The following is a 57671-nucleotide window of genomic DNA, read 5'->3' on the forward strand; positions in this document are numbered from 1 at the left end:
GACTCCCGGTTTGGCCAGCGTGACATGACTCCCGTCTTGCCGCATCTTTACCCAACCGTCAGCCATCAGGCGTTTGATTAACTCTGCACTACTCATCAATCCTCCATTGTGTTAGTGTGTAGGTATAATACCCACAAAATCACATGCAGTCAATGAATTTATGGGTATTATACCTATAAATATTAATAGGCAGCGATCCCCTCTTTACCCTGTCATTTATTACCCACCCATAGAGCGCAACCAAACGCACACAGAGACATGCACAATCAGATTGACGCACGTTACGGTTAATTTGGATCACGTTCTTACACTGCATCTCATGCTGCACAATCCCCACGAAATAAACGTAAACCCCACGTAAAACGGACTACACCGCACCCGCCTGCACGTTTTGGATCAAAAAGTTTTTTCAGTTTGAAAATCCTACAAACGGTATCGCCAGACCGCGCCAGCACTGGCGGCGTGGGAAAAATCCCGAACTGAAAGGAGTGAAAAAATTTTCAGGTAATTTCAGTTTTTGGATCGTGGGATGGATCGCAGGTAAAAATCAATGTGATGATATTAAAGGAAAAATTCCATTTTACGTGAGATTAGTGGATCACCAAGCAAAGCCGCATCAGGTTACAGAATTCAGGGTTTATGCGGCTTTGAGGATAGTGGGGAACTGAAATTTATTGAGATTGATTGTTAGTTGGCAATGCTGCTAATAGTGCTTGTTTTTGAGTGGAAAAATCTTTTTTGGTAATGGTGCCATCATTAACGAAGTCATTCAATCTATCCAAATTCTCACATAACGTTTTTATGTTTACCGTAGCTAAACTCTTATCAAGATTTGATTCCAAGATATAATTTTTAAGAATGTTAAATTCTTTGTTATTGATAGCTTCTGAGAAATCTTTTAGCTCTTCAATGAGTTCTAATTTCTCTACTAACGAACTGGTGTCCAGAACTGATGATTTGAATTTATTTGACTTTGGAATATCAGCTTCAGATTGTTGCTCGGCATCTTGTGATGATGGTTTGCTATATGACCCAGTCTCATGAGCAACTAGCAATTCGTTCAAGTGTGATAGGAAGCTAGCAAGTACTTTCTTCTCTATATTGTTGAATACATAGCCTTGATAGTTAACACTCAAAGTGAGTGTTGAAAATAATAAGCCTTTTTTATCTTCACATCCGTTTATTGATTCTAAGGGAAACTTATCATGATGCACTTTTTTAAAAAGGCTTATTCTTATGAAATGAAGATTTTTGTTGGTCAGTAAGATTAATGTGCCTTTACTACCGTTTAGATCACCTGCCAGAACTGCAATAGGTTGCTCATTCATCCCTAAGTTTCTAATCACGTAAAGAAATTCTTTTTTTCTTCTTGATAAACCTACAGAACTATCACCAGATAGTTTATTTAGTTCTGCTAGTAAATCAGAGTCAGATGCTGTTTTGTAATTGATCATGTGAATCATCCTTTAGATAAATATCCGATATACACAAAAACTACTACTCATTGGAGTTGGCTAAAAACAGCTCAGTTAGAAGAATAAAACTGTAAGGCGTAAAAAATTTCTATCGCCATTTTGCCGCCATTGCCAAACAAAAAGGGGCTGCGTTTTCACGCAACCCCTTGTTTTATTTGGTGGAGCTGGCGGGAGTTGAACCCGCGTCCGAAATTCCTACATCCTCGGTACTACATGCTTAGTCTGGTCTTTACATTCGCTTGCCAGCTGCGGACAGACACGCCACTAACAAACTAGCCTGATTGGATTTAACGCTTCAACCCCAGGCAAGGCATCCACGCGATCTCTTTTTGGTTTGACCTCTCTTGATCCCCGTCCTAAGAGCGGAGGCTAGGGAGAGAGGGCTCTGCGCAGGTTATTAAGCTGCCAGTGCGTAGTTTTCGTCGTTTGCGACTATTGTTTTGCGGCTTTTTACGAGGCCAACCGCCCCTCGGCATGCACCTTGGGTTTCGCGAATCCCGTCGAATCCAGAATCAGCCCCAAAAGTGTGTTAAACGCAAGTATATCAGAATATTGAGCAAGAATGCCAGTAATTAACGCCCTGAATTCTTCATAATTCGCGCTTTGTCTAATTTCCACTCACGTTCTTTAATATCTGAACGTTTATCGTGCGCTTTTTTACCTTTTGCAACGCCAATTTTGATTTTGCACCAAGCATTTTTCCAATACATGGAAAGCGCGACGATGGTATAACCTTCGCGATTGATTCGACCATATAATGAGTCAAGTTCACGCTTGTTAAGTAATAGTTTGCGTGACCGTGTCGGATCACAAACTACATGGGAAGAAGCAACATTCAGTGGCGTTATTGTGGCACCAAAAAGATAAGCATCGCCATCTTTGAGTAAAACGTAACTCTCACTAATGTTAGCCTTGCCAGCGCGCAGTGATTTGACTTCCCAACCTTGTAGGGATAAGCCTGCTTCGAATTCTTCTTCAATGAAGTATTCGTGGCGGGCTCGCTTATTCATGGCAATTGTTGCCGAACTGGGTTTGTGTGCTTTTTTCTTTGTCATAATGCGTTGTATTATACTGTATGCGTTAGTGAAAGAAATCTCTTCTGTATGATATTTAGCGATGAATGCACATTTATTGTTCTAAATGTCATCAGGTTTTTATTTAATCACATTTAAGTGGTATTATTCAGCGCTGTTACGTTTTACAGGAAATGATATGCCTCAGATTAGTCGCTCTGCGCTAGTGCCTTACAGCGTGGAACAAATGTATAAATTGGTCAATGATGTGACTTCTTATCCGGATTTTTTACCGGGGTGTGTGGGTAGCCGTGTAATAAGCAGCAGTAATAATGAAATGACGGCTTCGGTTGAGGTCTCTAAGGCAGGGATCAGTAAGACGTTTGTAACGCGTAATACGTTATTCGATAATCAAAGTATCAAAATGCAGCTTGTTGATGGACCTTTCCGTAAGTTGATGGGAGGGTGGCATTTTATTCCACTAAGTGAGGATGCCTGTAAGGTTGAGCTGCACCTCGATTTTGAATTTACCAATAAGTTGATTGAATTGGCCTTTGGTAAGGTATTCAAGGAATTGGCTGGTAATATGGTGCAGGCTTTTACCCAACGTGCACGTGAGGTTTATAGTGTCTGAGATCAATATCGAAGTCGTTTATGCTCTTCCTGAACGGCAATATCTTTGTAATGTGAAAGTACCGCAGGGAGCAACGGTTGAACAAGCGATTGTTGCGTCTGGTCTTTTGACATTACGTAATGATATCGATTTGACTAAGAATAAAGTTGGCATTTATAGCCGACCAGCCAAACTGACAGATACGCTGGAAGAGGGTGACCGTGTAGAGATTTATCGCCCTCTCATTGCTGATCCCAAAGAAATGCGGCGTAAGCGAGCAGAACGCGCTAAAAATAATGCTCAATAATACCTGTCAAAAGTTGACTTATTCGCCAGAACTATACTGGACTGGCGAATAAGTAAAGCCCACATCTCATTTATTTTCAGGCAGTGATTTTTCGTTCTTGATATCGGTCAGCGCACCTTTGCCATCAAAGGTAAGTGTTAAGGTTTCCTGAGTGGCTTTTTCGTGACCTGGTTGCTGGCGGAAAATGTAATACCAAGTCTGGCTTCCGAACGGATCAGTTAGCATTGGGGTTCCCAAAGTGTAAGCGACTTGCTGCTGAGTCATCCCTTTCTGTATTTTTGATACCGCAGCCGGCGTCAGGTAATTCCCTTGATTAATATCAGGATGATAAACAATTCGCTCAAACGTAGAGCAACCCGCAGTCAGCATAACAAGTGATACAGTAGCGGCAGTCAATAATTTACAGCGCATAGTGATTACATTCCTTTAGGAGTTAAGCCGTCGATAATAATAAACATTGAAGAGATTGAAAACCTCTACGCGTTTACCTATGACTTCAATTATACAAAAAAGTTGTATTAATTTATGCCGCTAACAGCTCTTTTGCATTAGCCAGTGTATTTTTTGTCACTTCACTCCCTGCCAAAAGCCGCGCCAGTTCTTGGAGTCGTGCTTTTTTATCCAATAGTTGCATTTGGGTTTCTGTCTCTTCTCCGTCAGTCTGCTTACTAACGTAAAAGTGTTGGTGTCCACATCCTGCCACTTGTGGTAAGTGAGTGACGCACATAACTTGGGTTGATTCTCCCAATTCACGCAGTAGGCGACCGACGATTGTTGCCGTTGGGCCACTGATACCAACATCAACTTCGTCGAAGATGAGGGCAGGTGTTTCCATTTTTTTCGCGGTAATTACCTGAATAGCCAGTGCAATACGGGATAGCTCACCACCCGATGCCACTTTTGCCAGTGATTGGTGAGGTTGTCCGGGGTTGGTTGTTACATTGAATTCAACTTTGCTGGCACCGTCAATGTTTAAATGCTCCGGTTCAAAGGTGATATCAATCGTGAAACGACCATGAGGCATGGAAAGTTGGTGCATGCTACTTGTTATCAGATGGCTTAATTCTACAGCGTATTTCTGGCGAACATGGTGCAGTTTTTCTGCTACGGTCAGAGCCTGCTGGTAGTGCAGGCTGACGAGTTCACTCAGATGAGCACAATCATCTTCTTGTTGGGATAACTGATGCTGTTCTTCCAGCAATTGCTGATGCAGGGCAGGCAGCTCTTCCGGTGCCACGTGGTGTTTACGTGCCATACTGATTTGCTGGGAAATTTTCTGTTCCAGCTCGAATAAACGGTTAGGATCCAGTTCCAATTGATCACTGTAATGGCGCAATTCATCACTGACTTCATTGATTTGGATAGCAGCTTCTTCCAACATGTTAAGTAAACTACTGAGCTTGTGATCCATGCCCGCAAGTTCTGTAAGTTCATTTCGTGCATAGCTGAGGAGGCTGACAATGTTTTGCTCATCATTATCGCTTAAGATCTGGAGAATGTTCTGGCTGACTGACAAGAATTGCCCACAGTTTGCCAGCCGTTTATATTCGCTGTCTTGCTCTTGGTAATCCCCTTGTTGTGGTGACAGCTCATTTAGTTCTTTCAGATGATATTCCAGCAATTGCTGACGCGACCGGCGCTCAAGGGCCTGTTGCTGGAATTGTGAGAGAGCCTGACAACTTTGTTTCCATTGTTGGTACGCCAGTTTCATTTCATGTTGGAGTTCAAAGTCGTCCGTATAGATATCCAGTAAACGTCTCTGATGGCGGTTTTCTAACAGTAATTGATGAGCATGTTGCCCGTGAATTTGAATCAGATGTGAACCTAATTCACGTAACTGGGAAAGTGGCACGGCAGTACCGTTGATGAAACCACGAGAGCGCCCATCCGCAGTAATCGTGCGACGCAGCAGGCACTCATTGTTGTCATCAAAACTTTCATCAAGCTGATGGTCTTCGAGCCACTTACGTGCAGAAGGGGCATCTGTCAGTGAAAAACGGGCACAAAGATCGGTACGGGGAGCACCCGAGCGAACCATATTGGCTTCGCCACGATTGCCAAGACATAAACCCAACGCATCGATAGCGATGGATTTACCGGCTCCGGTTTCTCCTGTAATTGCCGTCATTCCTGAGCGGAAATCAATTTCAAGTTCGCGAACGATGGCAAAATTACTGATGGTCAACTGAGTCAGCATTGTGCTCCTCCTGCTGCTTACTGTGTATAAAAACACGTTCCTGTGCATAAAAACATGTCTGTGCTTACATACAGTATAAACTGGTTTTTTATACAGTAAAGTAGGGAGCAGTGTTTTTAGAACATTTTTTTTGACCACCCCAGTTTTGTGCTCAGCGTATTGAAGTAGTTGTAATCTTTCGGGTGAATCAAATGCAGATTATATTCGCTGCGTTTGATAATGACTTCTTCACCATCTTGGATAGGCAGAACGATTTGGCTGTCACAGCTTACTTCGTAATCATTACTGTTTTGAGAAAATTTTAATCGAATGCTACTTTCGCTGCTGATCACGAGCGGGCGTGCTGAAAGTGTGTGCGGAAACATTGGCACCAGCACGATGGCATTTAAGTTTGGTGTTAATATTGGCCCTCCGGCAGATAAAGAGTAGGCGGTGGAACCTGTAGGGGTTGCTATGATTAAGCCATCTGAACGTTGGGAAAAGGCAAAACGTTCATCAATATAAACTTCGAACTCAATCATATGGGCAACTTTACCCGGATGTAATACCACTTCGTTCAGGGCTGTGCTGCGCCGGGCTTTTTGTCCTTTTTTCGTGACCTGAGCTTCAAGTAGAAAACGTTTTTCATCCCGATATTCGCCGTCCAAAACTTCAGAGAGCTGTTGTAAAGCATTATCGGGATCTAAATCAGTCAGAAAACCTAAATTACCCCGATTGATACCAATGACTTTGATATCATAGCGTGACAGCACTCTGGCAGCACCAAGCATGTTGCCATCTCCACCGACAACAATCACCAGATCGGCAATTTTGCCGATTTCTGTCAGCCCTCCGGTTTGAGCACCCTTCAATCCAATATCTTTTGCAACCTGCCTGTCCACAATAACGCAATAACCTTTAGATACTAGCCAATGGTAAAGTATTTCATGGGTGGCCAGTGCTTCAGGATGACGTGGACGACCGACAATACCGATGCATTTGAATTCATTATTCATTGCTGTTATTTCCTTCAGCATATGGTTTTGCCCTCACAATATGATGTGTTCCCTTGAATCCCGCGTATTGATCCCCATAATAAGCTGGAATGGCGAAGATAATACAAAATACGCGGAGATATTCATGAGTAGTAAAGACCAAAAAGTACCTGACGAGCAAGTCTCAGAAAATACAGAAAATGTATTAGAGGAACAAATTAGTACAGCACAGGCAGACGCGCCAGAGACCGAAAATGTTGTTGACCCGCGTGTTGCCGAGCTGGAAGAACAGTTGAAACAGGCTCAGGTTAACGAACGTGATGCTATGCTGCGTGCTCGTGCTGAAGTGGAAAATATTCGCCGTCGTACCGAGCAGGATGTAGAAAAAGCACATAAGTTCGCATTGGAAAAATTTGCTAATGAACTCCTGCCTGTAATCGACAATCTGGAACGTGCGCTAGATGTTTCTGATCGTGCCAATGAATCATTGCAACCTATGATTGAAGGTATTGAACTGACGCTGAAATCTTTTATTGATGCAGTGGGTAAGTTTGGTATTGAAGTTGTTGGTGACACCAATGTGCCTTTCAATCCTGAAGTACATCAGGCGATGACCATGATGGAATCTGATCAGCATGAACCGAATCACGTCATGTTGGTGATGCAGAAAGGTTATACCTTGAATGGTCGTTTACTGCGTCCTGCAATGGTTGCAGTTTCTAAATAAGTTACGGTATTCCGTGATGTAATGCCGCCATCCAGAGGCGGCATTTTTGTAGGCAGAGCACGATTATTGAGGTAACTGAGGTGTCCAATCGATTGGGGACAATCCTTGTGTTTCCAGCAAACTATTGGCTTGTGAAAAATGTCTGCAACCTAAAAAACCGCGATGTGCTGACAATGGTGAAGGATGAGGTGCTTTCAGCACATGATGGCGTTGGGTGTTAATAAAATGGCCTTTTTTCTGGGCATGAGAACCCCAAAGCAGGAAAATAACCCCGCTACGATGTTCGTTGATTGCTGCAATGACTTTATCGGTGAAGGTTTCCCATCCCAAATTCGCATGGGAATGTGCGTTGCCGCGCTCAACAGTCAGCACGGTATTGAGCAATAACACCCCTTGTTTTGCCCAACTGATCAGGCAACCGTGATTAGGGCGGGTAAATCCAGCAATATCCGATTCCAGTTCTTTGTACATATTGACAAGAGAAGGTGGTGCCGGAATGCCGGGTTGTACTGAGAAAGCCAGTCCGTGGGCTTGATTCGGGCCATGATAAGGATCTTGCCCCAAAATAACCACTTTTACGTCAGCCAATTCGGTATAGCGGAATGCGTTGAAAACATCCTGTTGCGGTGGATAAATGGTTTTTCCAGCCTGACGTTCGTTGGCAACATAAGCCATTGTATCAACGAAATAAGGCTGTTTCTTTTCATTGCCGATGACATCGTGCCATGTGAGAGGTGCGGACATAACCAATCCCTTTCTATATGATTATCAGATGGACTTAAGCTTACCGATTCCCTTGGCATAGGGAAACCCTAGGATTCCAATCCAAGTTTAATTTATAGAATGAAAATCTGTTTTTATAAATTATTTTGAAAATTTATAAAAATAATTTCATGCGATTTGTGTAAAAAAGATATTTAAAAACAATAAATTATGATTTTTATGATAATAACCTTATAAAATTAGTTGATTTCAATCAAAGAATCTTCTCATTTGTATTGGTATACAGGAAATCAAGAATGATGGTTGATTAAGCGCCTATCCGATTAGGCTCTAAGTAATGGTTTAATTAAATAACCAAGATGATGTTGGAGGTATAAATGATTACGGGGATTCAAATTACCCAATCTGACAACGCTGCATTGATGAATTCTTTTTGGCTGTTGGATGATGAAAAAAATGAAGCACGTTGTATCTGCGCGAAAGCAGATTACGATGAAGGCCAGATTGTTGCCAAAGATGAATTGGGGCAATTTGAATATCGAGAAATTCCGCTGGAAGTGAAACCGGCTGTGCGTGTAGAAGGGGGACAGCATCTGAATGTGAATGTTCTTCGTCGTGAAACGCTGGAAGATGCGGTGAAGCACCCTGAGAAATACCCTCAACTCACTATCCGTGTTTCTGGTTATGCAGTGCGTTTTAATTCACTGACGCCAGAACAGCAGCGTGATGTTATTGCCCGTACTTTTACAGAAAGTCTGTGATTTTTGCCTAATTTCAGGCAGCTAAGGCTGCCTGATTATTTATAATTGTTCACTTCTACCCGTCCTTTAATTATGCAAGCCTGCCCGGCGTTATCTCTGCGTGTAAAATCATTTTTTTTATCTAACTTCGTAATTTTATTTCTTTTATTCGTTACAAACAAAATTGTTAGTTAAAAATTAAATTTGTTATAAAGGTGTTAATTTTTCTGCCGATAGAGAGTTTGGAGTTTTGATTACCTCTAACCTGAACAATCTGTAGGAGAATTTTATGACTTTATCAGTAACTACCCGTTTTTTAAGTGAACCAGGGATCTATTCATTAGAAGGAAATTCTCTGCAACCTCAATCTAATTCTCCAACCGAATCATTACCAGATAAAGCCGAGCGCATTTCTGCATCACCCATTTCGCTGTCAGAAAACACCAAGCAATCTAATGCACTGTATCAATCATTGATCAATGATCTCAGTGCTCGTGCGATGGAATCGCCCATATTGACAGCCAATGATATTGCAGGAAAACAGTCTAAGTTTATTGACTATAACCTGACATTGGTTACCCGTGATGTTTACCGCGAGCAAAGTTTAGGAATTCCTGGTTTTGAACGCTTGTCTGATGATGATTTATCACAAGCAGGTATTGATCCTGATACGTTGAATGATTATTCAACAGGATTTCAAGCAGGGGTATACAAACATCAGGGGTTATATATTGTTTCTTTCACCGGCTCGAACGAGTTGAAAGATTTCATGGTAAGTATTCGTCAGGGGCTTGGCTACAATGAAAAACAATATAACCAGGCGTTGGAGTTAGCGCACAAATCATTAAAAGTATTTGGTGAAAATATCATGTTCACGGGGCATTCCTTAGGGGGCGGATTGGCAACAGTAGCTGCACTGGCAACAGGAAAACCCGCAGTTATTTATAATGCTGCTGGCGTTTCAGACCCCACGCTGAAACGTATGGGGGTATCGCCTGAGGTTGCTCGTGAATTGGCCGACAGTGGTTTGGTACGCCATTATTCTGTTCAATACGATTGGTTGGGGGATTTGCAAAAAGCATTGCCGGTTCCTCAACCTATGGGTAACACAATAGAACTTAAATATGAATTAGGAAGTATGTGGGATTCCATTCTGCCTCATCGATATGGGTTGCATTCATTTAAGGCGCACTTTTTGGAGGCTGTATTGGAATTAATGACGGAACAGAAGCCCTGGTTGAATAATGGCGAAGCCATGTTGGCGTCAACTGATGCGACAGATGAGGAAATGCTTGCATTGAATATGCCGTCTTTGCACTCATTGGCGATGACTATGGGTGAACCTGCAATTCGAGAACAATTTGAGGAAGCTTATCAGCAAATTACATCACAAAGAAGTAGCTGAAATTAAGCAATGTAATGCTTGAATCATGCTCAAATGATGTAAGTAGAGAGGCGAAGTCAACTCATATTCAATGACTTCGCCTGTATTGAGATAATTAATCGTTGCCAGATTCAATTACTTCTGGCTTGGGTTTACCAGAAGAAACGCGGCGTTTCCCGATGTTTTTGCTGTCACGATGACGAACTTTTACTCGTTTTTTCTGCGTGTCTTCTGATTTTCTCTTCTCTTTGCGTTTTTCCAACACTTTTTTAGAAGGTTTATAACTTTTTTTCTCACTTGGCGCTTTGGTTTGCGGGCGAAGCTCATCGACAACCCGTATTTTCAAAGGCTCTTGGAGATAACGGCTAATTTTACCCAGCAGAGGATGATCGTGAGATTCAACCAGAGCAATGGCAGTCCCTTTACGGCCGGCACGGGCTGTACGGCCAATCCGATGCAGGTAAACATCCGCAGTGCGGGGTAAATCAAAGTTAAAGACGTGGCTGACGTTTTCAATATCTAATCCACGGGAAGCGACGTCTGTTGCAACCAGAATCTTGACTTTGCCATCATTCAGCCGCTTCACGGCATCTGTGCGCTTGGCCTGTACCATTTCACCTTCAAGGAAACTGGCTTGAATTCCTGCCTGACTCAGCCAGTCAACCAGTTCACGTACACGTTCACGTTTGCGTACGAACACAATGGATTTTGTAACATCAGGCTGTTGAAGAAGGTTGCATAACAGGGCTGTCTTATGCTCTAACGTATCAGCACGGTAATAAAATTGCTGGATTTTCTTGCGTTCGCGACGAGAAGGCTCTGCATCAATCTCAACAGGATCAGTTAACAGGCGCTCGGCAAAATCACGGATGGATTCACCTTCCAGTGTGGCGGAAAATAACAGTGTTTGTTTACGCCAGCGGGTTTCACCCGCAATGGTTTCGACATCATTGGCAAATCCCATATCCAGCATGCGATCAGCTTCATCAAGGATCAACGTTTCCACAGCACGACAGTCGAAGTTTTCTTCTTTGATGTATTGCAGCAGACGTCCTGTCGTTGCGACAACAATATCCTGATTCTCACTGAATACTTCTGCGTGATTCATATAGGCAACGCCGCCAGTGATTGTGGCGATATCTAAATGAGTGTGAGCTGCAAATTCTTTTGCTTGTTCTGCAACTTGCATTGCCAGTTCACGGGTTGGAGTCAGAATCAGGATACGCGGAGGCCCTGATTTTTTACGGGGAAAATCGAGTAAATGCTGTAATGCCGGCAACAGGTAAGCGGCGGTTTTACCTGTGCCGGTTGGGGCTGAGCCAAGGACATCCCGCCCATCCATGGCAGCAGGAATGGCTGCCGCTTGAATTGCTGTCGGGCGTTCGTAGCCTTTATCATTCAGTGCATCAAGCAGGGATTCATCAAGTTGGAATTCAGAAAAGTTTGTCGCAGTCATTATATACCTCTGTTTGGGCCGCCGATTATAAACAGGTTGGGCACATTCTTCATCCTATAAAACATCCTATAAGGAGGTTGCTTTTATCCGCGAGTCATAAGATTTATGCTATGAGAAACTTTTATTTCAGCAGATATAACTCATGGCATCGATAGATAAACCCGTTTTTCGCCGCGGTGGCTTTACATTTAAACAGTTTTTTGTTGGACATGATAAATGTGCGATGAAAGTCGGAACGGATGGTGTGCTGTTGGGAGCCTGGGCACCAGTATATAACAAGAAAAGGTGTCTGGATATTGGGTGTGGCAGTGGTTTGATTGCATTGATGTTAGCTCAGCGCACAGGAGAGCAGACTGTGATTGATGCGGTAGAACTGGATACTTCTGCTGCAATGCAGGCGATTGATAATATACAGCAATCGCCGTGGTTTTCCCGTATTACGGTACATCAGCAGGATATCCATGACTTTGTGCGGCAGCATGTGGAACAAAATGGGTTACAGGAACGTGGTTTGCAGCAAGACCACGGTTTGCAGCAAAACAGCACCCAATATGATTTAATTGTCAGTAATCCTCCCTATTTTGAACCTTCTATTGCATGTCGAAATGAAGCTCGCAATCAGGCTCGTTATACGGAATCATTGACACATCAGGGATTATTGGCGTGTGTACGGGAATTGATTGCACCTACAGGGCTGTTTTGCGTGGTTCTGCCTTATGATATTGGTGAACAATTTGAAAAGATGGCAGTAGGGTTAGGGTGGTTTACTCATTTTCGTGTCAACATTCGTGACAGACGGGATAAGCCGTTGCATCGCCTGTTGCTGGGATTATCTCTGCATGGGCAGCAAAATCAGGTAAGTGAATTAACGATTCGCGCCTTGGATGGCGCGTATTCAGATGAATTTCGTCAGTTAATAACAGATTTTTATATTTATTATTGATAAGGTTAGCAATATTAGAGTGATGAGGCTGGTTAAAGCAATATTTTCTTTTCTCGCATTAAAATCACGTGTCCTGTGAAATAGGGACTATGATTTGTACTATATGCACTTATATATGATGCACTTAATATGCCCAATAGTTTTCTGGTCGCTATGTGATGATAAGATAAAACCATAAATAAATATCAATATCAAAGAGATAAAAGAAGTGAAATACGAAATGACAGGTGGTTGTAATATAAAATTACGGCCAAAGTTGAACTTCACAGTAAATTGATACTCAAAGTCATGCTTGTTCGGGAAAGCAGGACATCATATTGGTTTAAATTAGTACAGAATGTGGAGTTTTACCTCAGGAGAGTGAACCTCGGATGAGCGAGCAGTTAACGGATCAAATGCTGATTGAACGGGTCCAGAAAGGTGATCAAAAAGCATTTAATTTGCTGGTGATAAGATATCAGCACAAAGTAGCGAGCCTGATTGCTCGTTACGTACCTCAAAGTGACGTTCCTGATGTTGCTCAAGAGGTTTTTATCAAGACTTATCGGGCACTTTCTTCTTTTCGGGGCGATAGTGCTTTTTATACTTGGCTGTACCGTATAGCCGTTAACACGGCTAAAAATTATTTGGTTGCTCAGGGGCGTCGTCCTCCATCCAATGATTTGGATGCTAACGATGCAGAAAATTATGATGTGTCAAGTTCATTGAAAGAAATTTCGAACCCTGAGAACTTAATGTTGTCTGAAGAATTAAAGGAAGTGGTTTTCCGTACTATCGAATCGCTTCCGGAAGATTTGCGGGTAGCGATTACGTTGAGGGAGTTGGATGGGTTGAGCTATGAAGAAATAGCCGACATCATGGAATGTCCCGTAGGCACTGTACGTTCACGAATTTTCCGGGCAAGGGAAGCCATTGATAATAAAGTTCAACCACTAATCCAACAGTAGTGGGACAAAACAATTTTAAAGGTACTTTGGCATGCAAAGAGAGAAACTTTCCGCTTTAATGGATGGAGAAGCTCTTGATAGTGAAGTCGTTCATTTGGTCTCCGAAGATACAGCCATGCAGAAGCAATGGGGAAGATACCATCTTGTCCGTGATGTCATGCGTGGCGATGTGGGGGATGTATTACATTTGGATATCGCGAGTCAAGTGGCACTGGCGCTTGAGAAAGAGCCCGTCCAGATTAATCCAGCGGCTGTTCTAGAATCTCAGCCAGAGCCTGAAACATGGGGCAGAATGCCATTCTGGGGAAAAATTCGTCCATGGGCGAGCCAGATTACACAAGTTGGTATTGCTGCATGTGTATCTTTGACTGTGATTATTGGCGTTCAGCAATATAATAGCAGTAGTAGTGTTGACACAGATATTCAATCTGATACACCAGTCTTCAATACATTGCCTGTGATGGGATCAGCTTCCCCGGTAGGTTTGGCGACTCCTGTTGATGATGAAGCCTTCGGTGGTGACCTGAGCATGCAAGTTCGGGAAAGCAATAAGCGTATTGATGCGATGTTGCAGCAATATGAACTTACCAGACGCATTCATTCTGAAAAAAATTACGGTGTTACTCAGATTAATCAGCCAATTGGAGCACAACAACAATCACAGCAACAGTAATGAAACGTATTTGGGTTTTCATTTTTTTATTGGCGGTTAGCCTGTTGAATCCTCTCAAAGCCTCGGCGCAGCAAAGCGGTACCGAGGCTTTGTTGCAGGATATGAATAATGCTGTACAAACGCTGAATTATGAGCTTGGCTTTATCAACATAGGCCAGCAATTCCTGATTCCGTTGCGTTATCGTCATGCCATTATTGGCGGTAAACCTATTGCGCAAATTATACAAATGGGTGGTTCCCGCCGGGAAATCATCCAGCGTGGTGACCAAATCAGCTATTACGAGCCGGGTCTGGATTCATTCAGCTTATATGGCAATCATATTGTCGATTATCTTCCACCGATCATCTTTGCCGATTTTACGCAATTACAAAAGTTCTATCGTTTCATTGATGCCGGCAGTACGCACGTTGGTGATAATCCAGTGAGATTTGTTCGCATCATATCGAAAGATGAATCCCGCTATAGCTATAACCTTCTGATTGATGAGAGAAATCACCTTCCTTTGCTGATTGATTTGTTGGATAAGGATAATATCACCGTTATTGAACAATTTCGTGTTGTGTCGTCAACCGTGAATGACTACATTAAAAACGAGCTGAGTGCGATTACTGATCTGAAATTACCGCCGATGCTGCTCATTCCGCCTTCCGAAAAATGGAAGTTTAATTGGCGAGTTGGGAAAATACCTCAAGGCTTCAATGAAATTTCCCGTACCAGCCGTAAGTTGTCAGAAACAGAATGGTTGGAATCCATCATGTATGGTGATGGATTATTTAATTTTTCCGTAAATGTTGTGACTGCAAACAAAAAGGCCGTTGGGGAACAACCATTTCGGCAAGGCAGGAGAACGGTTTATACTTTGGCCCGCGGTAAAAATAGCATTACCGTTATTGGGGAGCTGCCTTTCACGACTGCTGAGCGGATTGCGGCAAGCGTGACATTTACGGAGGAAAACTGATGGTCAAAGAGTGGGCGACAGTTGTCCGTTGGCGAAAAGGCCGCGCATTATTGCGTTATGGTTCATCTTCAGGTTGTGGTAGTTGTCAGTCCAGAACTACCTGTGGTTCTTATTTATTGGAAAAAATAGGGCCGGAAAGTATTCATCAGTTGGAGTTGGAGATCTCTCAGCCACTTCAGCCGGGGCAGAAAGTTGAAGTGGGCATTCCTGAAAGTAGTTTGTTGCGTTCAGCAATGTTAGTTTATTTAACGCCATTACTGGGGTTATTTTTGGGAGGGGCGCTTTTCCAGTTTTGGACGAGTGACCAGTTATGGATATGTTTAGGGGGAATTGGCGGAGGGTTTGCCGGTTTCTTCATTGCCCGCAAGATTGCTGCGTATTGGGATAACCTGCAAGCTTACCAGCCTGTTGTGTTACAAATTGGTCTGCCGCCCGATACGATTAAGGTTCTACAGCAAGAATAATCTGTTTTACCCTATGAGCTTCAACTTTTTTATCATACTGGAAATCACAAGGTCATACTGAAAACCACAGGCATGACTAGGTTTTCACAGGTTTGGCATGTAGAATACGACTCCTCAAGGCCAGTGGCCGAACCAATAAACTGTCGCTTTATGTCCATCAGTGTGTCCATAGGCGAATGATTCAGAAATATTAAGGCAAAAAAGATTTAATAATGAAGCAAATACGAAATTTCTCCATTATCGCCCACATTGACCACGGTAAGTCCACTCTATCTGACCGGATTATTCAAATCTGTGGGGGGCTGTCAGATCGTGAAATGGCAGCACAAGTACTGGATTCAATGGATCTTGAACGTGAACGTGGCATCACTATCAAGGCGCAAAGTGTAACTCTTGATTACAAGGCAAATGACGGGCAAGTTTATCAGTTGAACTTTATCGATACGCCCGGGCATGTTGACTTCTCTTATGAAGTTTCCCGTTCTCTGGCTGCTTGTGAAGGCGCTTTGCTGGTGGTTGATGCGGGTCAGGGGGTTGAAGCTCAGACCTTAGCTAACTGCTATACCGCCCTCGAAATGGATCTGGAAGTGGTTCCGGTTCTGAACAAAATCGACCTCCCAGCAGCGGAGCCAGAGCGTGTTGCAGATGAAATTGAAGACATCGTTGGCATTGATGCAACAGACGCTGTTCGTTGTTCTGCAAAAACGGGTGTCGGAGTGCAGGATGTTATTGAACGTCTGGTGAAAGAAATCCCGGCACCGGAAGGTACTCCTGATGAACCATTGCAGGCTCTGATTATTGACTCATGGTTTGACAATTACCTTGGCGTTGTTTCACTTATCCGTATTAAAAACGGTACATTGCGTAAGGGTGATAAAGTTAAGGTAATGAGTACAGGTCAGGTATATAACGCCGACCGTCTGGGTATTTTCACGCCGAAGCGTATCGATCGTGACGTGCTGAATTGTGGTGAAGTGGGCTGGCTGGTTTGTGCTATCAAAGATATTTTGGGAGCCCCGGTTGGTGATACGTTGACGACTGCACGTCATCCTGCGGAAAAAGCACTTCCAGGGTTTAAAAAGGTTAAACCGCAAGTTTATGCGGGATTATTCCCTATAAGTTCTGATGATTATGAAGCATTCCGTGATGCGTTGGGTAAATTGAGCTTAAATGACGCTTCATTATTCTATGAACCAGAAAGCTCTACCGCATTGGGCTTCGGTTTCCGTTGTGGTTTCCTTGGCTTGCTGCATATGGAAATCATTCAGGAACGTTTGGAACGTGAATATGATCTCGATTTAATTACGACTGCACCAACAGTTGTTTATGAAGTTGAGACAAATAGTGATGATATTATTTATGTTGATAGTCCATCTAAGTTACCAGCCTTAAATAATATTAAGGAACTGCGTGAACCGATCGCAGAATGTCATATGCTGTTGCCGAAAGAATACCTTGGCAACGTCATTACGCTCTGCATAGAAAAACGTGGTGTACAGACTAATATGGTTTACCACGGTAACCAGGTTGCCCTGACTTATGAAATCCCAATGGCTGAAGTTGTTCTGGACTTCTTTGACCGTTTGAAATCAACATCTCGTGGTTATGCATCTTTGGATTATAACTTTATTCGTTTCCAGCACTCTGACATGGTGCGCGTGGATGTTTTGATTAATGGTGAACGTGTTGATGCGCTGGCATTGATTACTCACCGTGACAACTCACAGTATCGTGGTCGTGAGCTAGTGGAAAAAATGAAAGAACTGATCCCACGTCAGCAATTTGACATTGCAATTCAGGCTGCCATAGGCGCTCATATTATTGCGCGTTCTACTGTCAAACAGTTACGTAAAAACGTACTGGCAAAATGTTATGGTGGGGACGTCAGCCGGAAGAAAAAACTATTGCAGAAGCAAAAAGAAGGTAAAAAACGCATGAAGCAGGTCGGAAATGTTGAACTGCCACAGGAAGCCTTCTTAGCAATTCTGCATGTTGGAAAAGATAATTAACGAGGTTGTAAGGAGTTTAAATGGCTAACACTTTTGCCTTGATCTTAACGCTAGCAACGTTAATTACCGGTATTTTTTGGTGTATAGATCGGTTTAAATTAGCTCCTGAACGCAAGAGAAAACTTGCTCTCATTCAGGAACAGGCGGCAGGCGCAGAAGCTCAGGAATCTTTGGCTAAAGAAATTAATAAACCTTCATGGGTTGATACATTTGCATCTGTCTTTCCGGTGTTAGCCATTGTTTTAGTGCTGCGTTCTTTTGTGTATGAACCTTTTCAAATCCCTTCCGGTTCGATGATGCCAACATTGTTGATCGGGGATTTTATTCTGGTTGAAAAATTTGCCTATGGTCTGAAAGACCCGATTACACAAACAACCTTGATTAAAACGGGTGAGCCCAAGCGTGGAGATATCGCTGTTTTTAAATATCCAGTTAATCCAAGCATTGATTTTGTGAAACGAATCGTTGGCTTACCCGGAGACAGGATTGTTTACGATTATGTCAAAAAAGAGCTTCAGGTTTATCCGGATTGTGGCTGGAATTCTGAATGCAAGGGAACTTTGCCTGTCACTTACCGGGACGTGTTTCCAAGTGAATGGACTATCAAAGAAGATGTAACCCCTGAAGGAATTCGTGTAAGTGGTGTTTATCAAGTACCACTTGATGAAGTCTTGGGGCCTTATACACTCCGCCAAGGGGAACGCGTTGAAAGCTTAGGTAATGTGTCACACCATATTTTGACCATTCCGCCAGCGCAGTCTATACCTCACTATCGTCAGGCAGGTTTGCCACCTGGAGTTTGGGTTGTTCCTGAAGGCCAATATTTCGCGATGGGTGATAATCGTGACAATAGTGCAGACAGCCGGGAGTGGGGATTCGTACCGGAGAAAAATCTGGTAGGCCGTGCAACCGCCATCTGGATGAGTTTTGAAAAACAGGAAGGTGAGTGGCCTACGGGTGTACGTTTGAACCGAATTGGTGGAATTCACTAATATTTATATATTAGCGCAGCATTAATTTATCTCACAGTGTAGAATATTCTTTCAAACGAGATGACTGGTTCCTTATGATGATGGACATCTTAGGGAGCCAGTGCAAACGCAACAGTTTTGTAAGGCCCCCCTATTAATCTTTAGGGATATCGGCCTCACAGGTCTGTTGCGTGTGCTTTTATTTGATGAATTCTAACTGAATTGGTAGCACATGAACTCCATAATAACGAACCGATTACAACGTAAGCTAGGATATAACTTTACACAGCACGATTTATTGCTTCAAGCCTTGACTCACCGCAGTGCCAGCAGTAAGCATAATGAACGTCTGGAATTTCTTGGCGACTCGATCCTGAGTTTTGTCATTGCTAATGCGCTTTACCATCGTTTTCCCCGTGTTGATGAAGGGGACATGAGTCGTATGCGGGCAACATTAGTGCGTGGTAATACGTTGGCAGAACTGGCCAGAGAATTTGAATTAGGTGAATGCCTACGTCTGGGGCCAGGTGAGTTAAAAAGCGGGGGACACCGTCGCGAATCCATTTTAGCGGATAGTATTGAAGCATTAATTGGGGCTATTTTTCTTGATAGTGATATTCAGACAATTGAAAAGATTATTTTGAGTTGGTATGAAACTCGCTTGAATGAAATCAGCCCGGGCGACAAGCAAAAAGATCCTAAAACACGTTTACAGGAATATCTGCAAGGGCGTCATTTGCCGTTGCCTACATATCTGGTTGTTCAAGTTCGTGGGGAAGCACACGATCAGGAATTTACAATTCACTGTCAGGTCAGTGGATTTGAACAACCTGTCAGAGGAGTAGGTTCCAGTCGCCGCAAGGCAGAACAGGCGGCTGCGGAACAAGCATTAAAACAACTGGAGCTTGAATGAGCGAAGAAAAAAACTATTGCGGATTTGTTGCAATAGTCGGGCGACCCAACGTCGGTAAATCGACTTTATTGAATCAGTTATTGGGTCAGAAAGTATCCATTACCTCTCGTAAACCCCAAACGACGCGTCATCGCATCATGGGAATTCATACGGAAGGGGCTTACCAAACCATCTATGTTGATACGCCGGGCCTTCATATTGAAGAAAAACGTGCGATCAACCGTTTGATGAACCGTGCGGCGAGCAGCTCTATTGGTGATGTAGAACTGGTTATCTTTGTTGTGGAAGGTACACACTGGACACCGGATGATGAAATGGTAGTGAATAAGTTGCGTCACTTGCGTTGCCCTGTCCTGCTTGCCATCAATAAAGTGGACAATGTGACAGACAAAACCATTCTCCTGCCACATATCGGTTTTCTTAGCCAACAGATGAATTTCATTGATGTTGTGCCGATCAGTGCAGAAAAAGGCATGAATGTTGATACTGTTGCCAAAATTGTACGCGATCATATGCCACAGGCTGAGCACCATTTCCCTGAAGATTATATTACCGATCGTTCACAGCGTTTTATGGCTTCAGAAATCATCCGTGAAAAGCTGATGCGTTTCTTGGGGGATGAGCTGCCATATTCCGTGACAGTGGAAATTGAACAATTTGTTGCCAATGAACGTGGAGGGTATAAGATCCACGGTTTGATTCTGGTAGAGCGTGATGGCCAGAAGAAAATGGTGATTGGTAATAAAGGCAGCAAAATCAAGACGATTGGTATAGAAGCTCGTCAAGATATGGAAAGGCTGTTTGATGTAAAAGTCCATCTGGAACTGTGGGTAAAAGTAAAAGCGGGTTGGGCTGATGATGAACGAGCGCTGCGTAGCCTCGGTTACATCGACGACTTATAAGGCTGACTTGTGGACGGCTGGCAGAGAGCTTTTGTGCTTCATGGACGCCCTTACAGTGAAACCAGTTTATTACTGGATTTCTTTACTGAAAATGAAGGGCGGGTACGTGTTTTAGCGAAAGGCGCCCGCAGCCGTCGCTCTCATCTAAAAGGTTGCTTGCAACCTTTCACCCCGCTGCTCATTCGCTGGAGTGGGCGGGGGGAAATCAAAACATTACGAGATGCCGAACCTATCTCATTGGCTCTTCCCTTAACGGGGAGCGTACTTTACAGCGGATTGTACGTGAATGAACTCTTATCTAGAGTTCTTGAGCAAGGAATGGCATATCCCGCACTTTTTTTCGATTATCTCCAATGCCTACAAGTGCTCGCGGCGAGTGAATACACGCCGGAATATGCTTTGCGCCGTTTTGAGTTAGCGTTACTGACCAATATGGGATATGGCGTAGATTATCTTCACTGTGCAGGCAGTGGTGAACCTGTTGCGGATGAGATGACTTATCGTTATCGTGAAGAAAAAGGGTTTATTGCCAGTTTGGTTATTGATCACTACAGTTTTACTGGTTATGAACTAAAGGCGCTGGCAGTGGGTGAATTTCCTGATGGTGCGACATTGAAAGCAGCTAAGCGCTTCACTCGCATTGCATTGAAGCCTTATTTGGGCGGAAAGCCACTAAAAAGTCGTGAACTGTTTCGCCAATTTGTACGTAAAAAAACTGATAATCCCAACAAGAAAAATGAAAATTAAAGTAAGTCACTTCTTCATGATGAAGCGTGTAGACTTTACTGAATTTTATATTATTGCAGGAGCTAAAAATGGCTGAGGTATTGTTAGGTATCAACATTGATCATATTGCAACCTTACGTAATGCCCGTGGGACACAATATCCTGATCCCGTTCAGGCTGCATTTGTGGCGGAACAGGCGGGAGCTGATGGCATAACGATTCATCTGCGTGAAGACCGTCGCCACATTACTGACAGAGATGTTCAACTATTAGAAAAAACGATTCAAACTCGCATGAATCTCGAGATGGCTGTAACGGATGAAATGGTTGGTATTGCCACTCAAATTAAACCTGCTTTCTGTTGTTTAGTTCCTGAAAAGCGTCAGGAAGTCACGACAGAAGGGGGATTGGATGTATGTGGGCAAAAAGAACATATTGCTGAGGCTGTCAAGGCTTTATCGGAAGCGGGCATTCTGGTATCTCTGTTTATTGATGCGGATCACCAGCAAATTGATGCTGCTGTTGAAGTTGGAGCACCATTTATTGAGATTCACACTGGTGCGTATGCAGATGCGGAAGACGAGATACAGCAGGAAAAAGAGTTTCAGCGTATCAAAGAAGCTGTAACTTACGCGGCTGGAAAAGGCATTAAAGTCAATGCTGGTCACGGTCTGACCTATCACAATGTACAGCGTATTGCTGCCCTGCCTGAAATTTATGAACTGAATATCGGGCATGCCATCATTGGCCGTGCTGTATTTAGTGGCCTGTCTGCTGCGGTTGCGGATATGAAAACTTTATTGAGAGAAGCACGTCGTTAATGGGCATTATTGGATTAGGCACAGATATTGTTGAAATATCCCGTATTGAGGAAATTATCGGGCGTTCCGGTGAACGTCTGGCAAGGCGTATTTTGAGCGATGGGGAATGGCAACAATATCAACAGCATAATCAGCCAGTCCGCTTCCTTGCAAAACGGTTTGCAGTCAAGGAAGCGGCAGCCAAAGCACTTGGAACGGGTATCCGCAATGGCTTAGCCTTTAATCAATTTGAAGTTATCAATGATCCACTGGGAAAACCCACATTAAAACTTCATGGGGAGGCTAATGTGCTGGCTAATAAACTGAATGTCAGATCTATGCACGTCACACTAGCGGATGAACGTCGTTATGCTTGTGCGACAGTCATATTGGAAAGTTAAATTCAGATTTTATCTGCATGATGTAAGAGCACAAACTTATCCCACAATTGCTCTTCGGTTTCCTGATGGTTAGGATCAAGAATAATAGTATTAGTGATCGGGCAGACAGACTGGCAAGTTGGTTTTTCATAATGCCCGACACATTCAGTACAGCGTTCAGGCTCAATTTCGTAGATCTCCGCACCCATAGTGATAGCCTGATTAGGGCATTCAGGTTCACACATATCACAATTGATGCAGCGTTTGGTAATTAATAGTGCCATTTCAACCTCTTACATAAATTAAGTCTTTTCATTAGAAACTTAATTTTTTCCTGATTTGTTGCTTTAGATCGTCCTTGTTATTCCATACGGTGTATTTTTACAAAAAACGCTCTGGGAGACTATGTTATCACAAAATTTATAGGGGCGTGTTTCCAGCTGGCGCAATGGAGAATATTTGCTGATATTTTTGCCAACAATCCTGTGTAATTATCATGGTATATACTTAGGTATGTTTTAAATTATTTAGAGTAACAATATGATTGAATACATCGTAAAACACGGTAATGACATCGTGAAGGTCTTGGGATCTATTGGTACTTTCATTGGTATTATCTTATCTGTATTAAAGAAGCTTTATGCAGACGTGTGTGTGTTCAGAGAAAGAAAAGCGATAAAGTACATTAAATATTTGAACCAGTATAATAATTACCTTGATGAAGGTGACAAGAATTATCTTAAATATGCGATTGCATCTGAGATAATGTTTGATACCACAAAAATTAAATCTGACAAATTCAGAAAAATATTCATCAAGCTAAAACAAGGTGGGCTAAGTGCTGAATGTATCGCTAACCTGAAAAAGTTGAAGGCGTATGCTGTGTTAGATTCTGGTGTGGTTCAAGTGAAAATTAAGCCATTTTATTATGTTACTTATTGGTTTGAAAAGATATTCTCTATTTACTTTTTTGCATTGGCATTTGTTGTATTGATTGCGTTTTTATTAAAAGCTGATGTTTTTACTAATACGGTAGGAGGCGTTTTCGATTTTCTCCTGATTATTTTAAGCATGATGTTATTTATGGGTATTGGGATTTACCTATTGGTATTAAGTCCATCAAAATATCAAATTAAAGAACTGAATGATGAATTAATTCAATATAAAATTGATGATGTTTTGTAGTTTAGGTTTGTGAATTTGCCATTGTATTGTAACTTGAAGCCTGTTACATATTCATCTCAATTATGTAAGTTCCGGAGTTTTTTAATGAAGGCAAGCGGTTTTATGGAAAACGGGTTTATAGAAAATGGTTTTATAGAAATAGTATTACCAACTAATTATCACACGAAGGATTTTTTGGCTTTTCATCAAAGGGATGAAATGGAAGTTTCTGAAATCGTGCAACAGAATAAAATCAAAAAGGGAATGGTCTGGCAGGAACACCCGGCTCTCCTGACAATAGCGCTTGGAAAGAATAAAGCACGTATACAGCTTGATATTGATAGCGATGAGGATCTTTGCTCAGATGAAACATTATCTGCGCTGGCTTCACACATGTTAGGGTTGAAGCAGCCTGTCGAATTGTTTGAATCCATATATCAGGATCATCCTGTTATTGGCGATTTGGTTACCAGACAAACGGGTTTACGCATTTATCAGTCAGCCACACCTTTTGAAGCACTAAGTTGGGCAATCATTGGCCAACAGATCAGCGTAAGTGCAGCAATTTCTATTCGACGGCGTTTTATTCAGGCAATCGGCATCCAGCACTCTTCAGGATTATTGTGCCATCCGACTCATAAACAGGTCATTCAGTATTCTGAACAGGATCTGCGTCAGTGTGGTTTTTCCGTAGGTAAAGCCAATGCCTTGCTGAATGTTTGTCGGCTTATCGATTCTGGCGAGTTGGCGTTGGATATTCCAGCGGGGGAAAATGAAATCAACTGTCTGACGGATAATTTACTTGCCATCAAAGGCATCGGCATGTGGACAGTTAATTATGCTTTGCTGCGGGGGCTTAATTATCTGAATGGTTCACTGCATGGTGATGTTGCGGTAAGGCGTAATCTCCAATATTTGCTTAAGCAAGAAGATAAAGTGGGCGCGGCTCAGGCAGAAGAATGGCTGGCAGGTTTTTCTCCCTGGAAGGCTCTGGTAGGTGCACATTTATGGCGACAACAGTCCAGTAGTGGGTATTAATTAATACCACTCCAATCCCTTGTTTCTCTTTGAAAGCAGGAAAATCATTAGCCGAAATGCTAAAGGCGATGTGGGTATAATCCCTTGCAGGTTTGGCTTCATCACAAGAAAGGCAAAGCCACAGTTCTCTAAGAATTAGGTAAGCGCCATTATGATATTTCCATTTATTGAGAGGTTTTGACCATGTTACTTTTTTCACCATTTGAAAAGCTAGCTCAGCAACTTTTACCCATGGCAATAGAAGGTGATGATGGTGCTCATGATGTTGCCCATCTTTATCGGGTATGGAGAAATGCGAAGCAAATTTGTGAAGCGGAGTCTGGTGATTTACGGTTGGTGTTTGCTGCTGTGTTATTACACGATTGTGTGAATGTTGAAAAAAATGCCCCAAACCGACACCTTGCTTCACGCATGGCAGCAGAAAAAGCAGCATTAATATTGGAAGAGTTGGGGTGGAATGAAGAGGATATTACTGCCGTCGGCCATGCTATTGAAGCGCATAGTTATTCAGCAGGGTTAACGCCCAAAACATTGGAAGCTAAAATTGTGCAGGATGCAGATCGGCTGGATTCCATTGGTATGGTTGGTATTGGGCGCTGTTTTTATATTGCAGGGCGTATGGGGTCTTCACTGTATGATTTCCACGATCCTTTGGCAAAACACCGGGAATATAATGACAGGGCTTATACTATCGATCATTTTTATACCAAGCTACTTAAAATAGAGGCCGGATTTCAGACTGCATCGGGCAGGAAAATGGGCAGTGAAAGGACAGCACGCATGAAACTATTTCTTGATGCTTTTCTGGATGAAATTCAGGTTGAATCAGCAAATTGAGATGAGTAAACAATATTGATGATGACCCGCTATAATGAGCGGGATTTTCATAAGTAAGAGAACATGCAGTGACAGAAATATATACGGTAACCGAAAACTACAGTGATGAATATTGGATGCGTCGGGCAATAGAGTTAGCAATGCGGGCACAAGAAAAAGGTGAGATTCCTGTAGGTGCTGTATTGGTAGCAGATAATGAAATTATTGCCGAAGGATTTAATCATCCGATTACCGATCATGATCCTACCGCACATGCAGAAATCATAGCCCTGCGGCGTGGTGGTATACAAGTGCAGAACTATCGTCTATTGAATACGACACTGTATGTCACTCTGGAACCTTGCATCATGTGCGCAGGGGCAATGGTACACAGCCGGATACAACGGTTGGTTTATGGTGCCAGCGATATGAAAACGGGGGCTGCGGGATCATTGATTGATATATTGCGTCACCCGGCCATGAATCACCAAATTGACATCACCGGCGGTGTATTGGCGCAAGAGTGTTCCTCTATGTTGAGTGCGTTTTTCAAACAACGTAGGGAGCAACATAAGGCATTGAAGAAGTTGAAAGCCCAACAACAAGAAATGCCATAGTCAGTGATGATTGAAAGCCTGTTATGGCTGAACTACCTTCCCAGATTGCGCCGGAGTTTTTTCCTCCGGCGTTTTTTCATGAGGTTCAACTTTAGTGCTTTCCGCTTCATCATTACTGTCGGTTTTAGCATCTTCTGTTTTACCATTTTCAGGTTGAGGCACGCTGATTGTGGTTATATTCGCCGGAACTTCATCTCTCTCTGCTTTCTCGCGGTTAGCTTTTGCCCGCAGATACCCTTCCAGACTCAAATAGTAACGCCGGATATTTTCCACATAGCGGTAAGCTTCATAGCCGCGAGCATAACCATACGTTGTATTGGTATAGTATTTTTTCTTGCTTAGCAGAGGCAGGCGTTTTTTGACATCCAACCAACTGTCAGGATTACCTTTTTGTGCAGCAGTTAATTTCCTGGCATCAAGCACATGCCCATACCCCATATTATAAGCGGCGAGGGCGAACCAGATACGTTCATCTTCCGGAATAGTTTTTGGCAACCGATCCATCAAATAGTGTAGATAAGACATTCCACCTTTCACACTATCTTCCGGATCTAGCCGATCGTGAACGCCTGCCCATTCCGCTGTCGGGCGAGTAAGCATCATCAGGCCACGGACGCCGGTGGGAGACGTTGCCTGAGGGTCCCAATGCGATTCTTGCCATGCAATAGATGCCACTAATTGCCAATCAAGTGAACCGGCATATTTTTCAAAAATCGGCTGATATGTCGGTAATGTTGTGTTGATGGCACGAATAAATGAAATGGTATCGAAATAGTCGAACGAACCGACATGACTGAAATACTTTTCTTGCAGCCGCGACATAATGCCGTTTTCAGCCAACATGCTGAAGAAATCAAGCATGGCTGAATAGAGACTATAATCATCATCTCGTCTTAAATACCAAGTCAGGGGACGTTCTTCACTGACATCAAAAGCAACGGCTAAATTGGGATGAATACGCTGTTGCAGGGCTAAGCTGATTGAATCGCTGATTGTATAGTCGATTGTTCCCTCAGAAACTTTTTCAAGTAATTGCTGAGCGTTTTCGTGTAACGTCTCTTGCCAAGTTAGATCAGGATAAGATTGCTCTTTCCATTTTCTTAGTTCGCTTGCATGGGCTGAGCCAGCAGTGACGATGAGAGTGCCTTTTAAATCATTAAACGAGCGTGGGCGCGTTGTTCCCTTACGATAAACCAGCTGTTGTAAGACCGAAGCATAGGCAGGGCCCGTGCGTGTTTGATCCAGCCTATCCCTATTATAGATAAGACCGGCAGCCAAAAAATCGGCTTTATCATTTTCTAAGTCGTCAAAAAGCTGGTTAATGTTGGTACGAAATTTAATGATAAGTTTAACACCCAAATAATCAGCAAACCGCTTGGCTAGTTCATAGTCGAATCCCGTGGGTTCATTTTTATTGTTAAGAGAAATCAGAGGAGAGGTGATGGTACTAACCCGAAGCTCTCCCCGTGCCAGAATTTTGTTTATCTGCTCCTGCTGTTTATTGGGCCAATTGATGTTTAGGCCAATGATGGCAGCAGAGAGGAGCGCGATAATAACGATAACAAAATAATTAATCTTTATATTACTCAAATAGTTATCTCTCGCTAGTGCGATTAGGCCCCGTGTGAAATGTAAGATAATAGCATGGTCAAATTCCCAGTAATCGAGAATTTTGCGCAACAAAATTGGGATGTGCAACTTTATTAAATTAATTTAGAGGCTTTATTAAGTGTATTGTTAGATTAATAAATGGTCACGCAAACGGTTTCGTCAGGGCGAACATTCCTCTATAATGTCTCGCGTTTCCCCTAAGGCATCAGTCAGGCTTTGCTTCTAAGATGAGAGAACCTATTATTATGGAAATTCTGCGTGGCTCGCCCGCTTTATCAGCGTTTCGTATTACTAAGCTCCTTTCCCAGTGCCAAGATCAGCGGCTTCCTGTTACAGACATTTATGCAGAATATGTGCACTTTGCAGATGTTAGCGCTCCAATCACAGCAGATGAACGGGAAAAATTAAATCGGCTATTAAAATATGGTCCCTCTTTGGCTGAATATGAGCCGAAAGGTCAACTATTGTTAGTTACACCAAGGCCGGGAACAATATCTCCTTGGTCATCGAAAGCGACAGAAATTGTCCACAATTGTGGTCTAAACCAGATTGTCCGTTTAGAAAGGGGAATTGCCTATTATATTCAGGGTGATGGTATGAATGCTGAGCAGGGACAAGCGCTGTCAGCATTATTGCATGATCGCATGATGGAAAGTGTGTTCACGGAGTTTGAACAGGCTGATGCTCTGTTTACCCAACAAAAACCTTCGCCATTGAAACAGATTGATGTCTTGCAATTGGGACGGACAGCGCTGGAATCAGCAAATATTGAACTGGGACTGGCTCTGGCTGCGGATGAAATTGATTATCTGGTGAGAGCGTTCCAGATGTTGGAACGTAATCCGACGGATGTTGAACTCTATATGTTTGCTCAGGCGAATTCTGAACACTGCCGCCACAAAATTTTCAATGCAGATTGGGTTATTGATGGTCAGGCTCAACCCAAGTCGTTGTTCAAAATGATCAAAAATACATTTGAACAGACACCGGATTATGTGCTCTCAGCTTATAAAGATAACGCTGCTGTGATGGAAGGCTCCCATGTTGGCCGCTTTTTCCCTGATCCCGCAACGGGCATCTATGATTACCACCAAGAGTCCGCTCATATCTTGATGAAAGTCGAAACCCATAACCATCCGACGGCGATTTCGCCCTGGCCTGGTGCTGCAACCGGCTCCGGGGGCGAAATTCGTGATGAAGGCGCAACAGGGCGGGGAGCTAAACCTAAAGCCGGATTGGTAGGGTTCTCAGTCTCAAACTTGAAAATTCCTGGCTTTGAACAGCCGTGGGAAGAAGATTTCGGCAAGCCTGAACGTATTGTCAGTGCGTTGGATATCATGCTGGAAGGGCCATTGGGCGGCGCCGCGTTTAACAACGAGTTTGGTCGTCCGGCATTGTTGGGGTATTTCAGAACTTATGAAGAAAAAGTGTACTCCCATAACGGTACAGAACTACGTGGTTATCACAAACCCATCATGCTGGCAGGGGGAATTGGGAATATTTGTGAAGAGCACGTCCAGAAAGGGGATATCCCAGTTGGCGCAAAATTAATTGTGCTGGGTGGGCCAAGCATGAATATCGGTTTGGGGGGCGGTGCTGCATCCTCAATGGCATCGGGTCAATCTGATGAGGACTTAGATTTTGCCTCTGTGCAGCGTGATAATGCAGAGATGGAACGCCGTTGTCAGGAAGTGATCGATAATTGCTGGCAACGGGGGGAGAAAAATCCCATTCTGTTTATCCATGATGTAGGGGCTGGTGGCTTATCAAATGCCATGCCTGAATTAGTCAGTGATGGTGGCCGGGGTGGGCGCTTTGAGCTGCGTAACATTCTCAATGATGAACCGGGAATGAGTCCATTGCAGTTATGGTGCAATGAATCTCAGGAGCGTTATGTTCTGGCCGTAGCCCCTGAGCAGCTTGTTCTGTTTGAAGAAATTTGCCGTCGGGAACGTGCTCCCTATGCCGTGATTGGGGAAGCAACAGAAGAACGACGCCTTGTGTTGAATGACAGCCATTTCAATAATCAGCCAATCGATATGCCTTTGGATGTGCTGCTCGGCAAGACACCCAAGATGCTAAAAAATGTGCAGGTCTTGAAAGCGCAAGGGCAAAATTTAGATCGTAAAGGGATTGATCTTGCGGAAGCCGTAAAACGTGTTCTGCATTTACCGGCTGTTGCAGAAAAAACATTCCTGATTACGATTGGGGATCGCTCTATAACGGGTATGGTTGCCCGTGATCAAATGGTTGGCCCGTGGCAAATCCCTGTGGCAGATTGCGCGGTGACCACTGCCAGTTTAGACAGTTATTACGGTGAAGCCATGTCAATGGGAGAGCGGGCACCGATTGCATTACTGGATTTTGCTGCCTCGGCACGTATGGCGGTGGGGGAAGCATTGACCAATATCGCTTCTGCGTACGTGCAGGATCTGAAACGGGTGAAATTATCGGCTAACTGGATGTCGGCATCAGGTCATGCAGGTGAAGATGCGGGTTTGTATGCTGCGGTGAAAGCGGTGGGGGAAGAGCTGTGTCCGGCGCTGGGATTGACCATTCCAGTGGGTAAGGATTCGATGTCAATGAAAACCTGTTGGAATCAAAACGGGGAAGAACGTGAAATGACTTCACCACTTTCATTGGTTATCAGTGCCTTTGCCCGGGTGGAAGATGTTCGCCGCACAGTAACGCCAGAATTATCTAACGAAGATGACAACGCCCTTTTGTTGATCGATCTGGGGCAAGGGCAGAATGCGCTGGGAGGAACTGCGCTGGCCCAGGTTTATCGTCAGCTTGGCGATAAAACGGCGGATATCCGCAGTGTCGAACAACTGGGTGGTTTCTTCAATGCAATTCAGCAACTGATTTCAGAACAAAAATTGTTGGCTTATCATGATCGTTCAGATGGTGGCCTGCTGGTGACATTGGCTGAAATGGCTTTTGCGGGCCATTGTGGATTGCATGTCGATCTCAGTGCATTTGATGAAGATATCCTTGCGGCATTGTTCAGTGAAGAATTGGGCACAGTGATACAAATTCGCGAAACTGACAGAGCACAGGTTGAAAATCTGTTGGCTGACCATGGCTTGAATGGTTGTATACATTATCTGGGTAAAGCTCAGTCAGGCGATGACTTCATTATTTCCAGTGACAATATGGAGGTTTATCGCCAAAACCGCAGTACGTTGCGCTTATGGTGGGCGGAAACGACGTGGCAAATGCAGCGCCTGCGTGATAACCCAGAATGTGCTGATCAAGAACATCAGGCAAAACAGGATGAGAATGATCCTGGTTTGAATGTGAAATTGTCTTTTGATCCTGCTGAAGATATTGCTGCTTGTTACATCTCGAAAAAAATACATCCGCGTGTTGCCGTATTGCGTGAACAAGGTGTTAACTCTCAGGTCGAAATGGCGGCTGCATTCCATCGTGCGGGCTTTGAGGCCGTGGATGTCCATATGAGTGATTTGCTGAGTGGCCGCGTCACGTTGGATCAATTTCAGACACTCGTGGCCTGTGGTGGTTTTTCATATGGGGATGTGCTTGGTGCGGGTGAAGGTTGGGCAAAATCCATTCTGTTTAATTCACGAGTGCGTGATGATTTTGCGAGCTTCTTTGCAAGACCGGATACGCTGGCACTTGGCGTGTGTAACGGTTGCCAGATGATGTCTAATTTGCATGAACTGATTCCGGGGACAGAACACTGGCCGCGCTTTGTTCGTAACCGTTCAGAGCGTTATGAAGCGCGTTTTAGTCTGGTGGAAGTCGTGGATAGCCCCTCGCTGTTCCTGAAAGATATGGCAGGTTCTCGCTTGCCGATTGCGGTTGCTCATGGTGAAGGTCAGGTGGAATTCAGAAACAGCCAAAGTTTGATGGAACTTGAAAAGCAGCAGCAAGTGGCACTGCGCTTTGTTGATAACTATGGTTCAGTGACAGAAAATTACCCTGCAAACCCGAATGGTTCTGTGAACGGCATTACGTCAGTGACCAGCCTTGATGGACGGGTCACGGTGATGATGCCTCATCCTGAAAGGGTATTCCGTACTGTCAGTAATTCCTGGCACCCTGAAGAATGGGGCGAAGATAGCCCGTGGATGCGTATTTTCCGTAATGCTCGCAAACAGTTAGGTTAACTTCTTTTACTATTTCATTTTTCTGTGTAAAGGCTCTGAATATTCATCAGGGCCTTTATTTTTCATTAACACTTTCTGGTGTGACAGCGGAATTGGAAGACAAGCTATTTGAAAATGGTTGTGATGATGCTTTGATTTGTTTTTACGGTAGATATGTTTACTTGGAATTTGATCGTGAAAGTGAATCGTTTTCTAAGGCAATTTTGAGTGCGATTAATGATATTGAATCAGCAGGGTTGAACGCGAAAGTCGTTGCTGTTGATGCTGCACTGGTCGGGTTAAGTGATATCGCCAGATTGACGGATATGTCCCGTCAGGCTATTAGCATGTTAAAAGATGGGGTACGTGGCTCCGGTGATTTTCCTGCACCAATCCAAAGAATAAAGGGAACTTCTCCTTTATGGCGTTGGTCTGAGGTTGCGTCATGGTTGGCTGACAGAGGCAAGATAAATGCCGAATTGTCGGAGAATGCGCAGGTTTTGGATACTATCAACATGGTTTTGCAATGGCGGGAATTCAAGGGGATTAAAGATATTGAATATTATGTGAAGCTGCTTAGCCATCCTGAAAAATTGAACGTATTTTGCCACTGATTTGATGTTATTAATGAGTTTTAAGGAGAACGTCTCCAAATGGCGACAATGGCCCTCATGGATGTCTCAAATAGGTGACACTTAATTCATTGATATAAAAATAAAAATATTTACATGTGCTTAAGTGTCATAAATAGGCGACAATAATACATGTCGAGCATTAGAAAACATTGATGAAGAAATCCAAAGAATTTATTTGTTTTTAAATTTTTAATAAAATCAATAAATTAAAAATTATTTTGCAAGTTGGCACACAATGTGCATAATAATGGGCAGTTGCTCATTCAACTTTTTATGTCGGCCCGCAAATAGGTGGAAACATGCCACATAAGCCCAGAATGATGCCGAAGTAAGGTGCCTACCGTCCAACATCATGATACTCGCTTTCGGGCTTTATCAAACACAGGGCGACACGTGGAGTGAGGCACCACCTATCATGCCCATCAGATAGCGGCATGAAGGCTCCTCACTGGCGGGATAGTAAATAAAGTTACTATCCCGCCGTCATTATTACAGGTGAATCCTGTCCATCGTGTTTATGTATGCACCCGCATAATTTCCAATTACCCATTATTTTCAACTAGTTTAAAAAAGCAGAGAAAAAGTAATTTCAAAATCTATCATCAGGCAGGCTTTCTCCTTCGCCTTATGTCGGTTAGCATCAATGTAATTGCAGGTTATGAGATGATTTCTTTGAAAAAATGGCGTTTATTTCCACGCTCATTGCGCCAACTGGTTGTAATGGCTTTCTGTCTGGTGTTATTACCCCTCTTAGTGCTGGCTTATCAGGCTTACCAAAGCCTTGACCAGTTGAGTACTCAAGCTGCTGAAATTAGTCGTTCGACTTTATCGGACGCGCGTCGCAGCGAAGCGATGATTGGTTCTGCGCTTGAGATGGAGCGTAGTTACCGTCAATATTGTGTGTTGGGGGATGTGCGGCTGGAAAGGCTCTATCAACGACAATACCGACAGTATACAAATATGCTCGGTGATCAGATAGCCATGTTGGCTAATGCAGAGTATACGAAAAAATTTAATGAACTATTATCAGGCCTGACAAAAATTTCCTGTAGTAACGGTGTTCCGGAGCCTGCTGTCTCTAAATTACTTGAAGAATTATCTACTGCTAATAATCTTTTGGTACAGGAAACCCGAAATATCATTTTCAGTCGTGGTGAACAATTGCAAAAAGATATTGCAGAGAAAGGGCAACTTTTTGGTTGGCAGAGCCTTATCTTATTCCTGTTAAGTGCGTTTCTGATCGCGCTGTTTACACGTATGATCATTGGGCCGGTGAAAGGCATTGAGCGGATGATTAATCGGTTAGGAAAAGGGCAATCATTGGAAAATGAGATTGAATCATTTAAAGGGCCACGGGAATTGCGATCGCTGGCACAACGCATTATTTGGTTAAGTGAGCGGTTATCCTGGCTTGAATCTCAGCGCCATGAATTTTTACGTCATATTTCCCATGAACTGAAAACACCTTTAGCCAGTATGCGTGAAGGGACGGAGTTATTGGCTGATGAAGTTGCCGGGCCGCTGACCACAGATCAAAGAGAAGTTGTCAGTATTCTGGACAGCAGCAGCAGGCATTTGCAACAGCTTATCGAGCAATTGCTCGAATATAACCGTAAACTGGCAGATGGCCCTGCTGAGCATCAGGTTGTGTCTTTAAACGAGATTGTGAATAGTGTTGTGTTGTCACATCAATTGCCAGCCCGTGCGAAAAACATTAATACAGAAATTCAATTGGATATGGAGTATTGTTGGGCGGAACCTAATTTATTGAGAAGGGTGATCGATAATCTCTACTCCAATGCAGTGCACTATGGTGCTGAATCCGGTAACATTTGGATTTCCAGTCGGCAAACGGGAGAAAATCTTCAAATTGACATTGCCAACACAGGAACGCCTATCCCTGAATTAGAAAAAAGTATGATTTTTGAGCCATTTTATCAGGGGAAACTGCAAAGAAAAGGGGCTGTTAAAGGAAGTGGCCTTGGCTTGAGCATTGCGCAAGATTGTATTAAACAGATGAGGGGAGAGCTTCATTTGATAGAATCCGAATTTGCTGACGTATGTTTTCGAATTGAACTGCCATTAACCGCAGAGAACAGCTAAATAATATGTATAACCGGTTTATTTACCGCCTTATGACGAAGACGGGACAGCAAGATATTGTGACTCAGCCGATGAAAAAAACTGCTGTTATGCAGCCTATTCTGGCACGCGCTTCAACCTTACGTTTCCGTGCCATGTTGTTATTGTTTATTCCCTATTTACTGACCGGATGTGTGAAAACCACCGGAGCAGATAATCTGGCATCAATTGCACAGTCTATCCTGCCTGAGCAACATGTCACAGATTATCGTCTTAAGGATTGTGATTCAATCTGGGATATAACAAAACCATCGGCAATGGAAAACGGGCTTTATTGGCTTAGAGCCATTGATTGTGCGGATCGCTTATCCTCAGTTGAAGCGCGTGAAATAGGGAGCAACTTCAATACAACTGATTGGCATCAAACGTTCAAACAGAGTATCTTGATGAATAGAGCGGCTTCTACAGTGGCTGAACGCCGGAAAATTGTAGAAAATCTTAATCGATATAGTACGCAGTTTCCCGTCACCTTGCGGACACTCTTCCAATTGTGGCGTGAACAGCAATATTTAAGAATCAACCTCGCTGAAGAGAGGGTTAAGTTCCAGCGGTTCCAGCTTGACAGTGATAATAAAATTGACCGCTTGAAAGAAGCACGAGCACGTTTAGAATATGAACTTAGCTCAATATCCCGCAAATTAGAAAATCTGACAGATATTGAACGCCAGCTTTCCTCCCGTAAACAAGGCCAAAGTAGTCTTGTCACTCCAAATGGAACAGGGCAAATGAAGGGCTCAGATACTTCATCCAATAAATTAGAGCAGGAAGATAAATCGGCAACGGATGAGGAAATGAAAAACCCGGAAACTAAAGCAGAAGCTAATCCCCCAGCAGAAAAAGGAGCCGAATAATAATGACAGTACGCAATCCCGCCCATCTTCTTTTAGTTGATGATGATCCGGGCTTACTAAAACTATTGGGAATGCGTCTGACTAGCGAAGGGTTTCGTGTCACGACAGCCGAGAGTGGCCATGAAGGGTTGCGTATTCTGGTGAAAGATAAAATAGATCTTGTTATCAGTGACTTGCGAATGGATGAAATGGATGGTATGGCACTGTTTGCCGAAATTCAGAAACAGCACCCTGGCATGCCTGTCATTATTCTGACCGCTCACGGTTCTATCCCTGATGCAGTGGCAGCAACCCAGCAAGGCGTATTTAGTTTCCTGACTAAACCTGTTGACCGTGATGCACTTTATAAAGCTATTGATGATGCTCTGGAATTGTCAACGCCGGCTATAGATGGGCAATGGAGTGAGCAGATTGTCACGCGCAGCCCCTTAATGTTGCGTCTGTTAGAACAGGCCAAAATGGTGGCCCTGTCTGATGTCAGCGTCTTGATTAATGGGCAAAGCGGAACCGGTAAGGAAGTATTGGCCCAAGCCATCCATCGGGTAAGCCCAAGAGCGAAGAAACCTTTTATTGCCATTAACTGTGGTGCCTTACCTGAGCAGTTGCTTGAATCTGAACTGTTTGGTCACGCCAAGGGTGCATTTACTGGTGCTGTCAGTAGCCGGGAAGGGTTATTTTTAGCAGCTCAGGGGGGAACCTTATTCCTTGATGAGATCGGTGATATGCCGATGGCGCTGCAAGTTAAATTATTGAGAGTTTTGCAGGAACGGAAGGTTCGTCCATTAGGAAGCAACCGAGATATAGACATTGATGTCAGAATTATTTCTGCCACCCACCGTGATTTACCAAAAGCAATGCAGCGTAATGAGTTTCGTGAAGATCTCTATTACAGGTTGAATGTCGTTAACCTGAAAATTCCTGCATTGAATGAACGTGCGGAAGATATTCCTTTATTAGCCAATCACCTGTTGCGGGAATCAGCCAAGCGCCATAAACCCTTTGTTCGTAGTTTTTCCACTAATGCCATGAAATGTCTGGTGGCAGCAAGCTGGCCGGGCAATGTTCGTCAATTGGTTAACGTTATAGAACAATGTGTGGCGCTAACGATGGCTCCGGTTATTAGTGATGCTTTGGTTATGCAGGCATTGGAAGGAGAAAATACGGCGCTGCCGACATTTGTAGAAGCTCGCGGGCAGTTTGAACTGAATTATCTGCGCAAATTGTTGCAAATGACCAAAGGCAATGTGACCCATGCTGCCCGCATGGCAGGGCGTAACCGGACTGAATTTTATAAATTGCTGGCACGTCATGAGCTGGACGCTAACGATTTTAAGGAATAACTTTCCTGCTATTCCGGAAATTCTTACACTGAATAGAAATTATCTATATTGTCTGTCTTTAATTCTGAATAAGACAGAGAGATGAATTATGGCCTAGGAGAGCCACATTCTATGAGTCGTACTCTTAATATTGCTCTTGCCCAGTTAAACTGGCTGGTGGGAGACATTGAAGGCAACTGCGAGCGCATGTTGCAGACAGTACAAGAACAGCAAGAAAAAGGTGCTGATCTGGTTATGTTTTCTGAGTTGGCGCTGTCTGGCTATTTTCCTGAAGATTTGCTGTTCCGTCCCGATTTACACCAGCGTTGTCGTGAGCAGTTGGTACGTTTGCAGGAAGCGAGTTCCCAGATTGGTATTTTAGTCGGGCATCCGTGGCAACAAGATGGAAAACTCTACAATGCACTTTCCCTATTTTGGAAAGATGAAATTGTTGCTCGTTACTTCAAACAGCTACTGCCCAATTATGGTGTCTTTGATGAAGAGCGTTATTTCAAGGCGGGTGATCAACGCTGTGTTATACCATTCAAGGGATATAGCCTGGGCTTATTGATTTGTGAAGATTTATGGTTTGATGCACCAATTAATGCTCTGAAACAAGCCGGCGCAGAAATTATCCTGTCGATTAATGCCTCCCCTTACAATCGTGAAAAACCCAATATTCGCAGCACATTAATTAGAAACCACAGTCAGCGCATTCAACTCCCTATCATTTATCTTAATCAGGTAGGTGGGCAGGATCAGCTTATCTTTGATGGTTGTTCGAAAGTCTTTGATGCAAATGGTGAAATTACGCATCGTATGGCCGCCTTTGAAGAGCAGATCGAACAGTGTCGTTTTAATGACATGAAAATTGAACCTATGGCAAACCCCATTCCTCAATTGCCGCCACTCGCACAAATCTATAAGGCACTGGTTCTCTCCGTGCGTGATTATGTGCGGAAAAATGGCTTCAAAGGTGCATTGCTTGGTTTATCTGGCGGGATTGATTCTGGTCTGACTTTGGCAATTGCCGTGGATGCTTTGGGTAAAGATCATGTGCAGGCAGTCATGATGCCATTCCGTTATACCTCAGAAATGAGCATTCATGATGCCAGAGAACAGGCGGAGTTACTGGGTGTTGAATTCGACATCGCATCCATAGAACCCATGTTTGATGCTTTCATGGCACAGCTTGAGCCTATGTTCGCCGGAACTGAAAAAGATACGACAGAAGAAAATTTGCAGGCCCGTTGCCGTGCCGTTATTTTGATGGCGATATCGAACAAACGTCACCGCTTGGTGCTGACGACCAGTAACAAGAGCGAGTCAGCAGTCGGTTATTCAACCCTGTATGGCGATATGGCAGGGGGCTTTAATGCTTTGAAAGATGTCCCTAAAACTATGGTATTTGCACTGTCTAAATACCGTAATACAGTATCTCCGGCTATTCCTCAGCGTGTGATTGATCGCCCACCTTCTGCGGAATTAGCACCAGATCAACTGGATCAGGACAGCTTGCCTCCATATGACATGCTGGATGCTATTCTTGAAGGGTATGTCGAAAAAGACAAATCAGTAGCTGACTTGGTTACTGAAGGTTTTGACGAAGCCATTGTTCGCAAGGTGATCCGGCTGGTGGATATCAATGAATATAAACGCCGTCAGGCACCTATCGGCCCCCGCATTACACAACGTGATTTTGGCAAAGATCGTCGCTACCCGATTACTTCTGGTTTCGGGCGTAAAAACTGGTAATAACAGGAAAACTTCATGAAAAAGATTGATGCAATTATCAAACCTTTCAAGCTGGATGATGTGCGTGAAGCTCTGGCTGAAGTGGGTATCACTGGTATGACCGTGACAGAAGTAAAAGGATTTGGTCGCCAGAAAGGGCACACTGAACTGTATCGCGGTGCAGAATATATGGTGGATTTTCTGCCAAAAGTCAAAATAGAAATTGTCGTACCGGATGATATTGTTGATACCTGTGTCGAGACAATCATGCAAATTGCACAAACCGGCAAAATCGGTGATGGCAAAATTTTTGTTTTCGATGTTGCCCGTGTGGTACGTATTCGAACTGGTGAACAGGACGAAGAAGCTATTTAAAACTAAATGGGAGATAGTTGTAACCTCTCCCATTTTGTCACTGTTATCGCTTAATGTGTTGCAGTTAGCTGTGTTAGATCACTTTATGTGGGCCAAAACATTCATAGTGGATATGTTGTTTATCAACACCCATTGCCAGAAGTTGGTTAGCAATGAATTGCATGAAAGCGACTGGCCCACAGAAATAGAATTGCATTCCTTCTACTGCGATTAATTCTTTTACGAGAGAAAGATCCATAAACCCGGTATGCTGATAATGTATGCCTTTCTGATCTGTATCTCGTGGTTCGCGATACCAAACCTGCGAATGCAAATTAGGCATGGATTGAGAAATTTCATTTACCTTATTTGAGAAGGCATGATAGCCGCCATGCTCTGCGGCATGGAACCAATTCACTGTTCCTGCATGATGCTGATTATGCAGATGTTGTAGCATACTCATCATTGGCGTTAAACCTACACCCGCTGAAATCAGCGTAACGGGTGTGTCATGCTGGACATCAAGGAAAAAATCACCGCGTGGCGCTGCCAGCATCACGAGATCACCTTCCTGTACTTTATCATGCATGAAGTTTGAAACCTTGCCCTGCGATTCACGCTTAATGGCAATCTGGTAATTGCTGCCGTTTGGTGCTGCGGTCAGAGAATATTGGCGAATTTCACGATTCTCAAAAGCAGGATCTTCTATATAAACCCCTAAATATTGCCCCGGTTTGTAATCCATGACCTTTTCACCATCAACGGGAACAAACTCGAAACTGGTAATAACATCACTTTGTGGTTGTTTCCGGCTAACACGGAATTGACGTAATTCACGCCAACCGCCTTCCAGAGATTCACCATTTTGATAAATTTCTTCTTCTCGGTTGATAAAGACATTGGCCAGCACATTGTAGGCTTTTCCCCACGCACTGAGAACTTCATCACCAGGATGGAACATTTCGTCAATTGTCGCCAGTAAGTGCGTACCTACAATCTGATAATGCTCGGGCTTAATGTTCAGGCTCGTGTGTTTATGAGCGATTTTTTCTACTGCTGGCAATAAAGCAGACAGATTATCGATATTAGCAGCGTAAGCGCAAAGGGCATTGAAAAGCGCTTCACGCTGATCACCATTGAGCTGGTTGCTCATGTTGAAAATATCTTTTAATTCAGGGTGATGATTGAACATACGTTCATAAAAATGCGCAGTCAGCTTGGGGCCTGTAGAAACGATTAATGGAATGGTGGATTTTATGGTTGCGATAACCTGACTATCTAGCATGGGGATCTCCTGAATTGTTCTCAAATGATGCTGGAGTTTATAACTTGCATTTTAAATGCAACTTATAGCGTTTGGGAATAGGTTCAATTGAGAAAAGAAGATCATATTGATTTAAATCAAAAATTCAGAGTTTGTATTAAAAGAAACGCTGATTGAGATCACAAATATCATTGATAAATTGAAAATTGTTGATTCTATCGTCAATTATTCAGCCTCCAATGCTTTGTTAACGCATCATGCAAACGTTTGCGTAAATTATCTTGTCAAGACTATCTCATTTGGTAAAAAGAGTTTACACTGTGTGGCATTCTGGCCCTCAGGGGTATTTTTTAGAGAAGTAGCTGAGTCAGGAGAACCAAATGTTAAAGCGTGAAATGAATATTGCGAATTACGATCCCGAACTGTGGCAGGCGATGGAACAGGAGGTTTGTCGTCAGGAAGAACACATAGAATTGATTGCTTCTGAAAACTACACCAGCCCAAGAGTTATGCAGGCTCAGGGATCTCAGCTCACTAACAAGTATGCGGAAGGCTATCCGGGTAAACGTTATTACGGTGGCTGTGAATATGTTGATGTGGTTGAACAACTTGCGATTGACCGTGCAAAAGAGCTGTTTGGTGCAGATTATGCAAACGTCCAGCCGCACTCAGGTTCTCAGGCTAATGCCGCGGTGTACATGACACTGCTGAAACCCGGCGATACGGTTTTAGGGATGAATCTGGCACACGGCGGTCATTTGACTCATGGCTCTCCAGTTAACTTCTCCGGCAAACTTTATAACATCGTACCTTATGGCATTGATGAAAAAGGTAAAATCGATTACGACGATATCCGTGCCCAAGCGCAAAAACACCAACCAAAAATGATCATCGGTGGCTTCTCTGCTTACTCCGGTGTTGTTGATTGGGCGAAGATGCGTGAAATTGCCGATGAAATCGGTGCCTATCTGTTCGTTGATATGGCTCACGTAGCGGGTTTGGTTGCCGCTGGTGTTTATCCAAACCCAGTTCCTCATGCGCATGTTGTTACAACAACAACGCACAAAACTCTGGCTGGCCCGCGTGGTGGCCTGATTCTGGCGAAAGGCGGCGATGAAGAGTTTTACAAGAAGCTAAATTCTTCTGTTTTCCCGGGTTCTCAGGGTGGCCCACTGATGCACGTCATCGCGGGTAAAGCTGTTGCACTGAAAGAAGCAATGGAGCCTGAGTTTAAGGCCTATCAACAGCAAGTCGCTAAAAATGCGAGAGCTATGGTTGAAGTATTCCTGCAACGTGGTTACAAAGTTGTTTCAGGTGAAACGGAAAACCATCTGTTCCTGCTGGATCTGGTAGATAAAGATATTACGGGTAAAGATGCTGATGCTGCATTGGGGCGTGCCAATATTACGGTTAACAAAAACAGTGTGCCTAACGATCCGCGCAGCCCGTTTGTGACTTCTGGTATTCGTATCGGGACACCTGCAATTACCCGCCGTGGCTTTAAAGAAGAAGAAACCCGTGAGCTGGCAGGTTGGATGTGTGATGTGCTGGATAACATCAATGATGAAGCAACCATTGAAAGCGTTAAGCAGAAAGTTTTGAACATCTGCGCAAAATATCCGGTTTACGCATAATTAAAAATAAAGTGTAGTTTAGTAATAAGCCCGACTCATAACGTTAGTTTTGAGCGGGTTTTTTTGTATTTGAGAAATGAGGGTATTTGGATGGTTATTCCATCAACATTTTGGCTAGGGTTAGGTTATTTCACTTATTTTTTCTCTTTCGGTATCTTTCTACCTTTTTGGGCTGCCTGGCTAAAAGGTGAAGGCATTGAGCCTTCAATGATAGGAATACTGCTGGGTGTTGGGCTGGTTGCCCGATTTATCGGTAGTCTGGTTATTTCTCCTAGGGTAAAAGATCCATCGAAATTAATTAAAGCGTTGCGATTTCTTTCATTGCTGACGTTGCTTTTTGCGGTTGGCTTTGTATTTGGTAGCCATTGGCTATGGCTTTTCTTTGTCATGATAGGTTTTAACTTATTTTTCTCGCCACTCGTGCCTTTATCAGATGCGTTGGCAGGAACATGGCAAAAACAATTTACTTTTGATTACGGCAAGGTAAGAGTCTGGGGTTCGATTGCATTTATTATCAGCTCTGCGCTGACTGGTATATTAATGTCTGCCAGTGGAATAAATTTCTCAATCAGTAGCCTCGACATTGGCTGGAGTATGTCATTTGACAGTCTGAATGGCTGGATTGGCAAAGATATGTTTGGAACACACCATATCATTCTCGCTTTCCTGATTTTCAGTATTACTGTCATGCTATTGGGGATGATGCTGAAACCCGCCATTATGCCAGTTGGTAAAGAGAAGACCACGAATACTAATACCGTCTCTTTTAAAGAACTTTTGTCTGAAAAATCTGTGTGGAAATTTTTAGTCTGTGTAACGCTATTGCAGGCCGCACATGCGGGTTATTATAGTTTTGGCACTATTTATTGGGAGAATGCAGGTTACTCGCCATCAACCATTGGTTATCTCTGGTCGTTAGGCGTTATGGCAGAAGTCCTCGTTTTTACTTTCAGCAAACAGTTATTCCGTCGTTGGAGTGCACGTAATCTGTTATTGCTATCCGGTATCTGTGGTGTGATTCGTTGGGGATTAATGGGAATATCAACGGAATTACCCGTGCTGATTATTATTCAGATCCTGCATTGTGGTACTTTTACCGTTTGCCATTTAGCAGCAATGCGTTTTATCGGAGCCAGAAAGGAAAATGAAATCATCCGATTGCAGGCGACTTACTCCGCTTTGGCAATGGGAGGAGGGATTGCTGTTATGAGTGTGATTGCTGGCTTTATGTATGAACACATCAGTAATGGCATATTTTGGGTGATGGCTTTGGTTGCATTACCAGCTCTGTTTCTGCGGCCAAAAGTTGAAGCTCACGCACATTAATTAAAATGTTTGGTGATAAAAAAAGGGCACCAATTAGGTGCCCTGAAAATAACATTGCTCAAATTATATTTATATAATTATTAACGAATTAACGCTTCAGTGCTTCCGTTAATTCTTCACGCATTTCAGACAAAATGTCTTTAACAATACGTGGGCTACCTGCAACGATGTTGCCGGAGTTAACATAGTTATGACCACCGACGAAATCGGTAACGATGCAGCCGGATTCACGTACCAGCAATTCACCGCCCATGAAATCCCATGGTTTCAGGCCAATTTCGAAGAAACCATCTACACGCCCGGCAGCAACATAAGCCATATCCAGTGCGGCGGAACCTGTGCGACGGAAATCCGCGCAACGATCAAATAATTTACCCAGTACATTCATGTAAGGGATGGAGTGCTGTTTGGCTTTGAACGGGAAACCAGTCGCAAGGATAGTACCATCCAGATCACGAGCATTGGTACCACGCAGACGATAGCCGTTTAATTGTGCGCCTTGACCACGCGTCGCGCTGAACAGCTCATTGCGCATTGGATCGTAAACCACGGACACTTCAGTGCGGCCTTTAATACGCACAGCAATGGAAACAGCAAAATGAGGGAGACGTTTAATAAAGTTGGTGGTGCCATCCAGTGGATCGATAACCCATTGGAAATCGTTTTCTTCGCCTAAGTGCTCACCGCTTTCTTCGGTAATAATTGTATGCTTAGGATAAGATTTACGAATAATTTCGATAATCAGCTTTTCTGCGTCACGATCAACATTGGTGACGAAATCATTATTGCCTTTTTGGCTCGCTTCAATGGCATCAGGGGTTTCGTAGCTTTTGGCAATGTAGTTGCCGGCCTTACGTGCAGCGCGTATAGCGATGTTTAGCATCGGATGCATGGGGTATCTTCCACCAGAATTTTAAAGAACGGGAAACAAATCGGCGCGCAGTATAGCAGTAGTTCGTCAAAATGACTAATGCTGTGTTAAGATATTCGGCTCTTATACTGAATTTAAAAGCCGTCATGTTAGAGAATATCCGCATTATTCTGGTTGAAACCTCCCACACGGGCAATATGGGATCAACCGCTCGGGCCATGAAAACAATGGGATTGTCCAATTTGTATCTGGTGAATCCGTTAGTTCAACCTGATTCTCATTCTATCGCACTTTCAGCCGGTGCAAGTGATGTTATCGGCAATGCGGCGATTGTGAGTACGTTGGATGAGGCATTAGCTGGGTGTGAATTGGTCATCGGAACCAGTGCCCGTTCCCGCACCCTTTCCTGGCCAATGGTTGAACCTCGTGAATGTGGTGAACGTTGTGTCAAAATGGCCAGCCACTCTCCGGTTGCGATTGTATTTGGTCGTGAACGTGTGGGGTTGACTAACGAAGAGCTGCAAAAATGTAATTATCATCTTTATATTCCGACAAATCCGGAGTACGGTTCGTTGAATTTGGCGATGGCTGTTCAACTGGTTAGCTATGAAATTCGCATGGCTCATCTTTCAGCTCAGGAACAACCAGAAAAAGCCCCTTCGTCAGATCATGAGGTAGAATATCCGGCTGTTGAGGATATGGAGCGTTTTTATCAACATCTTGAACAGGTATTGAACGAATCAGGCTTCATCCGCAAAGCGCATCCGGGTCAAATAATGAACAGGTTAAGACGTCTTTATACTCGTGCACGGCCTGAAACGCAGGAGCTGAATATTCTGCGAGGTATACTAACTTCTATGGAAAAATGGGCTAAGAAATAACTGAGATCCAGCGGGAAGAGCTAGCAGGAACAACCAAAAAATCCAAGATAAACAGGTGAAAAAGCGTTCAAATAATAGTTGAGTGGATTACTAGGTTAAATAGTTGACTAAAACACTCAGGAATGTCACAATTTCATCTATATTTCACCATGGAGTTTTTGTTATGAGACTGACATCAAAAGGACGTTATGCGGTAACTGCCATGCTAGATGTGGCGTTGCATTCACAAGAAGGGCCGGTGCCATTAGCCGACATTTCTGAGCGTCAGGGAATTTCCCTTTCCTATCTTGAGCAGTTGTTCTCCCGCCTGCGTAAAAATGGTCTGGTTTCTAGCGTCCGTGGTCCAGGTGGCGGTTATTTACTGGGCAGAGATGCCGGTAAGATTTTCGTTGCCGAAGTGATTTCAGCTGTTGATGAATCCGTTGATGCAACTCGTTGTCAGGGCAGAGAAGGCTGTCAAGGCGGTGATCGTTGTTTGACACACACATTGTGGCGTGACCTCAGTGATCGCATCACAGGTTTCCTGAGCAGCATCAGTTTAGAAGAATTAGTGAATAACCAAGAAGTATTAGACGTTGCTGATCGTCAAGACGGTGATAAGCGCCGTACACCGAACGGTAGGCCTCAAGAGACGATTAACGTTAACCTGCGCGCATAACCTTGCGGCAAAGCGGCAAACAAAAGTATTAAAAGTGTCTTACGGAGCATGTGAGCAATGAAATTACCCATTTATTTGGACTATTCAGCAACAACACCAGTCGATCTACGTGTTGCTGAAAAGATGATGAACTATCTAACTATGGACGGGATTTTTGGTAATCCGGCTTCCCGTTCACACCGATTTGGTTGGCAGGCTGAAGAAGCGGTTGATATCGCGCGTAATCAAATTGCTGATCTGGTTGGTGCAGATCCGCGTGAAATCGTGTTCACGTCAGGCGCTACAGAGTCAGATAACCTTGCGATTAAAGGTGCTGCAAAATTTTATCAGAAAAAAGGCAAGCACATTATTACCAGCAAAACGGAACACAAAGCGGTTTTAGATACTTGCCGCCAGCTGGAGCGTGAAGGTTTTGAGATCACTTACCTTGCACCAATGAGCAACGGCATGCTTGATCTGAAAGAGCTGGAAGCCACCATGCGTGAAGATACGATTCTGGTTTCCATCATGCACGTCAATAACGAAATTGGTATTGTCCAAGACATTATGACCATCGGTGAAATGTGTCGTAGCCGTGGTATCATTTTCCATGTTGATGCAACTCAAAGTGTTGGCAAATTACCTATCGACCTCAGCAAACTGAAAGTTGATCTGATGTCTTTCTCTGCTCATAAACTTTATGGCCCTATGGGTATCGGTGCACTGTATGTTCGCCGTAAACCACGCATACGTATTGAGGCACAGCAGCACGGTGGTGGTCATGAGCGTGGTATGCGTTCAGGTACATTGCCTGTTCACCAGATTGTTGGTATGGGTGAAGCTTACCGTATCGCAAAAGAAGAGCTGGAATCAGAAGCAGAACGCCTGCGTGGATTGCGTCTGCGTCTGTGGAACGGCATTAAAGATATTGAAGAAGTTTACCTGAACGGTGATTTAGAACTGGGTGCACCGCACATTCTGAATGTCAGCTTCAACTATGTTGAAGGTGAGTCATTGATGATGTCATTGAAAGATCTGGCGGTTTCTTCTGGCTCGGCATGTACTTCCGCGAGTTTGGAACCTTCCTATGTCCTGCGGGCACTGGGCATGAATGATGAACTGGCACACAGTTCTATTCGTTTTTCTTTGGGGCGTTTTACCACGGAAGAAGAAATAGACTATGCAATCAAGTTGATTCTCAACGCGATTGGTCACCTGCGCGATCTTTCTCCATTGTGGGAAATGTTCAAACAGGGTGTGGATCTCAGCACCATCGAATGGTCTCATCATTAATCAGACGGTTTCAGGAGTAACGACATGGCTTACAGCGACAAAGTAATTGATCACTATGAAAACCCACGTAATGTTGGTTCATTCGACAGTGAAGATCCTTCAGTGGGTAGTGGTATGGTAGGGGCACCCGCTTGTGGTGACGTCATGCGGCTGCAAATTAAAGTCAACGATGAAGGCATCATCGAAGATGCACGCTTCAAAACTTATGGCTGCGGCTCTGCGATTGCATCCAGCTCTCTGGTAACAGAATGGATGAAAGGGAAATCGCTGGAACAGGCTGAGTCTATCAAAAATACTCAGATTGCTGACGAACTGGAACTACCGCCAGTGAAAATCCACTGCTCTATTTTGGCAGAAGATGCAATCAAAGCTGCTATTGCTGATTACAAGAATAAGCGCCAAGCAAAATAACTATTTTTGTAAATAATTATTCTTGTAAATAACTATCCTTGCAAAAGGAATGTATTGCAAAAAGAACGTTTCGTAAATAGAAAATAATTCTGGTGGATATTGGTTCAATATCCACCTTTACTGGTTTTAAAAGTGAGGTGTTGTATGTCAATTTCCCTGACAGAAAGTGCAGCCCAGCGTATTTTGGCCTTTCTTGGCAATCGAGGAAAAGGTGTCGGGTTGCGTTTGGGAGTGAGAACTTCCGGCTGCTCTGGTATGGCATATGTACTTGAATTTGCTGATACAGTTAATGAAGAAGATCAGATTTTTGAAGATAAGGGCGTGAAAGTCATCATTGACGGTAAAAGCATCCTTTACCTTGATGGCACTGAGTTGGATTTTGTCAAAGAAGGTCTGAATGAAGGCTTTAAATTCAACAACCCCAATGTTTCCAGCGAATGCGGTTGTGGGGAAAGCTTCCACGTTTAAACCCATTGTTTGACTCCGCACTTTGCGAAACTAAGAGTAACTTATGGACTACTTTACTTTATTCGGGCTGCCTTCGCGTTATGCGATTGACCGTGAGTTGTTGGCGACCCGTTATCAGGAATTACAGCGTCAGTTTCACCCAGATCGTTTTGCCAACCAACCTGAACGTGAAAAAACGCTGGCACTCCAACAAGCTGCTACCATCAATGCAGGTTACCAGACGCTAAAACATCCCCTGAAACGCGCAGAATATATGCTTTCTCAGCAAGGGTTTGATCTATCCAACGAACAGCACACGATGCAGGATACGGCTTTCCTGATGCAGCAGCTGGAATTACGCGAAGAGCTTGATGTCATCGGACGTAGCACGGACCCAGAAACAGCACTGACCCATTTTTCATCTCGCCTCAATAAAATGATTAAAACTCGTAGTGAGCAGATGGAGCATCAGTTAGACGCTGGCGAATGGTCAACGGCAGCCGATACAGTTCGTAAATTACGCTTTTTGGATAAATTGCAACAGCAGGTTGAACAACTGGAAGAACGGTTGCTGGATGATTTTTAGCTGAGATTTTTAGCTGCATAATAGTTAGCTGAATAGATTTATAGGGGCACACATGGCTTTATTACAAATCAGCGAACCTGGTCTATCTGCCGCACCTCACCAGCGTCGTCTGGCTGTGGGGATTGATCTTGGTACGACTCACTCACTGGTTGCGACTGTCCGCAGTGGTCAGGCGGAAACGTTGGCAGACAGTGAAAACCGTCACTTACTGCCTTCCGTTGTACAATATCGCAAAGAAGATATTCAAGTTGGTTGGCAGGCTCGTCAGCAAGCAGCATCCGACCCCACTAATACCGTGAGTTCTGTCAAACGTATGATGGGACGCTCTTTGGCTGACATTCAGCAACGTTATCCCAACCTGCCATACCAACTTCAGGCAAGTGAAAACGGTCTGCCCTTGATCAACACCGTGACGGGTCTGGTAGATCCTATTCAGGTTTCTTCTGAAATATTGAAATCGTTGGCACAACGGGCAGAAGAAACCTTGGATGGCAAACTCGATGGTGTAGTGATCACGGTTCCTGCTTACTTTGATGATGCACAACGTCAAGGCACCAAAGATGCTGCACGATTAGCCGGTTTGCATGTTCTCCGCCTTTTGAATGAACCTACAGCCGCGGCTATTGCTTACGGACTTGATTCAGGCCAGGAAGGTGTTATCGCTATTTACGATCTTGGTGGCGGAACATTCGATGTTTCTATTCTCCGCCTTAGCCGTGGCGTATTTGAAGTTTTGGCAACGGGGGGCGATACCGCACTGGGTGGTGATGATTTTGACGCATTATTGGCGAATTGGATCCGTGAACAGTCCGGAATTAGCAATGACGATCATGGGTTACAGCGTCAATTGTTAGATATTGCCACTCAAACCAAAATTACCTTGAGTCAAGCGGAGAGTGCGGAAATCCGGATTGCTGACTGGGAAGGTAAAATTAGCCGCACAGAATTCAACGAATTGATTACTTCACTGGTCAAACGCACATTACTTTCCTGCCGCAGGGCATTGAAAGATGCGGGTGTTACCGCTGATGAAGTATTGCAGGTAGTCATGGTTGGCGGTTCAACACGAGTGCCATTAGTGCGCAGTATGGTAGGGGAATTCTTTGACCGTGAGCCATTGACCTCTATTGATCCAGATAAAGTCGTGGCTGTTGGCGCTTCAATTCAGGCCGATATTTTGGTAGGTAACAAACCTGACAGCGAAATGTTGTTGCTGGATGTTATCCCCCTGTCACTTGGTTTAGAAACGATGGGAGGGCTAATTGAAAAAGTCATTCCGCGTAATACCACTATTCCTGTTGCAAGAGCGCAAGAGTTTACCACTTTCAAAGACGGCCAAACTGCGATGAGCATCCATGTGGTGCAAGGTGAAAGGGAATTGGTCAACGATTGTCGTTCACTGGCACGGTTCACATTGCGTGGCATTCCTCCATTACCGGCCGGTGGCGCACATATTCGCGTGACTTTTCAGGTCGATGCTGACGGTCTGTTGAGCGTCAGTGCATTGGAGAAATCTACGGGTGTTGAGGCTTCCATTCAGGTGAAACCTTCCTATGGTTTATCAGATGAAGAAATCGCCCGCATGCTTAAAGACTCCATGACTAATGCGCAGGAAGATATTCAGGCCCGCAAATTGGCTGAACAAAAAGTAGAAGCCGCCCGGGTTCTGGAAAGTTTAACCAGCGCACTGGAAAAAGATGCTGACTTACTCAGTCAGGAAGAACATGCTGCCATTGACGCAGCCGCACAAGTATTAATTGAAAGCGCTCAGGGAGCTTCCCCTGATGCGATTGAAAGTGCAATTAAAGAATTGGACAAACAAACGCAGGAATTTGCCGCGCGCCGTATGGACACATCAATCCGCCGGGCTTTGGCGGGTCATTCTGTGGATGAAATTTAATTATGCCTAAAATTGTATTTTTACCTCATAACGAACTTTGCCCTGAAGGTGCAGTATTGGACGCCAAGGAAGGCGAATCAATTCTGGATGTTGCACTGCGTAATGGCATTGAAATTGAACATGCTTGTGAAAAATCTTGTGCATGTACCACCTGTCATTGCATCGTCAGAGAAGGCTTTGACTCACTGGAGGAAAGTGCTGAGCTGGAAGATGACATGTTGGATAAAGCATGGGGGCTGGAACCGGAAAGTCGGTTGAGCTGTCAGGCCAAAGTCGCTGATGAGGATTTGGTCGTAGAAATCCCTAAATATACCATCAACCATGCCCGTGAGCACTGACAGGGGGAGGAAAAATGAAATGGTCTGACAGTCGTGATATTGGCGAAGCGCTGTATGATAAATTTCCGGATCTAGATCCCAAAACAGTACGTTTCACCGATATGCATGAATGGATTTGTGAATTGGATGGTTTTGATGATGATCCACAGAAATCCAATGAAAAAATATTGGAAGCTATCTTGTTAGTGTGGTTGGATGAATATGAGTAACGCGACATTTGTTCAAGACAAAAATAGCGCAAACTCACTGATTCTTGCTCAATAGCTTGGCATAGTCTGCATTTAATGGAAAACTGGCAATTGCCAGTTTTTTTACATTAGTAAACCCTTACTGTGAAACAGTAAATAATAAGATAAGAAGTGAGAGAAAATGACAAAACAAATCATGCCCATAACACTGTCTTATGAGGCAGCTGATGCTTGCTGGGGTGAAAAAGCACTAATTAGTTCGAGTGAGCAAGGGATCACCATCCACTTGGAAGGTCATGGAAAATTAGGCGCAATTCAACGCGCGGGGCGTAAAGTTGACGGGCAAGGGATGCGCAACATTGCTCTGGTGGGTGATGGTTGGGATCTGGAAAGAAGTTGGGCATTCTGGCTGGGCTTTCGTTCACCTAAGGGCCTGCGCACGATTGAATGGCCGCAGTTATCTGTGTTGGAAAAACAAGAACTGGAAAGAAGGATCAAATTCATTGATTGGGTGCGCGATACCATCAATCTTCCAGCAGAAGAATTAGGGCCAGAACAGCTCGCTCAGCGGGCCATTGATTTACTGATCGGCGTAGCGGGTGATGCCGTTAGTTATCGGATTATCAAAGGAAATGACCTGCGTGAACAGGGTTACATGGGAGTCCATACTGTCGGCCGTGGCTCTTCGCGTGATCCTGTTTTTCTGGCATTGGATTTCAATCCGACAAAAGAGGCAAAAACCCCTGTCTTTGCCTGCCTGGTTGGTAAAGGCATTACCTTTGACTCCGGCGGGTATAGCATCAAACCTTCCAGTTCCATGGACTCCATGAAATCGGATATGGGCGGTTCGGCAACATTAACGGGAGCCTTGGCTCTTGCCATTAGTCGGGGCTTGAAGCATCGCGTAAAACTATTCCTGTGCATTGCAGACAATATGGTAAGCAGTAATGCTTTCAAATTGGGCGATATTATTCGTTATCGCAATGGCAAAACGGTTGAAGTGATGAACACGGATGCGGAAGGGCGTCTGGTTCTGGCTGATGGCTTGATTGATGCCAGTGCAGAAAAAGCACCACTGATTATTGATGCTGCAACTTTAACGGGCGCAGCAAAAATGGCAGTAGGAAACGATTATCACTCTGTATTCAGCTTTGATGACCAATTGGCATCTGATTTGTTATCAGCGGCTGATATTGAAAATGAATTGTTCTGGCGTTTGCCGCTGGCTGAATTCCACCGTAGCCAATTGCCATCCAATTTTGCCGATCTGAACAACATTGCATCACCTGCACATTCCGCGGGAGCAAGTACCGCAGCCGCGTTTTTGTCTCACTTTGTCGAAAATTACAAAAAAGGCTGGGTACATATCGACTGCTCAGCAACTTACCGGAAATCTTCTGTTGAACAGTGGGCAGCAGGTGCAACGGGATATGGCGTGCGTACTATTGCCAATTTACTGTTAGCGAAAGCGAAATAAAAGCGAAGAAGTAAAAAGTCACATTTTCAAATTACCTTTCTTGATAGCCTCTCTTAATGGGGGGCTATATGACTGAACTTTTCAATAGTCTTAACCGTAGTTCAAACAGCATTGTTCGGAGATTTTCATGAGTTTATCAAATGGGCCTGTCGCTACCGAAATAAAAGTTCCTAGCGGAAGCAGTATCATTCTTAGTCAGCCAGAAGAACAACCGACTCAGCTTATTGAGGCTTTGATTAATTTATTCAAACAACATAAACCCATTCGGCGTGCTTTTCTGGTTATGGCCCATGATAAAAATGTAGATGAAAAACCTAATCTACTAATTGGCTTAGAGTTTAGTGGGACACTATCAGGCGATGAAATAAATTTGCTGATTCAAGAAGCAGGTGAACTGGCTTGCGAATATCTTGATGAAGATGAATCGGTCGATTTTTGCTTGCTTGATGAGAAAGAAAGGGGCATTAGTCATTATTTGATTCAGCATACTCAACCCTTCTATCAACGTAAATTAGGTAGTTGGTTGAGGGATACTATCCCCGTTATCAATCAATAATGATTAAATGTAATTTAGTTGCAATTATTCAACTAATATTGCGAGAGACATCGAAAATCTGAAAAAACATAGGGTAAAAGCGCAGGGAAAATTTTATTCAGCCAAAGAATTCGCTATTTTTCTGCGCATTAGTTATGTGAAATAGGAAGTACCATAATGAATATCCAAAAAATAATATTCTGGATTATCCGGTAAACAACAAGGGTTATGGTTATGTATCAATGTCAATTTTGGCAAAAGGCTGCAAGGAGAAAACGATACCTTGCGGTCATGGTTGCTTCGTTATTTGCACTATTTGTACTGTCAGGATGCGATCAGTCTGATAATACAGATAAAACTAAAACAGAAAACATCGAAAAACAGAACATTTCATTACCTCAGAATAAGCAGGTGGCCGATAATGAGAAATCGGAAACGTCGACTCCTCAATTAACAGCATCAACCACAGAAAAAACAGTTACTGAAAAAGAAAATCCTGAAAAGCAGGCGACTAAAAAAGAACAACGTTATGCGGGTAAAGATGTCACCATCCTAGATGCCTCTGAGCTGCAATTGGACGGCGCGAGTGCGATGGTTGTGACATTCTCCGTTCCTTTAGATCCGAATCAGAATTTCTCACAAAAATTGCATCTTGTTGACATTAAATCGGGGAAATTGGATGGGGCATGGGAACTTTCCAATAACCAGATGGAGCTTAGGTTACGCCATTTACCGCCGGCACGTGAGTTACAGTTGACTGTTGATGAAGGTATCCAAGGTATAAATGAGCGTCGATTGGCAACTGCCTATGAAAAAAAATTTAAGACCGCATCTATTACGCCATCGGTAGGTTTTGCCAGCAAAGGGGTGTTGCTACCCAGTAAAGCTGCGGAAGGATTACCTGTTTTAGCGCTCAATGTTGATAGCGTAGATGTCAATTTTTTCAGAATCAAAGATGCAGCATTGCCTTCATTCATTGCTAACTGGCAATACAGCAGTAATATGAATTACTGGGAATCCAAGGAATTACTGCGAGAAACGGAGTTAGTCTACACTGGTCGTTTTGACCTCAATCCTACTGCCAATACCCGTGAAAAATTATTGCTGCCAATTAATAACATCAAAGAATTACAAAGAGATGGCGTCTATCTGGCAGTAATGCAACAAGCGGGAAAATACACTTATAGCCAGCCAATTACTCTGTTTACATTGAGTGACATTGGCGTCTCCATGCACAGCTACCTGAACAGGATCGATGTATTTACCCAGTCACTGGAACAAGGATCTGGTCTGAAAGGCGTTGAGATTCGCCTGCTGGATGTAAAAGGGCAGCTTTTGTCAAAAGCAACAACGGACAGTGATGGTCATGCCTCGCTCGAAAAAACGGGTAAAGCAAAATTACTTCTGGCCACTCAGGATGGGCACACCAGCATTATCGACTTGAATTCTCCGGCGTTGGATCTTTCTGAATTCGATATCGGAGGCCCTCAGGGATACAGCAAACAGTTTTTCGTCTTTGGCCCACGGGATCTTTACCGGCCGGGAGAAACGCTGATCGTTAATGGTTTACTACGTGACGGTGATGGTCGTCCACTTAAATCACAGCCAGTTAAAGTAGATGTATTGAAAGCGGATAATCAGGTTGTTCGCAGTTTTGTTTGGCAAGCTGAAAACGGGTTGTACCAATACCGTTATCCTATACCTCGCGAAGCTGAAACAGGAATGTGGTCATTACGATTCGATGTAGGTGATAACACCCCACGTTATTACAAATTTAATGTTGAAGATTTCATGCCTGAACGTATGGCATTGGAAATTAAAGGAAACGTCAATAATCAGCCGATATTGAAAGACCAAAATATTGAGTTCGCTATAACAGGCAGTTACCTGTATGGCGCGCCTGCTGCTGGTAATCGTTTGCAAGGGCAATTGTTCTTGCGTCCAGCCCGTAATGCAGTGGCGCAATTACCAGGGTATGAATTCGGTTCTGTACAAGAAACTGATTTGATACGGACATTGGATGAGTTTGATTTCACTTTAGATAGTGAAGGGAAAGCAAATCTCTCTGTCAGTGATAATAACTGGAAATCCGTTACATCTCCCGTAAAAGTCATAGTACAGGCCAGTTTGCTGGAATCAGGCGGGCGTCCGGTGACCCGCCGCGCAGAGCAGGCTATTTGGCCTGCCGGACAGCTAGTTGGTGTGCGTCCACTGTTTAATAAACAGTCCATTTATAATTATCGCACTGGTCGTGATGAAAACCGTTATAACGTGGATGAAAATTCACTGGCAGAATTTGAAATCGTTTATGCGGATGCGAACGGCAAAAAGCATGCTATATCAGAATTAAGGACACGTTTGATATATGAACGGCGTGATTATTATTGGCGTTGGTCAGACAATAACGGCTGGGATTCGGGTTATGACCAGAAAGATTTGGTGATGGCTGATGAGCCTGTCCAGATTGCGAAAAATGGTATCGCTAAAGTCAGTTTTCCTGTTGATTGGGGTTCTTATCGCATTGAGGTAGTGAACCCTCAGAATCAGCTTGTCACTAGCCTGAATTTCTGGGCCGGTTATTCATGGCAGGATAATACCGGAGGTACAGGCGCCGTTCGCCCGGATCAGGTCAAATTGTCACTGGATAAGCCCGCTTATAAGCCGGGTGAAAAAGTGAAGCTGCATATGATTGCACCGCAGGAAGGTAAAGGTTATTTGTTGGTAGAATCCAGTGATGGCCCATTGTGGTGGCAGGAAGTAGAGGTACCGGAAAAAGGTTTAGATATTGATGTCCCAATTAATCAAGCGTGGGCCCGTCATGATTTATATATCACAGCCGTCATTGTACGTCCGGGAGATAAATCTCGTCAGGCAACACCTAAGCGAGCGATTGGCGTATTACATCTGCCACTGATGGACGAAGGGCGTAAGTTAAATTTAGCCTTAAGCGCACCTGATAAGATGCGCCCAAATCAGGATCTTACTGTCAGAATCAAAGCTACACCTCAACAGGGGCAAGCGCTTCCTAAACAAGTCTATGTTTTGCTTTCAGCAGTGGATACAGGAGTGTTGAGCATTACCGATTTTAAAACTCCTGATCCTTATGACGCTTTCTTCGGTCGTAAGCGCTACAGCGTTGACCAATATGATGTTTATGGTCATTTAATTGAAGCAGAAGGGCGTCAGGCTAACCTGCGCTTTGGGGGAGACGGGAGCGATAGCTCACTTGATCGGGGCGGTAAAAAACCACTGACAGAAGTTAAAATCATCGCAGAACAAGCCAAGCCAATTACATTAAATGCTAATGGAGAGGGTGAAATTACCCTGCCGATCCCTGATTTCAATGGGGAGCTCAGGCTGATGGCGCAGGCATGGAGTGGTGATGAATTTGGTCACAGTGAACGTAAAATCGTTGTTGCCGCGCCAGTCATTACTCAGATGTCACTGCCTCGTTTTATGGCGGGAGGCGATCAATCCCAACTGTCACTGGATCTCACCAATTTGACTGAACAGCCACAAGCGTTGACGCTGAATTTTGCTGCTGAGGGGTTGATTAAATTACAAGACGTGACAAGCAAAAAACTTATACTGGAAAAAGGAAAGCGGACAACAATTCAAATTCCTGTCAAAGCCGATTATGGTTTTGGGCAAGGTGAAGTGTTCCTGACGGTGAATGGCCTGAACTTACCTGACGAAGATCTGAAACAGTATAAAAATAGCTGGAAAATTGGCGTTCGCCCTGCATACCCAGCTAAAACTATCCAATTTGCTGATGTGATCCAGCAAGGGCAGAATTGGCAGTTACCACTGACGGCTATTGCTGGTTTGGAACCCAATACATTGGAAGGGCAGCTATTGCTGACCAGCAGACCGCCATTGCAAATCGCACGCTATATTCGTGAATTGTATGCTTACCCTTATGGCTGTCTGGAACAAACAGTGAGTGGGCTTTATCCATCACTCTATTCCAATGAATCTGAATTGAAAAAACTGGGTATCAAGACACAGAGCGATGAAAAACGTCGGGCAGCAATTGAGGCAGGAATTACACATTTGCTGAGTATGCAGCGCCATGATGGCGGCTTTTCATTGTGGAACCGTAATGGCGATGAAGAGTTCTGGCTGACTGCTTATGCGACAGATTTCCTGTTCCGTGCAAGCCAGCAAGGTTACAGCGTGTCGGTTGATGCCTTAAAAGCGGCTAATAACCGTTTACTGCGCTACCTACAGGATAAAGCCATCATTAGTGATCGTTATAGTAGGTCACGATCTGCGACACAATTTTCTGTGCAAGCTTATGCCGGGTTAGTCTTGGCAAGCCAGCGAAAAGCACCGCTGAGTGGATTGAGACAACTTTATGAACGTCGGGAACAGGCCGGAAGTGGCTTGTCTCTCGTTCAGCTGGGTATTGCACTGAAAATGATGGGGGATAATACTCGTGGCAATGAAGCTGTTCAGTCAGGGGTCGATAAATCACGCGAACCTGGCTATGGATTGGGTGATTACGGCAGCATCATCCGTGATAACGCGCTGATTGTTGCCCTGCTGACAGAGCACAACATGTTGCAGAAAGAGCGGGATAATAAATTGTTCAATCTATCCAATGAACTGACAACCCGTGATTACTTCTCAACACAGGAAAGCAATTCTCTTTATCTGGCAGGGCGTTACCTTATCGGCGTTACTGAACAACCATGGAAAGCAGCGATTAACCAGCAAATGCCACCACTTAACAGTGACAGTGCATTGACTGAGTCGTTAACTGCGGAGCAGATCTCGAAAGGCATAGATATCAGTAACCGTGGTGATAACACGTTGTATTCACGCCTGAATGTAGTGGGCTATCCACTGAATACTCCGAGTCCTTATTCAAACGTTCTGAAAATTAAGCGTACTTACCTTGATTTGGAAGGAAACCCTGCTTACATCGAACGCATGAAAAGTGGAGAGATGGTCATTGTGAAGCTGGAAGTGAGTGCGAACCAATCAGTGCCAGATGCATTGGTGGTTGATTTACTGCCAGCAGGATTGGAAATTGAAAACCAAAATCTGGCAACCAGCAGTGCCAGCCTGAGTGAAAGTGCGGCAGGTTTGCAAGCTCTTGTTGAGGAAATGCAAAAAGCTGATATACGTCACATCGAATACCGTGATGATCGCTTTGTTGCCGCTGTTGCTGTGCCATCCTATAGCTCAG

54 protein-coding genes and 1 other RNA gene (1 of these 55 running past the window's edge) are annotated in these 57671 nt (G+C 43.8%); 42 read left to right on the forward strand and 13 right to left on the reverse strand.

Going from position 1 to position 57671, the window contains the following annotated elements; genetic code table 11:
- The 4 genes from AAC854_RS01830 to smpB form a co-directional block, all read right to left on the reverse strand.
- On the reverse strand, positions 1–96 hold a 96-nt coding region (locus tag AAC854_RS01830; protein WP_340615708.1), incomplete at its 3' end, for a type II toxin-antitoxin system HicA family toxin.
- A gap of 575 nt (positions 97–671) precedes the next feature.
- A complete protein-coding gene (locus AAC854_RS01835) occupies positions 672–1454 on the reverse strand; it encodes a PH domain-containing protein (RefSeq protein ID WP_340615644.1) in 783 nt (260 codons plus the stop codon).
- A gap of 177 nt (positions 1455–1631) precedes the next feature.
- Positions 1632–1995, reverse strand: a transfer-messenger RNA (tmRNA) gene (ssrA, locus tag AAC854_RS01840).
- Positions 1996–2047: 52 nt separating this feature from the next.
- Positions 2048–2530 (reverse strand): SsrA-binding protein SmpB, encoded by a 483-nt coding sequence (smpB, locus tag AAC854_RS01845; protein ID WP_340615645.1) that lies wholly within the window; start codon positions 2528–2530, stop codon positions 2048–2050.
- 157 nt (positions 2531–2687) lie between these two features.
- On the opposite strand from smpB, the gene AAC854_RS01850 reads away from it, so the two are divergent.
- Positions 2688–3122, forward strand: a complete 435-nt coding sequence (locus AAC854_RS01850) for a type II toxin-antitoxin system RatA family toxin (protein WP_047965038.1) — start codon at positions 2688–2690, stop codon at positions 3120–3122.
- Positions 3115–3408 carry an RnfH family protein gene (locus tag AAC854_RS01855; RefSeq protein WP_340615646.1) on the forward strand — a complete coding sequence of 98 codons (294 nt, stop codon included), beginning with the start codon at positions 3115–3117 and terminating at the stop codon, positions 3406–3408. The genes AAC854_RS01850 and AAC854_RS01855 overlap by 8 nt, the downstream gene beginning before the upstream one ends.
- A 66-nt stretch (positions 3409–3474) precedes the next feature.
- Here the strand turns inward: AAC854_RS01855 and bamE are convergent, their stop codons facing one another.
- From bamE to nadK, 3 genes are all read right to left on the reverse strand, one after another.
- Positions 3475–3819 (reverse strand): outer membrane protein assembly factor BamE, encoded by a 345-nt coding sequence (gene bamE, locus AAC854_RS01860; RefSeq protein WP_340615647.1) that lies wholly within the window; start codon positions 3817–3819, stop codon positions 3475–3477.
- Positions 3820–3931: 112 nt separating this feature from the next.
- Positions 3932–5605 carry a DNA repair protein RecN gene (gene recN, locus AAC854_RS01865; RefSeq protein WP_340615648.1) on the reverse strand — a complete coding sequence of 558 codons (1674 nt, stop codon included), beginning with the start codon at positions 5603–5605 and terminating at the stop codon, positions 3932–3934.
- 116 nt (positions 5606–5721) lie between these two features.
- A complete protein-coding gene (gene nadK / locus AAC854_RS01870) occupies positions 5722–6600 on the reverse strand; it encodes an NAD(+) kinase (protein ID WP_340615649.1) in 879 nt (292 codons plus the stop codon).
- Between the two features lie 124 nt (positions 6601–6724).
- Between nadK and grpE the strand changes: the two genes are divergently transcribed.
- Positions 6725–7306, forward strand: a complete 582-nt coding sequence (gene grpE / locus AAC854_RS01875) for a nucleotide exchange factor GrpE (RefSeq protein ID WP_273548091.1) — start codon at positions 6725–6727, stop codon at positions 7304–7306.
- Between the two features lie 63 nt (positions 7307–7369).
- Here the strand turns inward: grpE and ung are convergent, their stop codons facing one another.
- On the reverse strand, positions 7370–8050 hold the full coding sequence (gene ung / locus AAC854_RS01880; protein ID WP_340615650.1) for a uracil-DNA glycosylase: 681 nt from the start codon (positions 8048–8050) through the stop codon (positions 7370–7372).
- Between the two features lie 356 nt (positions 8051–8406).
- On the opposite strand from ung, the gene grcA reads away from it, so the two are divergent.
- Together grcA and AAC854_RS01890 are read left to right on the forward strand one after the other, a co-directional pair.
- A complete protein-coding gene (gene grcA, locus AAC854_RS01885; protein WP_340615651.1) occupies positions 8407–8790 on the forward strand; it encodes an autonomous glycyl radical cofactor GrcA in 384 nt (127 codons plus the stop codon).
- 268 nt (positions 8791–9058) lie between these two features.
- Positions 9059–10174 carry a Tle-like phospholipase domain-containing protein gene (locus tag AAC854_RS01890; RefSeq protein WP_340615652.1) on the forward strand — a complete coding sequence of 372 codons (1116 nt, stop codon included), beginning with the start codon at positions 9059–9061 and terminating at the stop codon, positions 10172–10174.
- A 94-nt stretch (positions 10175–10268) separates the two neighbouring features.
- On the opposite strand, the gene srmB is transcribed toward AAC854_RS01890, so the two are convergent.
- Positions 10269–11609, reverse strand: coding sequence for an ATP-dependent RNA helicase SrmB (gene srmB, locus AAC854_RS01895; RefSeq protein ID WP_340615653.1), 1341 nt, complete (start codon positions 11607–11609; stop codon positions 10269–10271).
- A gap of 142 nt (positions 11610–11751) precedes the next feature.
- Between srmB and AAC854_RS01900 the strand changes: the two genes are divergently transcribed.
- The 12 genes from AAC854_RS01900 (at position 11752) to acpS (ending at position 22317) form a co-directional block, all read left to right on the forward strand.
- Positions 11752–12552, forward strand: a complete 801-nt coding sequence (locus tag AAC854_RS01900; protein ID WP_340615654.1) for a tRNA1(Val) (adenine(37)-N6)-methyltransferase — start codon at positions 11752–11754, stop codon at positions 12550–12552.
- 371 nt (positions 12553–12923) lie between these two features.
- Positions 12924–13499, forward strand: a complete 576-nt coding sequence (gene rpoE / locus AAC854_RS01905) for an RNA polymerase sigma factor RpoE (protein ID WP_340615655.1) — start codon at positions 12924–12926, stop codon at positions 13497–13499.
- Positions 13500–13530: 31 nt separating this feature from the next.
- Positions 13531–14172: an anti-sigma-E factor RseA gene (gene rseA, locus AAC854_RS01910; protein WP_340615656.1), complete on the forward strand. Its 642-nt coding sequence runs from the start codon at positions 13531–13533 to the stop codon at positions 14170–14172.
- The gene (rseB, locus tag AAC854_RS01915; protein WP_340615657.1) at positions 14172–15131 is read left to right on the forward strand and encodes a sigma-E factor regulatory protein RseB; all 960 of its coding nucleotides are present in this window, start codon (positions 14172–14174) and stop codon (positions 15129–15131) included. Before rseA ends, rseB begins: the two co-directional genes overlap by 1 nt.
- A complete protein-coding gene (gene rseC / locus AAC854_RS01920) occupies positions 15131–15595 on the forward strand; it encodes a SoxR-reducing system protein RseC (protein ID WP_340615658.1) in 465 nt (154 codons plus the stop codon). Before rseB ends, rseC begins: the two co-directional genes overlap by 1 nt.
- A 212-nt stretch (positions 15596–15807) precedes the next feature.
- On the forward strand, positions 15808–17604 hold the full coding sequence (lepA, locus tag AAC854_RS01925; protein WP_340615659.1) for a translation elongation factor 4: 1797 nt from the start codon (positions 15808–15810) through the stop codon (positions 17602–17604).
- Positions 17605–17624: 20 nt separating this feature from the next.
- Positions 17625–18596 (forward strand): signal peptidase I, encoded by a 972-nt coding sequence (gene lepB, locus AAC854_RS01930; protein WP_340615660.1) that lies wholly within the window; start codon positions 17625–17627, stop codon positions 18594–18596.
- Between the two features lie 211 nt (positions 18597–18807).
- Positions 18808–19488 carry a ribonuclease III gene (rnc, locus tag AAC854_RS01935; protein ID WP_273546690.1) on the forward strand — a complete coding sequence of 227 codons (681 nt, stop codon included), beginning with the start codon at positions 18808–18810 and terminating at the stop codon, positions 19486–19488.
- Positions 19485–20390 carry a GTPase Era gene (gene era, locus AAC854_RS01940; RefSeq protein WP_340615661.1) on the forward strand — a complete coding sequence of 302 codons (906 nt, stop codon included), beginning with the start codon at positions 19485–19487 and terminating at the stop codon, positions 20388–20390. Before rnc ends, era begins: the two co-directional genes overlap by 4 nt.
- Positions 20391–20399: 9 nt before the next feature.
- Entirely contained in the window at positions 20400–21137 is a 738-nt protein-coding gene (gene recO / locus AAC854_RS01945) for a DNA repair protein RecO (RefSeq protein WP_340615662.1), read from the forward strand.
- A 68-nt stretch (positions 21138–21205) separates the two neighbouring features.
- Positions 21206–21937: a pyridoxine 5'-phosphate synthase gene (pdxJ, locus tag AAC854_RS01950; RefSeq protein WP_340615663.1), complete on the forward strand. Its 732-nt coding sequence runs from the start codon at positions 21206–21208 to the stop codon at positions 21935–21937.
- The gene (gene acpS / locus AAC854_RS01955; protein WP_340615664.1) at positions 21937–22317 is read left to right on the forward strand and encodes a holo-ACP synthase; all 381 of its coding nucleotides are present in this window, start codon (positions 21937–21939) and stop codon (positions 22315–22317) included. Before pdxJ ends, acpS begins: the two co-directional genes overlap by 1 nt.
- 2 nt (positions 22318–22319) lie before the next feature.
- Here the strand turns inward: acpS and AAC854_RS01960 are convergent, their stop codons facing one another.
- Positions 22320–22580, reverse strand: a complete 261-nt coding sequence (locus AAC854_RS01960; protein ID WP_045973590.1) for a YfhL family 4Fe-4S dicluster ferredoxin — start codon at positions 22578–22580, stop codon at positions 22320–22322.
- 256 nt (positions 22581–22836) lie between these two features.
- Between AAC854_RS01960 and AAC854_RS01965 the strand changes: the two genes are divergently transcribed.
- The 4 genes from AAC854_RS01965 to tadA all read left to right on the forward strand — a co-directional run bounded on the left by AAC854_RS01965 (position 22837) and on the right by tadA (position 25931).
- Positions 22837–23481 (forward strand): hypothetical protein, encoded by a 645-nt coding sequence (locus AAC854_RS01965; protein WP_340615665.1) that lies wholly within the window; start codon positions 22837–22839, stop codon positions 23479–23481.
- A gap of 84 nt (positions 23482–23565) precedes the next feature.
- Entirely contained in the window at positions 23566–24498 is a 933-nt protein-coding gene (locus AAC854_RS01970) for a DNA-3-methyladenine glycosylase family protein (protein ID WP_340615666.1), read from the forward strand.
- 183 nt (positions 24499–24681) lie between these two features.
- Positions 24682–25335 (forward strand): HD domain-containing protein, encoded by a 654-nt coding sequence (locus tag AAC854_RS01975; protein ID WP_340615667.1) that lies wholly within the window; start codon positions 24682–24684, stop codon positions 25333–25335.
- Positions 25336–25403: 68 nt separating this feature from the next.
- A complete protein-coding gene (gene tadA, locus AAC854_RS01980; protein WP_340615668.1) occupies positions 25404–25931 on the forward strand; it encodes a tRNA adenosine(34) deaminase TadA in 528 nt (175 codons plus the stop codon).
- Between the two features lie 21 nt (positions 25932–25952).
- On the opposite strand, the gene mltF is transcribed toward tadA, so the two are convergent.
- Positions 25953–27521 carry a membrane-bound lytic murein transglycosylase MltF gene (mltF, locus tag AAC854_RS01985; RefSeq protein WP_340615669.1) on the reverse strand — a complete coding sequence of 523 codons (1569 nt, stop codon included), beginning with the start codon at positions 27519–27521 and terminating at the stop codon, positions 25953–25955.
- Positions 27522–27787: 266 nt separating this feature from the next.
- On the opposite strand from mltF, the gene purL reads away from it, so the two are divergent.
- From purL to glnB, 7 genes are all read left to right on the forward strand, one after another.
- The gene (gene purL / locus AAC854_RS01990; protein WP_340615670.1) at positions 27788–31675 is read left to right on the forward strand and encodes a phosphoribosylformylglycinamidine synthase; all 3888 of its coding nucleotides are present in this window, start codon (positions 27788–27790) and stop codon (positions 31673–31675) included.
- Positions 31676–31716: 41 nt separating this feature from the next.
- Complete coding sequence (locus tag AAC854_RS01995; protein WP_340615709.1) at positions 31717–32268, forward strand: helix-turn-helix transcriptional regulator; 552 nt, start codon at positions 31717–31719, stop codon at positions 32266–32268.
- 684 nt (positions 32269–32952) lie between these two features.
- Positions 32953–34392 (forward strand): sensor histidine kinase, encoded by a 1440-nt coding sequence (locus AAC854_RS02000; protein WP_340615671.1) that lies wholly within the window; start codon positions 32953–32955, stop codon positions 34390–34392.
- A gap of 5 nt (positions 34393–34397) precedes the next feature.
- Positions 34398–35282: a two-component system QseEF-associated lipoprotein QseG gene (gene qseG / locus AAC854_RS02005; RefSeq protein WP_340615672.1), complete on the forward strand. Its 885-nt coding sequence runs from the start codon at positions 34398–34400 to the stop codon at positions 35280–35282.
- 2 nt (positions 35283–35284) lie between these two features.
- Positions 35285–36622, forward strand: a complete 1338-nt coding sequence (glrR, locus tag AAC854_RS02010) for a two-component system response regulator GlrR (RefSeq protein ID WP_340615673.1) — start codon at positions 35285–35287, stop codon at positions 36620–36622.
- A 111-nt stretch (positions 36623–36733) separates the two neighbouring features.
- Positions 36734–38356: an NAD+ synthase gene (locus AAC854_RS02015; RefSeq protein ID WP_340615674.1), complete on the forward strand. Its 1623-nt coding sequence runs from the start codon at positions 36734–36736 to the stop codon at positions 38354–38356.
- Positions 38357–38371: 15 nt separating this feature from the next.
- Positions 38372–38710, forward strand: a complete 339-nt coding sequence (gene glnB / locus AAC854_RS02020) for a nitrogen regulatory protein P-II (RefSeq protein ID WP_045958055.1) — start codon at positions 38372–38374, stop codon at positions 38708–38710.
- Between the two features lie 73 nt (positions 38711–38783).
- Here the strand turns inward: glnB and hmpA are convergent, their stop codons facing one another.
- A complete protein-coding gene (gene hmpA / locus AAC854_RS02025) occupies positions 38784–39974 on the reverse strand; it encodes an NO-inducible flavohemoprotein (RefSeq protein WP_340615675.1) in 1191 nt (396 codons plus the stop codon).
- A gap of 359 nt (positions 39975–40333) precedes the next feature.
- Here hmpA and glyA point away from each other — a divergent pair, with 359 nt between their 5' ends.
- Entirely contained in the window at positions 40334–41587 is a 1254-nt protein-coding gene (gene glyA, locus AAC854_RS02030) for a serine hydroxymethyltransferase (RefSeq protein ID WP_340615676.1), read from the forward strand.
- Positions 41588–41677: 90 nt separating this feature from the next.
- Positions 41678–42913 (forward strand): 3-phenylpropionate MFS transporter, encoded by a 1236-nt coding sequence (locus tag AAC854_RS02035; protein ID WP_340615677.1) that lies wholly within the window; start codon positions 41678–41680, stop codon positions 42911–42913.
- Positions 42914–43001: 88 nt separating this feature from the next.
- On the opposite strand, the gene suhB is transcribed toward AAC854_RS02035, so the two are convergent.
- Positions 43002–43805, reverse strand: a complete 804-nt coding sequence (suhB, locus tag AAC854_RS02040) for an inositol-1-monophosphatase (protein WP_340615678.1) — start codon at positions 43803–43805, stop codon at positions 43002–43004.
- A 125-nt stretch (positions 43806–43930) separates the two neighbouring features.
- Here suhB and trmJ point away from each other — a divergent pair, with 125 nt between their 5' ends.
- The 12 genes from trmJ to AAC854_RS02100 form a co-directional block, all read left to right on the forward strand.
- The gene (trmJ, locus tag AAC854_RS02045; protein WP_340615679.1) at positions 43931–44665 is read left to right on the forward strand and encodes a tRNA (cytosine(32)/uridine(32)-2'-O)-methyltransferase TrmJ; all 735 of its coding nucleotides are present in this window, start codon (positions 43931–43933) and stop codon (positions 44663–44665) included.
- A 163-nt stretch (positions 44666–44828) separates the two neighbouring features.
- A complete protein-coding gene (gene iscR, locus AAC854_RS02050) occupies positions 44829–45323 on the forward strand; it encodes a Fe-S cluster assembly transcriptional regulator IscR (protein ID WP_099113765.1) in 495 nt (164 codons plus the stop codon).
- Between the two features lie 57 nt (positions 45324–45380).
- On the forward strand, positions 45381–46595 hold the full coding sequence (locus AAC854_RS02055) for an IscS subfamily cysteine desulfurase (protein ID WP_340615680.1): 1215 nt from the start codon (positions 45381–45383) through the stop codon (positions 46593–46595).
- Positions 46596–46619: 24 nt separating this feature from the next.
- Positions 46620–47006, forward strand: coding sequence for a Fe-S cluster assembly scaffold IscU (gene iscU, locus AAC854_RS02060; RefSeq protein WP_047962949.1), 387 nt, complete (start codon positions 46620–46622; stop codon positions 47004–47006).
- A gap of 144 nt (positions 47007–47150) precedes the next feature.
- The gene (gene iscA, locus AAC854_RS02065) at positions 47151–47474 is read left to right on the forward strand and encodes an iron-sulfur cluster assembly protein IscA (protein WP_340615681.1); all 324 of its coding nucleotides are present in this window, start codon (positions 47151–47153) and stop codon (positions 47472–47474) included.
- Between the two features lie 43 nt (positions 47475–47517).
- Positions 47518–48039 (forward strand): co-chaperone HscB, encoded by a 522-nt coding sequence (gene hscB, locus AAC854_RS02070; protein WP_047962951.1) that lies wholly within the window; start codon positions 47518–47520, stop codon positions 48037–48039.
- Between the two features lie 52 nt (positions 48040–48091).
- Positions 48092–49939: a Fe-S protein assembly chaperone HscA gene (gene hscA, locus AAC854_RS02075; protein ID WP_340615682.1), complete on the forward strand. Its 1848-nt coding sequence runs from the start codon at positions 48092–48094 to the stop codon at positions 49937–49939.
- A gap of 2 nt (positions 49940–49941) precedes the next feature.
- The gene (fdx, locus tag AAC854_RS02080) at positions 49942–50277 is read left to right on the forward strand and encodes an ISC system 2Fe-2S type ferredoxin (RefSeq protein WP_086956079.1); all 336 of its coding nucleotides are present in this window, start codon (positions 49942–49944) and stop codon (positions 50275–50277) included.
- Positions 50278–50291: 14 nt separating this feature from the next.
- Positions 50292–50486, forward strand: a complete 195-nt coding sequence (iscX, locus tag AAC854_RS02085; protein ID WP_047962954.1) for a Fe-S cluster assembly protein IscX — start codon at positions 50292–50294, stop codon at positions 50484–50486.
- Positions 50487–50646: 160 nt separating this feature from the next.
- Positions 50647–51942 carry an aminopeptidase PepB gene (gene pepB / locus AAC854_RS02090; protein WP_340615683.1) on the forward strand — a complete coding sequence of 432 codons (1296 nt, stop codon included), beginning with the start codon at positions 50647–50649 and terminating at the stop codon, positions 51940–51942.
- Positions 51943–52069: 127 nt separating this feature from the next.
- Complete coding sequence (locus tag AAC854_RS02095) at positions 52070–52498, forward strand: enhanced serine sensitivity protein SseB C-terminal domain-containing protein (protein ID WP_340615684.1); 429 nt, start codon at positions 52070–52072, stop codon at positions 52496–52498.
- A gap of 213 nt (positions 52499–52711) precedes the next feature.
- Positions 52712–57671, forward strand: the 5' portion of a protein-coding gene (locus tag AAC854_RS02100) for an alpha-2-macroglobulin family protein (RefSeq protein ID WP_340615686.1). The gene runs 134 nt beyond the window's last position; the window shows 4960 of its 5094 coding nt (coding positions 1–4960); it begins with the start codon at positions 52712–52714; its stop codon lies beyond the right edge, outside the window.

The sequence above is a fragment of the Xenorhabdus entomophaga genome (genome assembly GCF_037996725.1).
In the GTDB taxonomy this organism is placed as follows: domain Bacteria; phylum Pseudomonadota; class Gammaproteobacteria; order Enterobacterales; family Enterobacteriaceae; genus Xenorhabdus; species Xenorhabdus khoisanae.

Coding starts and splice junctions, on each gene's coding strand:
- AAC854_RS01835 (WP_340615644.1), bottom strand. CDS start 1,454: ATGATCAATTACAAAACAGCATCTGACTCTGATTTACTAGCAGAACTA.
- smpB (WP_340615645.1), bottom strand. CDS start 2,530: ATGACAAAGAAAAAAGCACACAAACCCAGTTCGGCAACAATTGCCATG.
- AAC854_RS01850 (WP_047965038.1), top strand. CDS start 2,688: ATGCCTCAGATTAGTCGCTCTGCGCTAGTGCCTTACAGCGTGGAACAA.
- bamE (WP_340615647.1), bottom strand. CDS start 3,819: ATGCGCTGTAAATTATTGACTGCCGCTACTGTATCACTTGTTATGCTG.
- recN (WP_340615648.1), bottom strand. CDS start 5,605: ATGCTGACTCAGTTGACCATCAGTAATTTTGCCATCGTTCGCGAACTT.
- nadK (WP_340615649.1), bottom strand. CDS start 6,600: ATGAATAATGAATTCAAATGCATCGGTATTGTCGGTCGTCCACGTCAT.
- grpE (WP_273548091.1), top strand. CDS start 6,725: ATGAGTAGTAAAGACCAAAAAGTACCTGACGAGCAAGTCTCAGAAAAT.
- ung (WP_340615650.1), bottom strand. CDS start 8,050: ATGTCCGCACCTCTCACATGGCACGATGTCATCGGCAATGAAAAGAAA.
- grcA (WP_340615651.1), top strand. CDS start 8,407: ATGATTACGGGGATTCAAATTACCCAATCTGACAACGCTGCATTGATG.
- AAC854_RS01890 (WP_340615652.1), top strand. CDS start 9,059: ATGACTTTATCAGTAACTACCCGTTTTTTAAGTGAACCAGGGATCTAT.
- srmB (WP_340615653.1), bottom strand. CDS start 11,609: ATGACTGCGACAAACTTTTCTGAATTCCAACTTGATGAATCCCTGCTT.
- AAC854_RS01900 (WP_340615654.1), top strand. CDS start 11,752: ATGGCATCGATAGATAAACCCGTTTTTCGCCGCGGTGGCTTTACATTT.
- rpoE (WP_340615655.1), top strand. CDS start 12,924: ATGAGCGAGCAGTTAACGGATCAAATGCTGATTGAACGGGTCCAGAAA.
- rseA (WP_340615656.1), top strand. CDS start 13,531: ATGCAAAGAGAGAAACTTTCCGCTTTAATGGATGGAGAAGCTCTTGAT.
- rseB (WP_340615657.1), top strand. CDS start 14,172: ATGAAACGTATTTGGGTTTTCATTTTTTTATTGGCGGTTAGCCTGTTG.
- rseC (WP_340615658.1), top strand. CDS start 15,131: ATGGTCAAAGAGTGGGCGACAGTTGTCCGTTGGCGAAAAGGCCGCGCA.
- lepA (WP_340615659.1), top strand. CDS start 15,808: ATGAAGCAAATACGAAATTTCTCCATTATCGCCCACATTGACCACGGT.
- lepB (WP_340615660.1), top strand. CDS start 17,625: ATGGCTAACACTTTTGCCTTGATCTTAACGCTAGCAACGTTAATTACC.
- rnc (WP_273546690.1), top strand. CDS start 18,808: ATGAACTCCATAATAACGAACCGATTACAACGTAAGCTAGGATATAAC.
- era (WP_340615661.1), top strand. CDS start 19,485: ATGAGCGAAGAAAAAAACTATTGCGGATTTGTTGCAATAGTCGGGCGA.
- pdxJ (WP_340615663.1), top strand. CDS start 21,206: ATGGCTGAGGTATTGTTAGGTATCAACATTGATCATATTGCAACCTTA.
- acpS (WP_340615664.1), top strand. CDS start 21,937: ATGGGCATTATTGGATTAGGCACAGATATTGTTGAAATATCCCGTATT.
- AAC854_RS01960 (WP_045973590.1), bottom strand. CDS start 22,580: ATGGCACTATTAATTACCAAACGCTGCATCAATTGTGATATGTGTGAA.
- AAC854_RS01965 (WP_340615665.1), top strand. CDS start 22,837: ATGATTGAATACATCGTAAAACACGGTAATGACATCGTGAAGGTCTTG.
- AAC854_RS01970 (WP_340615666.1), top strand. CDS start 23,566: ATGAAGGCAAGCGGTTTTATGGAAAACGGGTTTATAGAAAATGGTTTT.
- AAC854_RS01975 (WP_340615667.1), top strand. CDS start 24,682: ATGTTACTTTTTTCACCATTTGAAAAGCTAGCTCAGCAACTTTTACCC.
- purL (WP_340615670.1), top strand. CDS start 27,788: ATGGAAATTCTGCGTGGCTCGCCCGCTTTATCAGCGTTTCGTATTACT.
- AAC854_RS02000 (WP_340615671.1), top strand. CDS start 32,953: ATGATTTCTTTGAAAAAATGGCGTTTATTTCCACGCTCATTGCGCCAA.
- qseG (WP_340615672.1), top strand. CDS start 34,398: ATGTATAACCGGTTTATTTACCGCCTTATGACGAAGACGGGACAGCAA.
- glrR (WP_340615673.1), top strand. CDS start 35,285: ATGACAGTACGCAATCCCGCCCATCTTCTTTTAGTTGATGATGATCCG.
- AAC854_RS02015 (WP_340615674.1), top strand. CDS start 36,734: ATGAGTCGTACTCTTAATATTGCTCTTGCCCAGTTAAACTGGCTGGTG.
- glnB (WP_045958055.1), top strand. CDS start 38,372: ATGAAAAAGATTGATGCAATTATCAAACCTTTCAAGCTGGATGATGTG.
- hmpA (WP_340615675.1), bottom strand. CDS start 39,974: ATGCTAGATAGTCAGGTTATCGCAACCATAAAATCCACCATTCCATTA.
- glyA (WP_340615676.1), top strand. CDS start 40,334: ATGTTAAAGCGTGAAATGAATATTGCGAATTACGATCCCGAACTGTGG.
- AAC854_RS02035 (WP_340615677.1), top strand. CDS start 41,678: ATGGTTATTCCATCAACATTTTGGCTAGGGTTAGGTTATTTCACTTAT.
- suhB (WP_340615678.1), bottom strand. CDS start 43,805: ATGCATCCGATGCTAAACATCGCTATACGCGCTGCACGTAAGGCCGGC.
- trmJ (WP_340615679.1), top strand. CDS start 43,931: ATGTTAGAGAATATCCGCATTATTCTGGTTGAAACCTCCCACACGGGC.
- iscR (WP_099113765.1), top strand. CDS start 44,829: ATGAGACTGACATCAAAAGGACGTTATGCGGTAACTGCCATGCTAGAT.
- AAC854_RS02055 (WP_340615680.1), top strand. CDS start 45,381: ATGAAATTACCCATTTATTTGGACTATTCAGCAACAACACCAGTCGAT.
- iscU (WP_047962949.1), top strand. CDS start 46,620: ATGGCTTACAGCGACAAAGTAATTGATCACTATGAAAACCCACGTAAT.
- iscA (WP_340615681.1), top strand. CDS start 47,151: ATGTCAATTTCCCTGACAGAAAGTGCAGCCCAGCGTATTTTGGCCTTT.
- hscB (WP_047962951.1), top strand. CDS start 47,518: ATGGACTACTTTACTTTATTCGGGCTGCCTTCGCGTTATGCGATTGAC.
- hscA (WP_340615682.1), top strand. CDS start 48,092: ATGGCTTTATTACAAATCAGCGAACCTGGTCTATCTGCCGCACCTCAC.
- fdx (WP_086956079.1), top strand. CDS start 49,942: ATGCCTAAAATTGTATTTTTACCTCATAACGAACTTTGCCCTGAAGGT.
- iscX (WP_047962954.1), top strand. CDS start 50,292: ATGAAATGGTCTGACAGTCGTGATATTGGCGAAGCGCTGTATGATAAA.
- pepB (WP_340615683.1), top strand. CDS start 50,647: ATGACAAAACAAATCATGCCCATAACACTGTCTTATGAGGCAGCTGAT.
- AAC854_RS02095 (WP_340615684.1), top strand. CDS start 52,070: ATGAGTTTATCAAATGGGCCTGTCGCTACCGAAATAAAAGTTCCTAGC.